General features: G+C 68.4%; 58 protein-coding genes and 2 pseudogenes (1 of these 60 only partly in view). 26 read left to right on the forward strand and 34 right to left on the reverse strand.

The features are described from left to right. The 3 genes and pseudogenes from J7528_RS03585 to J7528_RS03595 all read left to right on the forward strand — a co-directional run. Positions 1-1,237, forward strand: partial view of an L-aspartate oxidase gene (locus J7528_RS03585; protein ID WP_291871425.1) — the 3' portion only. The gene continues 278 nt to the left of window position 1, outside the view; 1,237 of the gene's 1,515 nt are visible here — the last part of the coding sequence; its start codon lies beyond the left edge, outside the window; its stop codon occupies positions 1,235-1,237. Next, a complete protein-coding gene (nadC, locus tag J7528_RS03590; protein WP_291871427.1) occupies positions 1,234-2,085 on the forward strand; it encodes a carboxylating nicotinate-nucleotide diphosphorylase in 852 nt (283 codons plus the stop codon). The genes J7528_RS03585 and nadC overlap by 4 nt, the downstream gene beginning before the upstream one ends. Next, a pseudogene (locus J7528_RS03595) lies at positions 2,060-2,185 on the forward strand (hypothetical protein); the annotation flags it as partial. The gene nadC and the pseudogene J7528_RS03595, both read left to right, overlap by 26 nt. Positions 2,186-2,216: 31 nt before the next feature. On the opposite strand, the gene J7528_RS03600 reads toward J7528_RS03595, so the two are convergent. The 3 genes from J7528_RS03600 to J7528_RS03610 all read right to left on the reverse strand — a co-directional run bounded on the left by J7528_RS03600 (position 2,217) and on the right by J7528_RS03610 (position 4,317). After that, positions 2,217-2,633 carry an MAPEG family protein gene (locus J7528_RS03600; RefSeq protein WP_291871429.1) on the reverse strand — a complete coding sequence of 139 codons (417 nt, stop codon included), beginning with the start codon at positions 2,631-2,633 and terminating at the stop codon, positions 2,217-2,219. 93 nt (positions 2,634-2,726) lie between these two features. Then, positions 2,727-3,578 (reverse strand): prephenate dehydratase, encoded by an 852-nt coding sequence (locus J7528_RS03605; protein WP_291871431.1) that lies wholly within the window; start codon positions 3,576-3,578, stop codon positions 2,727-2,729. Between the two features lie 7 nt (positions 3,579-3,585). Continuing rightward, complete coding sequence (locus J7528_RS03610; RefSeq protein WP_291871433.1) at positions 3,586-4,317, reverse strand: 3-deoxy-manno-octulosonate cytidylyltransferase; 732 nt, start codon at positions 4,315-4,317, stop codon at positions 3,586-3,588. Positions 4,318-4,470: 153 nt separating this feature from the next. Between J7528_RS03610 and J7528_RS03615 the strand changes: the two genes are divergently transcribed. Both J7528_RS03615 and J7528_RS03620 read left to right on the forward strand, forming a co-directional pair. Beyond that, a complete protein-coding gene (locus J7528_RS03615) occupies positions 4,471-5,172 on the forward strand; it encodes a cytochrome c family protein (protein ID WP_291871435.1) in 702 nt (233 codons plus the stop codon). Positions 5,173-5,282: 110 nt separating this feature from the next. Beyond that, positions 5,283-5,798 carry a thioredoxin family protein gene (locus tag J7528_RS03620; protein WP_291871437.1) on the forward strand — a complete coding sequence of 172 codons (516 nt, stop codon included), beginning with the start codon at positions 5,283-5,285 and terminating at the stop codon, positions 5,796-5,798. A 14-nt stretch (positions 5,799-5,812) separates the two neighbouring features. Here the strand turns inward: J7528_RS03620 and J7528_RS03625 are convergent, their stop codons facing one another. Further along, positions 5,813-6,646 carry an NlpC/P60 family protein gene (locus J7528_RS03625; protein ID WP_291871440.1) on the reverse strand — a complete coding sequence of 278 codons (834 nt, stop codon included), beginning with the start codon at positions 6,644-6,646 and terminating at the stop codon, positions 5,813-5,815. Then, on the reverse strand, positions 6,643-8,049 hold the full coding sequence (locus J7528_RS03630; RefSeq protein WP_291871442.1) for a M17 family metallopeptidase: 1,407 nt from the start codon (positions 8,047-8,049) through the stop codon (positions 6,643-6,645). Before J7528_RS03630 ends, J7528_RS03625 begins: the two co-directional genes overlap by 4 nt. Positions 8,050-8,134: 85 nt before the next feature. Here J7528_RS03630 and J7528_RS03635 point away from each other — a divergent pair, with 85 nt between their 5' ends. Next, a complete protein-coding gene (locus tag J7528_RS03635) occupies positions 8,135-8,965 on the forward strand; it encodes a tetratricopeptide repeat protein (protein ID WP_291871444.1) in 831 nt (276 codons plus the stop codon). A gap of 181 nt (positions 8,966-9,146) precedes the next feature. Here the strand turns inward: J7528_RS03635 and J7528_RS03640 are convergent, their stop codons facing one another. From J7528_RS03640 to J7528_RS03695, 12 genes are all read right to left on the reverse strand, one after another. After that, positions 9,147-9,473 (reverse strand): GIY-YIG nuclease family protein, encoded by a 327-nt coding sequence (locus J7528_RS03640; protein ID WP_291871446.1) that lies wholly within the window; start codon positions 9,471-9,473, stop codon positions 9,147-9,149. 207 nt (positions 9,474-9,680) lie between these two features. After that, on the reverse strand, positions 9,681-9,878 hold the full coding sequence (locus J7528_RS03645) for a hypothetical protein (RefSeq protein WP_291871448.1): 198 nt from the start codon (positions 9,876-9,878) through the stop codon (positions 9,681-9,683). Positions 9,879-9,949: 71 nt separating this feature from the next. Then, positions 9,950-10,939 (reverse strand): type II secretion system F family protein, encoded by a 990-nt coding sequence (locus tag J7528_RS03650; protein ID WP_291871450.1) that lies wholly within the window; start codon positions 10,937-10,939, stop codon positions 9,950-9,952. A 13-nt stretch (positions 10,940-10,952) separates the two neighbouring features. Further along, the gene (locus tag J7528_RS03655) at positions 10,953-11,930 is read right to left on the reverse strand and encodes a type II secretion system F family protein (RefSeq protein ID WP_291871452.1); all 978 of its coding nucleotides are present in this window, start codon (positions 11,928-11,930) and stop codon (positions 10,953-10,955) included. Positions 11,931-11,936: 6 nt separating this feature from the next. Beyond that, a complete protein-coding gene (locus tag J7528_RS03660) occupies positions 11,937-13,442 on the reverse strand; it encodes a CpaF family protein (protein WP_291871454.1) in 1,506 nt (501 codons plus the stop codon). Then, positions 13,443-15,020: a CpaE family protein gene (locus J7528_RS03665; RefSeq protein ID WP_291871456.1), complete on the reverse strand. Its 1,578-nt coding sequence runs from the start codon at positions 15,018-15,020 to the stop codon at positions 13,443-13,445. Beyond that, positions 15,020-15,700, reverse strand: coding sequence for a CpaD family pilus assembly lipoprotein (locus tag J7528_RS03670; protein ID WP_291871458.1), 681 nt, complete (start codon positions 15,698-15,700; stop codon positions 15,020-15,022). Before J7528_RS03670 ends, J7528_RS03665 begins: the two co-directional genes overlap by 1 nt. 9 nt (positions 15,701-15,709) lie before the next feature. Then, a complete protein-coding gene (locus tag J7528_RS03675; RefSeq protein WP_291871460.1) occupies positions 15,710-17,377 on the reverse strand; it encodes a type II and III secretion system protein family protein in 1,668 nt (555 codons plus the stop codon). Between the two features lie 44 nt (positions 17,378-17,421). Further along, positions 17,422-18,315 (reverse strand): Flp pilus assembly protein CpaB, encoded by an 894-nt coding sequence (gene cpaB, locus J7528_RS03680; RefSeq protein WP_291871462.1) that lies wholly within the window; start codon positions 18,313-18,315, stop codon positions 17,422-17,424. A gap of 212 nt (positions 18,316-18,527) precedes the next feature. Continuing rightward, positions 18,528-19,040 (reverse strand): prepilin peptidase, encoded by a 513-nt coding sequence (locus J7528_RS03685; protein ID WP_291871464.1) that lies wholly within the window; start codon positions 19,038-19,040, stop codon positions 18,528-18,530. A 161-nt stretch (positions 19,041-19,201) separates the two neighbouring features. Continuing rightward, positions 19,202-19,372, reverse strand: a complete 171-nt coding sequence (locus J7528_RS03690; RefSeq protein ID WP_291871466.1) for a Flp family type IVb pilin — start codon at positions 19,370-19,372, stop codon at positions 19,202-19,204. 217 nt (positions 19,373-19,589) lie between these two features. Then, the gene (locus tag J7528_RS03695) at positions 19,590-19,760 is read right to left on the reverse strand and encodes a Flp family type IVb pilin (RefSeq protein ID WP_291871468.1); all 171 of its coding nucleotides are present in this window, start codon (positions 19,758-19,760) and stop codon (positions 19,590-19,592) included. Between the two features lie 317 nt (positions 19,761-20,077). Here J7528_RS03695 and J7528_RS03700 point away from each other — a divergent pair, with 317 nt between their 5' ends. From J7528_RS03700 to J7528_RS03710, 3 genes are all read left to right on the forward strand, one after another. Further along, on the forward strand, positions 20,078-20,524 hold the full coding sequence (locus J7528_RS03700) for a pilus assembly protein N-terminal domain-containing protein (protein ID WP_291871470.1): 447 nt from the start codon (positions 20,078-20,080) through the stop codon (positions 20,522-20,524). Positions 20,525-20,649: 125 nt separating this feature from the next. Then, entirely contained in the window at positions 20,650-21,195 is a 546-nt protein-coding gene (locus J7528_RS03705) for a TadE/TadG family type IV pilus assembly protein (protein WP_291871472.1), read from the forward strand. After that, the gene (locus J7528_RS03710; RefSeq protein WP_291871474.1) at positions 21,192-21,755 is read left to right on the forward strand and encodes a TadE/TadG family type IV pilus assembly protein; all 564 of its coding nucleotides are present in this window, start codon (positions 21,192-21,194) and stop codon (positions 21,753-21,755) included. The genes J7528_RS03705 and J7528_RS03710 overlap by 4 nt, the downstream gene beginning before the upstream one ends. 3 nt (positions 21,756-21,758) lie before the next feature. Here J7528_RS03710 and J7528_RS03715 read toward each other — a convergent pair whose 3' ends face one another. The 6 genes from J7528_RS03715 to J7528_RS03740 all read right to left on the reverse strand — a co-directional run bounded on the left by J7528_RS03715 (position 21,759) and on the right by J7528_RS03740 (position 28,126). Continuing rightward, positions 21,759-22,055 (reverse strand): GIY-YIG nuclease family protein, encoded by a 297-nt coding sequence (locus J7528_RS03715; protein ID WP_291871477.1) that lies wholly within the window; start codon positions 22,053-22,055, stop codon positions 21,759-21,761. A gap of 202 nt (positions 22,056-22,257) precedes the next feature. Further along, positions 22,258-22,989 (reverse strand): aminotransferase class IV, encoded by a 732-nt coding sequence (locus J7528_RS03720; protein ID WP_291871479.1) that lies wholly within the window; start codon positions 22,987-22,989, stop codon positions 22,258-22,260. Further along, positions 22,986-24,299 carry an aminodeoxychorismate synthase, component I gene (gene pabB / locus J7528_RS03725; protein WP_291871481.1) on the reverse strand — a complete coding sequence of 438 codons (1,314 nt, stop codon included), beginning with the start codon at positions 24,297-24,299 and terminating at the stop codon, positions 22,986-22,988. The genes J7528_RS03720 and pabB overlap by 4 nt, the downstream gene beginning before the upstream one ends. Positions 24,300-24,508: 209 nt before the next feature. Next, a complete protein-coding gene (locus tag J7528_RS03730; protein ID WP_291871858.1) occupies positions 24,509-25,963 on the reverse strand; it encodes an MFS transporter in 1,455 nt (484 codons plus the stop codon). A 215-nt stretch (positions 25,964-26,178) separates the two neighbouring features. Next, positions 26,179-26,952, reverse strand: coding sequence for a tyrosine-protein phosphatase (locus J7528_RS03735; protein ID WP_291871483.1), 774 nt, complete (start codon positions 26,950-26,952; stop codon positions 26,179-26,181). Position 26,953: 1 nt separating this feature from the next. Then, a complete protein-coding gene (locus J7528_RS03740; protein ID WP_291871485.1) occupies positions 26,954-28,126 on the reverse strand; it encodes an acyltransferase in 1,173 nt (390 codons plus the stop codon). Between the two features lie 104 nt (positions 28,127-28,230). Between J7528_RS03740 and ygiD the strand changes: the two genes are divergently transcribed. Next, positions 28,231-29,001, forward strand: a complete 771-nt coding sequence (ygiD, locus tag J7528_RS03745) for a 4,5-DOPA dioxygenase extradiol (RefSeq protein ID WP_291871487.1) — start codon at positions 28,231-28,233, stop codon at positions 28,999-29,001. Between the two features lie 134 nt (positions 29,002-29,135). Here the strand turns inward: ygiD and J7528_RS03750 are convergent, their stop codons facing one another. Next, positions 29,136-29,816: a DJ-1/PfpI family protein gene (locus J7528_RS03750; RefSeq protein WP_291871489.1), complete on the reverse strand. Its 681-nt coding sequence runs from the start codon at positions 29,814-29,816 to the stop codon at positions 29,136-29,138. 86 nt (positions 29,817-29,902) lie between these two features. Here J7528_RS03750 and J7528_RS03755 point away from each other — a divergent pair, with 86 nt between their 5' ends. From J7528_RS03755 to J7528_RS03765, 3 genes are all read left to right on the forward strand, one after another. Beyond that, on the forward strand, positions 29,903-30,841 hold the full coding sequence (locus J7528_RS03755; protein ID WP_291871490.1) for a GlxA family transcriptional regulator: 939 nt from the start codon (positions 29,903-29,905) through the stop codon (positions 30,839-30,841). 82 nt (positions 30,842-30,923) lie between these two features. After that, a complete protein-coding gene (locus J7528_RS03760; RefSeq protein WP_291871492.1) occupies positions 30,924-31,100 on the forward strand; it encodes a hypothetical protein in 177 nt (58 codons plus the stop codon). Positions 31,101-31,195: 95 nt separating this feature from the next. Continuing rightward, positions 31,196-31,453, forward strand: coding sequence for a hypothetical protein (locus tag J7528_RS03765; RefSeq protein ID WP_291871495.1), 258 nt, complete (start codon positions 31,196-31,198; stop codon positions 31,451-31,453). 114 nt (positions 31,454-31,567) lie between these two features. Here the strand turns inward: J7528_RS03765 and J7528_RS03770 are convergent, their stop codons facing one another. Beyond that, positions 31,568-32,122, reverse strand: coding sequence for a DUF1003 domain-containing protein (locus tag J7528_RS03770; protein ID WP_291871496.1), 555 nt, complete (start codon positions 32,120-32,122; stop codon positions 31,568-31,570). 115 nt (positions 32,123-32,237) lie between these two features. Between J7528_RS03770 and J7528_RS03775 the strand changes: the two genes are divergently transcribed. Both J7528_RS03775 and J7528_RS03780 read left to right on the forward strand, forming a co-directional pair. Further along, the gene (locus tag J7528_RS03775) at positions 32,238-32,417 is read left to right on the forward strand and encodes a DUF1508 domain-containing protein (protein ID WP_291871498.1); all 180 of its coding nucleotides are present in this window, start codon (positions 32,238-32,240) and stop codon (positions 32,415-32,417) included. A gap of 215 nt (positions 32,418-32,632) precedes the next feature. Beyond that, positions 32,633-33,463 (forward strand): SDR family oxidoreductase, encoded by an 831-nt coding sequence (locus tag J7528_RS03780; RefSeq protein ID WP_291871500.1) that lies wholly within the window; start codon positions 32,633-32,635, stop codon positions 33,461-33,463. Here the strand turns inward: J7528_RS03780 and J7528_RS03785 are convergent. From J7528_RS03785 to J7528_RS03795, 3 genes are all read right to left on the reverse strand, one after another. Next, entirely contained in the window at positions 33,423-34,571 is a 1,149-nt protein-coding gene (locus J7528_RS03785) for a cell wall hydrolase (protein ID WP_291871502.1), read from the reverse strand. The two genes, J7528_RS03780 and J7528_RS03785, sit on opposite strands and share 41 nt — an antisense overlap. 612 nt (positions 34,572-35,183) lie before the next feature. Beyond that, a complete protein-coding gene (locus tag J7528_RS03790; protein WP_291871504.1) occupies positions 35,184-36,197 on the reverse strand; it encodes a hypothetical protein in 1,014 nt (337 codons plus the stop codon). Positions 36,198-36,232: 35 nt separating this feature from the next. After that, entirely contained in the window at positions 36,233-36,562 is a 330-nt protein-coding gene (locus J7528_RS03795) for a PadR family transcriptional regulator (protein ID WP_291871506.1), read from the reverse strand. Between the two features lie 154 nt (positions 36,563-36,716). On the opposite strand from J7528_RS03795, the gene J7528_RS03800 reads away from it, so the two are divergent. From J7528_RS03800 to J7528_RS03810, 3 genes and pseudogenes are all read left to right on the forward strand, one after another. Beyond that, the gene (locus J7528_RS03800) at positions 36,717-36,911 is read left to right on the forward strand and encodes a hypothetical protein (protein WP_291871508.1); all 195 of its coding nucleotides are present in this window, start codon (positions 36,717-36,719) and stop codon (positions 36,909-36,911) included. Next, a complete protein-coding gene (locus J7528_RS03805) occupies positions 36,905-37,093 on the forward strand; it encodes a hypothetical protein (RefSeq protein ID WP_291871510.1) in 189 nt (62 codons plus the stop codon). Before J7528_RS03800 ends, J7528_RS03805 begins: the two co-directional genes overlap by 7 nt. Further along, positions 37,086-37,175 (forward strand): annotated as a pseudogene (locus J7528_RS03810) (hypothetical protein); the annotation flags it as partial. The gene J7528_RS03805 and the pseudogene J7528_RS03810, both read left to right, overlap by 8 nt. Before the next feature lie 54 nt (positions 37,176-37,229). Here the strand turns inward: J7528_RS03810 and J7528_RS03815 are convergent. Together J7528_RS03815 and J7528_RS03820 are read right to left on the reverse strand one after the other, a co-directional pair. Beyond that, positions 37,230-38,063 (reverse strand): SDR family oxidoreductase, encoded by an 834-nt coding sequence (locus tag J7528_RS03815; protein ID WP_291871512.1) that lies wholly within the window; start codon positions 38,061-38,063, stop codon positions 37,230-37,232. A 14-nt stretch (positions 38,064-38,077) separates the two neighbouring features. Continuing rightward, positions 38,078-38,818: an SDR family oxidoreductase gene (locus J7528_RS03820; protein WP_291871513.1), complete on the reverse strand. Its 741-nt coding sequence runs from the start codon at positions 38,816-38,818 to the stop codon at positions 38,078-38,080. Positions 38,819-38,941: 123 nt separating this feature from the next. On the opposite strand from J7528_RS03820, the gene J7528_RS03825 reads away from it, so the two are divergent. From J7528_RS03825 to uvrB, 6 genes are all read left to right on the forward strand, one after another. Continuing rightward, a complete protein-coding gene (locus J7528_RS03825; protein ID WP_291871514.1) occupies positions 38,942-39,805 on the forward strand; it encodes a LysR family transcriptional regulator in 864 nt (287 codons plus the stop codon). An 11-nt stretch (positions 39,806-39,816) separates the two neighbouring features. Next, positions 39,817-40,254 (forward strand): DUF1810 domain-containing protein, encoded by a 438-nt coding sequence (locus J7528_RS03830; protein WP_291871515.1) that lies wholly within the window; start codon positions 39,817-39,819, stop codon positions 40,252-40,254. A gap of 179 nt (positions 40,255-40,433) precedes the next feature. Then, on the forward strand, positions 40,434-43,304 hold the full coding sequence (locus tag J7528_RS03835) for a TonB-dependent receptor (protein WP_291871516.1): 2,871 nt from the start codon (positions 40,434-40,436) through the stop codon (positions 43,302-43,304). Between the two features lie 70 nt (positions 43,305-43,374). Further along, positions 43,375-44,934 carry a hypothetical protein gene (locus J7528_RS03840; protein ID WP_291871517.1) on the forward strand — a complete coding sequence of 520 codons (1,560 nt, stop codon included), beginning with the start codon at positions 43,375-43,377 and terminating at the stop codon, positions 44,932-44,934. Then, positions 44,934-46,166 (forward strand): hypothetical protein, encoded by a 1,233-nt coding sequence (locus tag J7528_RS03845; protein WP_291871518.1) that lies wholly within the window; start codon positions 44,934-44,936, stop codon positions 46,164-46,166. Before J7528_RS03840 ends, J7528_RS03845 begins: the two co-directional genes overlap by 1 nt. 68 nt (positions 46,167-46,234) lie before the next feature. Next, on the forward strand, positions 46,235-48,493 hold the full coding sequence (gene uvrB, locus J7528_RS03850; protein ID WP_291871519.1) for an excinuclease ABC subunit UvrB: 2,259 nt from the start codon (positions 46,235-46,237) through the stop codon (positions 48,491-48,493). 155 nt (positions 48,494-48,648) lie between these two features. Here uvrB and J7528_RS03855 read toward each other — a convergent pair whose 3' ends face one another. Then, positions 48,649-49,266 carry a DUF1349 domain-containing protein gene (locus J7528_RS03855; RefSeq protein WP_291871521.1) on the reverse strand — a complete coding sequence of 206 codons (618 nt, stop codon included), beginning with the start codon at positions 49,264-49,266 and terminating at the stop codon, positions 48,649-48,651. Between the two features lie 178 nt (positions 49,267-49,444). Between J7528_RS03855 and J7528_RS03860 the strand changes: the two genes are divergently transcribed. Continuing rightward, positions 49,445-50,164, forward strand: a complete 720-nt coding sequence (locus tag J7528_RS03860) for a hypothetical protein (RefSeq protein WP_291871523.1) — start codon at positions 49,445-49,447, stop codon at positions 50,162-50,164. 18 nt (positions 50,165-50,182) lie between these two features. Here J7528_RS03860 and J7528_RS03865 read toward each other — a convergent pair whose 3' ends face one another. Beyond that, positions 50,183-51,034, reverse strand: coding sequence for a hypothetical protein (locus tag J7528_RS03865; RefSeq protein ID WP_291871525.1), 852 nt, complete (start codon positions 51,032-51,034; stop codon positions 50,183-50,185). 982 nt (positions 51,035-52,016) lie between these two features. Here J7528_RS03865 and J7528_RS03870 point away from each other — a divergent pair. Beyond that, a complete protein-coding gene (locus J7528_RS03870) occupies positions 52,017-52,442 on the forward strand; it encodes a GNAT family N-acetyltransferase (RefSeq protein ID WP_291871527.1) in 426 nt (141 codons plus the stop codon). Between the two features lie 694 nt (positions 52,443-53,136). On the opposite strand, the gene J7528_RS03875 is transcribed toward J7528_RS03870, so the two are convergent. Both J7528_RS03875 and J7528_RS03880 read right to left on the reverse strand, forming a co-directional pair. Next, entirely contained in the window at positions 53,137-54,114 is a 978-nt protein-coding gene (locus J7528_RS03875; protein WP_291871529.1) for a nitronate monooxygenase family protein, read from the reverse strand. A gap of 66 nt (positions 54,115-54,180) precedes the next feature. Beyond that, positions 54,181-54,582, reverse strand: a complete 402-nt coding sequence (locus J7528_RS03880; RefSeq protein WP_291871531.1) for a lysozyme inhibitor LprI family protein — start codon at positions 54,580-54,582, stop codon at positions 54,181-54,183. Positions 54,583-54,608 lie beyond the last annotated feature (26 nt).

Genomic DNA, 54,608 nt, shown 5'->3' on the forward strand with positions numbered 1-54,608 from the left:
CCTCGCCGCCCTGGGCGCGCCGTTCGACCGGAAGGCGGGTGGCGACTTCGTGCTGAGCCTCGAGGCCGCTCACGCCAAGGCCCGGGTCGCCCGGGTCGGCGGCGACGGGGCCGGGGCGGCGATCATGGCCGCCGTCGTGGCCGCCGTCCGCGCGACGCCGACCATCGAAGTCCGCGAGACCGCCCGCGCCCGCCGCCTGCTGCAGGACAAGACCGGCCGGGTGGTCGGGGTCCTCGCCGAGATCGACGGCGCGCTGGTCGAGATCCGCAGCCACAGCGTGATCCTGGCCACCGGTGGCGTCGGCGGCCTCTACGCCGTCACCACCACCCCCGCCCAGGTGCGCGGCGAGGGCCTGGGCCTGACGGCTCTGGCCGGCGCAACCATCGCCGATCCCGAGTTCGTGCAGTTCCACCCCACGGCCATCGACATCGGCCGCGATCCGGCGCCACTGGCCACCGAGGCCCTGCGCGGCGAAGGCTCGATCCTGCGCAATACCGATGGCAAGGCCTTCATGGCCGACTACCACCCGGCCAAGGAACTGGCCCCGCGCGACGTCGTCGCCCGCGCCATCCACGCCGAGCGCGCGGCCGGTCGCGGCGCCTTCCTCGACGCCACGACGGCGCTCGGCGCCCACTTCCCGCACGAGTTCCCGGCCGTGTTCGAGGCCTGCCAAAGCGCCGGCATCGATCCGCGCCGCGAGATGATCCCGGTCGTTCCGGCCGTGCACTATCACATGGGCGGCGTCGCCACCGACCTGGACGGCCGCGCCAGCCTGCCGGGCCTGTACGCGGCCGGCGAGTGCGCCTCGACCGGCGTGCAGGGCGCCAACCGCCTGGCCTCCAACAGCCTGCTGGAAGCGGCCGTGTTCGGCGCGCGCGCCGGCCATGCGGCAGCGGCCGAAGGCGTGCAAGGCGGCGAGCCGGTCAGTCTGGAGCCCCTACCCGACCTGCCCGTCGCCACGCTGCAGGTGCTGCGCAAGGCCATGAGCCGCGACGCCGGCGTCATCCGCGACGAGGCCGGCCTGACCCGCCTGCTGGCCCAGATCGACGCACTGGAGCCGGCCTACGGCCCCTGCCCGCCGCTGGTCGCCGCCCGCCTGATCATCGACGCCGCCCTGGCCCGCCGGGAAAGCCGTGGCGGCCACTATCGCAGCGACTTCCCCGCGACGGCGCAGCCCGTGCGCACCTTCGTGACCCTTACGAGCGCGGACGCCGCCGTCCGCTACGCCGCCGAATGAGCATCCAGCCTTTGGACGATATTCTCGTCCGCCCCATCGTTGATCTCGCGCTCGCCGAGGACCTGGGCCGCGCCGGCGACATCACCGGCCAGGCCTGCATCGACCCGGACGCCCGTCTGTCGGTGGTCTGGGCCAGCCGGCAGGATGGGAGGGTCTCGGGCCTTTCCTGCGCGCGCCTGTCCCTGGCCGCCCTGGACCCGACGGCGAGCTTCGAGGTGGTGACGCCGGACGGCTCGGACGTCCTGCCCGGCACGGTCCTGGCCCGCGCCGAGGGCAACGCCCGCGCCGTCCTGATCGCCGAGCGCACCGGCCTGAACCTCTTGGGTCGCCTGTCGGGCATCGCCACCCTGACGCGGGCCTATGTGCGCCTGGTCGAGGGCACGAACGCGACCATCGTCGACACCCGCAAGACCACGCCGGGCCTGCGCGCGCTGGAGAAGTACGCCGTCCGCTGCGGCGGCGGGGTCAATCACCGCTTCGGCCTGGATGACGCCATCCTGATCAAGGACAACCACGTCGTCGCCTGCGGCGGCGTCGGCGAAGCCGTCCGCCGGGCCCGCGCCCATGCCGGCCACCTGGTGAAGGTGGAGGTCGAGGTCGACGGCCTGGACCAGCTGGACGAGGCCCTGAAGCACGGGCCGGACGTGGTGATGCTGGACAACTTCAGCCTCGACGACCTGCGGACGGCGGTGAGCCTGGCCAAGGGCCGGGCGGTGCTGGAGGCGTCGGGCGGGGTGAACCTGACCACGGTGCGGGCGATCGCCGAGACGGGGGTGGATGTCATCAGCGTCGGGGCGCTGACGCACTCGGCGGCGGTGCTGGATATCGGGCTGGACGCCGCCGACTAAGTTCTGGTCCAAATTCTCTCGTCATCCCGGCCGCAGCGAAGCGGAGAGCCGGGACCCAGGGGCCACGGCATTGCGGCTGCCCCTGGGTCCCGGGTCGGCTACGCCGCCCGGGATGACGAGGATATTTGCTTCTAGAAAACCTTCATCAACTCCCGCACCACCATCGCCGCCAGCACGCCCGTGGACACCACGAACAACAAGAACCGCACCGCCACCAGGTTCACGCTGATCTGCAGCAGGCTGTGCAGCACCCGCACGCCGACATAGACCCAGGCGAAATGCACGGCCATGCCGTCGGCATGCCCCGCGACCTGGATGGCCAGGGCGGCGGCGTAGAAGATGGTCGGCTGCTCCATCAGGTGATTGTAGTTGTCGGCCGCCTGCCGGGCTCCGTCCGGCAGCACGTCCAGCGAGCCGGGAAACCGCGCGTCCTGCGGCTTGATCCCGGCCTTGTGCATCGCCGGGATCCGCTGGACGTACATCCACAGCCAGATCAGCAGCGACCAGCCCACCAGCGCCATGACCGGCGCGATCATCGAAGTTTGCATCTTCGCGTCCCCTCCCCAGGGATTTCTCGTTATGACCCCGGAGAGAAGACCAGAGAACGCCGTTCTGGCAAATAGTGACGTTTGGGGAAGGGCCTAGTTCCCCCGGTCGCGGAACGGGTCGGCCGGATAGACGCCCAGGATCTCGAAGCGCTCGGAGAAGAACTTCAGCTCGTCCAGCGCCAGGGCCAGGGAACGATCCTCGGGCCGGCCGTCGACCTCGGCGTAGAAGAAGGTCGCCGTGAAGGCGCCGCCTTCCATGTAGCTTTCCAGCTTGGTCATGTTGACGCCGTTGGTCGCGAAACCGCCCAGGGCCTTGTACAGCGCCGCCGGCAGGTTGCGGACGCGGAACACGAAGCTGGTCACGCAGCGGTGGGTGAAGTCGGGGGCCGGCGGGGTCTTGTCAGCCGTCATCACCAGGAAGCGGGTGGTGTTGTGGCGCTCGTCCTCGATGTCGCGCGCCAGGATGTCCAGGCCGTAGATCTCGGCGGCTAGGGCCGGGGCCACGGCGCCGTGGGTCGGGTTGGGCTTCAGGGCCAGGGCCTTGGCCGCGCCGGCGGTGTCGCCGGCGGCCTCGGTCTCGACGCCCAGGCGCTTCAAGCTATTGCGGCACTGGCTGAGCGCGATCGGCATCGAGCTGACCACCTTCACGTCCTCCAGCTTGACGCCCTTGTTGGCCATCAGCTGGAAGCGGATCGGCTTGAAGCGCTCGCCGATGATCTTCAGGCCCGAGGCCGGCAGCAGGTGGTGCACGTCGGCGACCCGGCCGGCGATCGAGTTCTCGATCGGGATCATGCCCAGCTGGGCCGCGCCCGTCTTGATGGCCTCGAAGGCCTCCTCGAAGGTCTTGCAGGGATAGGCCTCGTACTCGGGAAAGTACGTGCGGCAGGCCTCGTGGCTGTTGGCGCCGGGCTCGCCCTGGAAGGCGATCTTCTTGAGGATGCTCATTGGGCTCTTACTTTCCCGCCGCTTGTCGCGCGGCTTCGAGGTCGGAAGGATTGTCGACGGAGATCGGCGCTTCGGCCGCCACGGCCGCGCGGATGATCATGCCCTGCTCCAGGGCGCGCAGCTGTTCCAGCTTCTCGCGCTGCTCCAGCGGCGAGGGCGAGGCGGCGTTGAAGGCTTCCAGCGCCTCGCGGCGATAGCCGTAGATGCCGATGTGGCGCCACACGGGCGCGTCGCCATAAAGCGTCGAGCGGGTGAAATAGAGCGCCCGGCCGCTTTGGCCGTCGTCCTCCATGGCCAGAACGGCCTTCACGACGTCCGGATTGCTGCGGTCGGCCGGCGAGGCCTCGGGCGCGACCACGGTGGCGATGTCGGCGTCGCCGAACTCTTCCAGGATCTTGGCGCAGTCGCTCAGCACCGCCGGATCGACGAACGGCATGTCGCCCTGCAGGTTGATGACCACGTCGTGCTCGAACTGGGGATCAAGTTCCGCCAGCGCCGCCAGGATGCGGTCCGAGCCCGAGGGCAGGTCTGGATCGGTCAGCACCGCCGTCCCGCCGGCCGCCCGCACCGCCTCGACGATTTCCGCGTCGCCGGCCGCCACGGCCACCGGGCCGATATCGGCCGCCAGGGCCTGGTTCAGCACCCGGACGATCATCGGCAGGCCGCCGATATCGGCCAGCGGCTTGTTCGGCAGACGCGTCGCCGCCATCCGCGCGGGGATCAGGACGATCGGCTTCATCTGTTTCGTGGCCTCAAATCTTTGCCAACCGGTTGCGCGAGGGGCGGTAGCGTGTAAGAGACGCGAGCGCAACATGACGCGCGTTGGGGGGATTCCAGCGCGTGGGTTCCAAGCCCCCCTCGGGTGGGCCGACAAGAGGCTGATAAGGCTGAAATGAGCGACCTGACGTTCAACAAGATCGCTGGCGGCGTGCTGCTGACCGGCCTCGTTATCTTCGGTCTGCGCGAAGCGTCGGACATCGTCTTCAAGAAGCATGAAGTCGAGAAGGCCGGCTACGAGATCGCCGTGCAGGAAGAATCGGCTGGCGGCGGTGAAGCCGTCGACACCCCGCCGGACTGGAATGCCGTGCTGACCCCGGCCAACGTGGCCGCCGGCGCCGCCGTCTCGGCCAAGTGCGCCGCCTGCCACAAGCTGGACGCCTCGAACGCCAACGCCACCGGCCCCGGCCTGTGGGACGTCGTCGGCCGCAAGCCGGCCGCGCACCCGGGCTTCAACTATTCGGGCGCGATGAAGGACTTCTCGGGCAAGACCCCGGTGTGGGACTACGACGCCCTGTACACCTTCCTGAAGGCTCCGGGTAAGGACGTCCCCGGCACCAACATGACCTTCGTGGGTCTGAAGAAGCCGGAAGACCGGATCGCCATGATCGCCTACCTGCACAGCCTGGGCAGCAAGCTGCCCGTGCCGCCGCCGCGTCCGGCCGCCGCCGCCGCCGCTCCGGCCGCTGCTGGCGCTCCCGCCGCCGACGCCGCTGCTCCGGGCGCTCCGGGTGGCACGACCGCCCCGGCCGCTGGCGCGGCCGCCGCTCCGGCCGCCCCGCAAGCCGGTGGCAATACGGCGCCGCCGAAGGCCTGATCGCTTCTTAAGCGGATCACCGAATCTGAAAGGGCCGCGAAGATTTCTTCGCGGCCCTTTTTCTATCCGGCAGCTAGGCTTTGCGGACCTGAAGTTCGCTTGAAAGCCTTATGTCGATGAAGCTCCGCGTCCTGGCCGTCGCCGGCCTCCTGGCTCTCGCTACCCCGGCCCTGGCCTTCGCGGCTAAAGCGCCCACGGTGGCCCTGAAGTCGATCGACGGCCTGCCGACGCCCCTGCCCTATCCCTACAACGAGAGCGCCGACGCCGAGGCCGACCTGGCCGCCGCGATCAAGAAGGCCAAGGCGGCCAAGAAGCTCGTTCTGATCGACCTGGGCGGCAACTGGTGCGGCGACTGCCGGGTCTTCGCCGGCGTCCTGGAACAGCCCGACGTCAAGCGCTGGTTCGACAAGCACTACGAGATCGTCGAGATCAATGTCGGCCGCTACGACAAGAACATGCAGATCCCGGCCCGCTACGGCGTCGACAAGCTGAAGGGCGTGCCGTCCTTCCTGGTGGTCGACACGAAAGGCAAGCTGGTCAATGACGGCGCCTTCTTCGCCCTCACCGACGCCCGCCACATGACGCCGCAGTCGATCGTCGACTGGCTGGCGCAGTGGGTGAAGTAGGCGCGTGAAGTAGCCTACACCCGCCGATACCCCAGCACCCCGCCCGTAGCCGTCCCCTCGATCCGCGCCACCGCCTGCGCGAGCGGCTCGACCGCCGTAGCCATGTGGTGGGCGTTGGCGTGCAAGATGGTGTCGCGGTCCAGCAGGATGGCGACGTGGCCCTTCCAGAAGACCAGGTCGCCGCGCCGACGGTCGGCCTCGGCCACCTCGGGGAAGAAGCCACGCTGCATGTCGGTGTCGCGCGGGCAGGCGCGGGCGCAGGCGTACAGGGCCTGCTGCACCAGGCCCGAGCAGTCCAGGCCCAGGCTTTCGCGACCGCCCCACTGGTAGGGCGCGCCCAGGAACTGCTCGGCGACGGACACGTAGTCGCGCTGGCCCCGGCCGATCGCGGTCAGGTGGTCCTCGACGAACCAGCCCGTGCCGGCGCCCTTGGCGAAGCGGCCTTCGCGGGCCTCGATCGTGACGAGGGCATTGAGCGAATACAGGCCCTCGGGCCGCGACTTGATGTCGGGCTTTGAGAAGGCGTAGGTGCGGATGGCGCTGACCGCGTGGGTCGGCGGATGGCCCTGCTCGGCCAAGTCGGAAACGGCGACATAACCGACATAGCCGTCGCGCGGGGCTTGGCCCCAGGCAAAGCCGTCCTTCTCTTCCAGCACGCGGAAGACCTCGCCGAACAACAGCTGGTCCCACTGCTCGGCGTCGGGCGCGGCGGCGGCGCGGATGGCGGTGGACGGGACCGCGCAGACCATGATCCGGCTCTCGGCATAGCGCTCAGCCGGGGCCAGGCCTTCCAGGCGCTGGTCGGCCAGGCCCGGGCGGGCCAGGGTAATCCGAGTATCTAGCGTCATGCGAAGCGGCTCTTGATCATGGCGAACGCGGCGCGGATGGCCTGGACCTCCGCCCCTACGGGGAATCCGGGGCGTCCCTTGGGGTTCCAGGCGAAGACGTCGAAGTGGGCCCAGGGACCCGCCTCCTCACCATTTGGGGCGAAGCGCTGCAGGAACAAGGCCGCCGTGGTGGCGCCGGCCTGGGCCCAGCCGTCGGGGTCGTTCTTGAGGTCGGCGATGTCGCTGTCCAGGGCCTCGCGATAGGCCTCGGTCAGCGGCATGCGCCACAGGGCGTCGGACACCTGGCGCGAAGCCGTCTCGATCTGGCCGGCCAGCTTGTCGTCGGCGGTCCAGAACGGGATCACGAACGGACCCATGGCCATGCGGGCCGCGCCGGTCAGGGTGGCGAAGTCCAGGGTCAGGGCGGGCTTCAGCTCGCTGGCGCGGGTCAGGGCGTCGGCCAGGATCAGGCGGCCCTCGGCGTCGGTGTTGCCGACCTCGACGGTGAGGCCCGCGCGGGTCTGAAGCACGTCGCCCGGGCGCATGGCGTCGCCGGCGATGGCGTTCTCGACCACGGGGGTCAGGATGACCAGGCGCACCGGCAGCCTGGCCTCCATGACCATGCGGCCCAGGGCCAAGGCGTGGGCGGCGCCGCCCATGTCCTTCTTCATCAGCCGCATGCCGGCCGAGGGCTTGATGTCCAGGCCGCCGGTGTCGAACACCACGCCCTTGCCGACGAGGGCCAGCACGGGATGCAAAGGATCGCCCCACGACACCTCGATCATGCGCGGCGCGCGAGCGTCGACGGCGGCGCGGCCCACGGCGTGGACGGCGGGGTAGTTCTCCTTCAGCAGGTCATCGCCGCGCACCACCGACAGGGTCGCGCCGTACTTCTGGGCGATCTCGCCGGCGATGGTCTCGATCTGCAGCGGGCCCATGTCGTTGGCCGGCGTGTTGACCATGTCGCGGCACAGGGCGCAGGCGTGGGCGAAGGCGGTCACGGCGGCGGCGTCGACGCCCTTGGGCGCGACCAGGCGGGGGATCGCCTCTCCTCGCTTCTTGTAGCGATCGAAGCGGTAGGTCCCGAGGGCGAAGGCAAGGGCCGCCTCGGCCGGATCCACGCCCTTGGGCAGCTTGGCCAGGGCGTAGTCGCCAGCCGGCAGCTTGCCCGCCAGGGTGCGAAACAGCGACAGATCAACGCGGCCAGAACCCGTTCCCAGCAGCACCCGCTCGACCGCGCCGCTGGCGCCGGGGACGGCCAGAACCTGGCCGGTCTTGCCGGAGAACTTGTTGGCGGCGGCGTAAGTCCTTACCGGAGCACGCTTTTGCGCCAGGAACGCCTCGACCTCGCTCTCGGCCAGCGGGTGGACCGGGATCGCCTGGCCCTCGGCGGCGGCGAGGATCGGGTGCGTGACGTCGGACATCGGCGAAACCCTTTAAAATTATGCTTAACGATTCCTTGAGGGCCGCGCCCGGATGATGGGCGCACTCTCTGGAGACATGTCTTTCATGTGTCGCAAGCGCGCGCTCGTCGCAACCGTTCTCGCTCCCGTTCTTCTGGGCCAGGCTTTCTTGGTTTTGGCTGCTCCCGCCTTCGCGGCGGACGCGCCCAAGCCCGCCCCGCAAGCCGCCGCCCCGGCCCCGACCAAGGCCTCGCCGCAGCAGCGCGCCGAGGCCATGCGCCTGGACCCGCTGGCCCGCGCCGCCTTCTGGGGGTCCGAGTTCGAGATCGATCCGGCCGACGCCCAGGCCGGCGCCGGCCTGGCCCAGGCCCTGCGGGGCCTAGGCCGCAATGACGACGCCGCCGAGGCCGCGACCAAGGCGCTGGTCTCCAACCCCAATGACGAGACGCTGCTGCTGGAACTGGCCCGCGCCCACATCGCGCGCGGCCAGGGCTTCTACGCCATCGATCCGGCCCGCAAGGCCGCCGCGGCCAACCCCAAGGACTGGCGTCCGCTGACCCTGCTGGGCGTGGCCTACGAGCAGGCCGAGCGCGACGACGAGGCCGAGGCCGCGCACCGCCAGGCTCTGGCCCTGGCTCCGACCGAAGCCGCGCCGCTGGCCAACTACGCCATGCACCTGGCCGCCAAGGGCGACCTGGCCGGCGCCGAAGCCCAGCTGCGCCGCGCTAGCGCCCTGCCGACGGCCACCATCCAGGTGCGCCAAAACCTGGCTCTGGTGGTCGGTCTGCAAGGCCGCCTGCCCGAAGCCGAAAAACTGGCCCGCGCCGACCTCCCCCCCGAACAGGTCGCCAACAACCTGGCCTACCTGCGCGCCGCGACCGGCCAGGCCGGCGCGGGGCGGAGCTGGGAGTCTCTGAAGGCGGGCGGCGGGCAGTAGGTCCGGCAACCTACGTATCAATCTAAAACACCGTCATTCCCGCCCTTGTGGCGGGAACCCCTCTGTCGGTCGCAGGTGAGAATGGGGATGATCGCCGACGATCCGCTGGCCACGCACGTGCGGGCTGAACCAGGGGTTCCCGCCACGAGGGCGGGAATGACGGACGTTTTGGGATAGGTCGCTAGATCTGACGCGGAACGGGCGTCCATTCGAACACCGCCGAATACAGATCCCCCCAGCGCGGATTGTCCCGCTCGATTAGATTGATCTTCCACTGACGCGGCCAACGCTTGAGCGAGGTCTCGCGCTGGATGGCCTCGGTCATCAGCTCGTGTTCTTCATACCAGACGAGACGCGTCAGCCCATATTTACGGGTGAAGCCTGAGCCTCGGCCTTCGCGATGGTCGGTGGCGCGGGTGATGAAGTGGCCAGTGACGCCGACGTATAGAGTCCCACGATAGCGGTCGGCCATCATGTAGACCGCGATCCAGGCTTCGCGTGGGACCATGGTTCTCTCCCATTTCGGCAAAGAACAATACATGAACAAAATAGCCCCGTCATTCTCGCCCTTGTGGCGGGAACCCCTTTGTCCGTCGCAGGTGAGGATGGGGCTGGCCGCCCACGATCCACAGGCTACGCACGTGCGGGCTGAACCAGGGGTTCCCGCCACAAGGGCGAGAATGACGGGCTATTTTTAAGGTGAGGGTACTTGGCCCTACCCCGCCAGCGCCTGGCTCATCGCCTGGGCGGCCTTGGTGAAGCTCCCTAGCAGGGGCGTGGCGATCAGGTGTTTCACCGTGAACGCGCAGAACGCCGCCAGCGCCAGCAGCAGGCCGGTCTCGAGGGCGGCGCCGCCCTCCTCTTCCCGCGCGAAAACGCGGGCCGGAGGACCCTTTCCGAAGCCATGATCCATCGCACTGTCCCAAACCGATACTGAACGGTTAGGACTTCGCAAACCATGCGCCACTCGGTGCGCGTGGGGGACTACTTCTTCCCGAAGACGTCCATGATGTTCATGATCGCCGGGCCCAGGATCATCAGGAACAGCACCGGCAGGAAGAACATGATCATCGGCACGGTCAGCTGGGCCGGCAGGGCCGCGGCCTTCTTCTCGGCGGCCGAGAGGCGCAGTTCGCGGTTTTCCTTGGCCATGACGCGCAGGGCGGTGCCCAGCGGCGTGCCGTAGCGCTCGGCCTGGATCATGGCGGTGGCCACGGACTTGATGCCCGGGTGGTTGGTCCGGCGGGCCAGGTTCTCATAGGCTAGGCGGCGGTCGGGCAGGTAGGACAGCTCGGCGGTGAGCAGGGACAGTTCCTCGGCCAGCTCCATCGACGAGGCGCCGACTTCCGAGCCGACCTTCTGGATGGCCGCCTCGATCGACATGCCGCTTTCCACGCAGATCAGCAGCAGGTCCAGGGCGTCGGGGAAGGCGGCGACGATCGACTCGCGGCGCTTCTGGGCGACGTTGGTGATGTAGACGTTGGGCGCGTAGTAGCCGAGCGCCAGGAAGCCCACGACGGCGCAGACCTTCTGCAGGGGCTGCAGGTCGAAGGCGTTGATCACGTAAAGATAGAACGCCGCGATGGCCGCGCAGGCGAACGGCATGACGAAGCGGAAGAAGTAGAAGGTCGACACCGGGCGCGGACCGCGGAAGCCGGCCTGGGCCAGCTTGTCGACGACCTTGGGATCTTCCAGCAGCTTGGACAGCTGCAGCCGGTCGACGACGTTCTTGTAGAGGCCCTCGTCGGTGTGGCGCAGCGAGCTGCCGTTGCCGCCCCCGGTGCGCGAGGCGATGTTCTGGCGCGAACGGCGGCGCAGTTCCTCGCGGCGGTTGGCCACCGACTTCAGGCGGCCTTCCAGGTTGTTGTCGCGCATCGCCGGGCCGGCGATCGTGATGATGGTGGCGAACACCACGATGGCGATGAACGCCGTCAGCAGGTTCGAGGGGTTGGTTACGGTGTCGACGATGCTCACTGGCCCCTCCCCCCTAGAATTTGAAGTTGATCATCTTGCGCATCACGAAGATGCCCATGGCCATCAGACAGGAGCCGGCCAGGATCATCATGTGACCGCGCGGGTCGGTGAACATCGGCTTCATGTAGGCCGGCGACATCACGGTCAGCAGCGTCACGACGCCGGGCGGCAGGCAGCCGATGATGAAGGCCGAGGCGACCGCCTCTGCGGAGAGCGCCTTGATCTTCTCCTTCATCAGCTTGCGCGCGCGCAGCACGGTGGAGAGGTTGCCCAGGGCTTCGGCCAGGTTGCCGCCGGTCTTCTGCTGGATGGCCAGCACGATGGCGAAGAAGCGCAGCTCGTTGGTCGGCATGCGCTCGTACATCTTCTCCAGGGCCGCATCCATCGGCACGCCCATGGCGACGTTCTCGGTCAGGGTGCGGAACTCGCCGGCCAGGGGCTCGGGGCACTCCTTGCCGATGATCTTCAGACAGTCGTGGACCGGCAGGCCCGACTTGATGCCGCGCACGATGATGTCGACGGCGTCGGCGAAGGACTCGGTGAACTTGGTGGTCCGGCCCTTGGCCAGGAAGCCCAGCACCCAGCGCGGCAGGCCCGCGCCGGCGGCGAAACCCGCGCCCAGGGCGACCAGCGGCGACTGGCCCATCACCACGATCATCAGGGCCACGAACACGCCCAGCACGCCGCTGACGATCCAGAACGCCTTGACGTTCGGCGCCAGGCCCGCGGCCTGCATGCGCGAGCCGATGCTCAGCGTGGCCTTCTTCTGCTTGCGCTCCTGGTCCTTCAGGGCCTTGAGGATCGACTGGCGGCGGGCGTCGGGCGTGTTGGCGGCCGCCTTGGCGCGCACGGCGGCCTGGCGCTCGCCGCCGCCCGCGATCAGCTGGGCGCGCTTGGTCGCCTTGGCCGCGTCGCTGTCGCCGCCGGCGAAGGCGAAGCCCAGGCCCGCGATGGTGATGAAGCCCAGGATCCCGGCCAGGATGAACAGCATGGCCGCCTACTCCGCCGCGTCGAGGGCTTCGGCCAGCTCGCGCTCCAGGCCGTAATAGCGGGCGCGGTCCCAGAAGCGCGGGCGGGCGATGCCGGTCGAGCGGTGCTTGCCCACGACCTTGCCCGCGTCGTCCTCGCCAGTGATCTCGTAGACGAAGAGGTCCTGGGTGACGATGACGTCGCCTTCCAGGCCGACCACCTCGGTGATGTGGGTGATCCGACGGCTACCGTCCCGCAGGCGCGCGGCCTGGACGATGACGTCGACCGAGCCGACGATCATCTCCTTGATGGTCTTCGAGGGCAGGCCATAGCCGCCCATCGTGATCATGGACTCGATACGGCTGATGGCTTCGCGCGGGCTGTTGGCGTGCAGCGTGCCCATCGAGCCGTCGTGGCCGGTGTTCATGGCCTGCAGGAGGTCGAACGCCTCCGGGCCACGGACTTCACCGACGATGATGCGCTCGGGACGCATACGCAGACAGTTCTTCACGAGATCCCGCATGGTCACCGCACCGGAGCCTTCCAGGTTCGGCGGACGGGTTTCTAGGCGCACCACGTGCGGCTGTTGCAGCTGCAGTTCGGCGGCGTCTTCGCAGGTCACGACCCGTTCGGTGGGGTCGATGAACGCGGTCATGGTGTTGAGCAGAGTCGTCTTGCCCGAGCCCGTACCGCCGGAGATGACGATGTTGCAGCGGCAGGCGCCGATGACGCCCAGAACCCGGGCCCCTTCCGGGCTGATGGAGGCGAACTCCACCAGGTTCTTCATCGTCAGCTTGTCCTTCTTGAACTTCCGGATGGTCAGGGTCGGACCATCCAGAGCCAAGGGCGGGGCGATGACGTTCACACGCGAGCCGTCGGGCAGGCGGGCGTCGCAGATGGGGCTGCTTTCGTCGACGCGGCGGCCGACCTGGCTGACGATCCGCTGACAGATGTTCATCAGCTGCAGATTGTCGCGGAAGCGCACATTGGTCAGCTGGACCTTGCCGCCCACTTCGATGAACACGCGGTGCGCGCCATTGACCATGATGTCGGCGATGTCGTCGCGAGCCAGCAGCGGCTCCAGCGGACCATAGCCGAGGACGTCGTTGATGATGTCCTGAACCAGGTGCTCCTGCTCGGAGACCGACATCGAGACGTTCTTGATCGCCACCAGCTCGGCGACGATGTCGCGGATCTCCTCGGCCGCCTGCTTCTGGTCGAGCTGGGCCAGCTGGCTCAGGTCGATGGTGTTCAGCAGGGCGTTGAAGATCGTGGTCTTGGTGGCGTGGTAGTAGTCGCTCTGCTCGCGGACGATGTTGGCCGTTTGCGGCTGGTTCTGGGCGGCGCGCAGCTGGTCCAGGCCCGCCGTCGCCTTGGGCGCGGGACCGTTGACCTTGGGAGCCGGCGCTTTCGGCTCTGGCGCGGCGGTCGGCTCGACCCGTTGCGGGCGCGTGGCGATGGGCGCGCCGCCCGCCGGAGCGGGGGGCGGCGCCTTTTGTTCGGCGGGGGCTGACTGGTCGCGCTTGCCGAACATCTATTTCTTCTTGAACAGGCCCGAGAGCATGGAAGATTTCTGGACGGGCGGCGGTTCACGCCGGCTGATCAGGCGGGCCAGGTGCTCCAGGCCCTCGGCGGCCTTCGACTTGGGCGCCACCTCGGCCAGCATCTGGCCGTTATTGGCCGCCTGGCCGTAGGGCTTGGGATCGAACGGCAGCACCAGCGAAGGCTGGACGCCCAGCGCCTCGCCGAAATCCTTCACGGGGATCTCGGGACGGCCGGGCACGCCGACCTGGTTCAGCACGAGGCGCGGCGGCACGTCGTTGGGCCGCGAACCCTTGACCAGGTCGATGATGTTCTTGGCGTTGCGCAAGCTGGCCAGGTCGGGCGTCGCCACCACCACCAGGTCGTCCGAGCCGACCAGCACCCGGCGGGCGGCGGCGTTCCAGACGTGTGGGATGTCCAGCACCACGAAGGGCGCGGCGCCGCGGATCTTCTGGGTCACTTCCTCGAAGGCGTCGGCGCTGATCTCGTAGTCGTCGTCCAGCGAGGCCGGGGCGGCGAACAGGCTCAGGCGATCGCCGCAGCGGACCATCATGCGGTCCATCAGCACCGGATCCAGGCGATCGGGCTGGGTCAGGGCGTCCAGCACCCCTTGCAGCGGATCCTGGTTGAAGTCGAGGCCGGCGGTGCCGAAGGCCAGGTCCAGATCGACCAGCACGGTGGCGGTCTGCATCTTCTCGGCCATGGCCCAGGCGAAGTTGTGCGACAGCGTCGAGGCCCCTACCCCGCCCTTGGCGCCGACGAAGGCGATCTGGCGGCCGATGAACGGCGCGGACGGGTCGGCATACAGGCCGCCGACGGCGCGGATCACCTGCAAGGGCGACAGCGGCTGGGTCAAGTACTCCGAAACGCCGCGACGGATCAGCTCGCGATACAGGGCGATGTCGTTGGTCTGGCCGACCACGACCACCTTGGTGCCCGGGTCGCAGACCTGGGCCAGGCTGTCGAGCAGGTGCAGCAGGCGCTGGGCGGTGTCGGTGGTCTCGACCATGACCAGCGAGGGCGTCGGCTGGTTCTGGTAGTATTCGACGGCCGCCTCCAGGCCACCGTCACGGACGATGGTCGAGGCGCGGGCCATGCGGCGGTCGGCGGCGACGTGCTCCAGCAGCGCCATCGTCTCGGGACGGGCGCAGAAGGCGTGCAGGGTGATGCGCGGGATCACCGCCTCGCCCATGCCGGTGTCGGGGATCGGCTCGTGATAGACCGGCGCCGCGGCGGCCGGGGCCGGCGGCGAGGCGATGTCCAGGTCGCGATCGTGCAGGTCACGATCGTTCAGGTTAGGCGCGGCCGGCTGCGGCGCGCGCTGTTGCGGCTGCGGCGGGCGGGCCTGCTGCTGCTGCGGACGCGTCGCCGGCGGCGCGGCCTGCGGGGCGCGGGCGGGCGGAGCGTCCTCGCGCGGGCGGGCCGGCGGGAAGTCGGCGAACGGATCGTCGAAGCCACCCGCCGGAGTCAGCGAGGGCGCGGACGAGCGCCAGGGATCGGACGCGCCGGTGGTGAACTCGTCGGCGGCGTCGAAGCCCAGGTCGAAAGGATCGTTGTCGGTCGGCCGCATTACGGGATCGCCTTCGAGATCGAGCCGTTGGCCTGCTCGTCCTTGGCCGAGCTGGTGACCTCGCCCTTGCGATAGAGGTCGGTGACGCGGTCGCGGCGGCCGGTGTCGGCCGGGGTCATGTCGCGTGGCCGGATCAGGTCCTCGGGGTTGGCCACCTGGGCGGCCAGGTTGGCGGCCATGGCGCAGCCGAAGTTGTCATAGGCGGTGTTGTTGCGGGTCGCCGTCAGGTTTTCCCAGTGCTGGCCGCATTTCAGCTTCTCGGCCTCGTAGCGCAGGAAGCCGACGCGGATGGTGTTGTCCTCGGCCCCCGTCGGGTTGAAGCCGACGATGCGCACGCGGGCGGGCGGCGCGCCCAGGGCGATCAGGCGGTCGCGGACCTGCCCGGCCATCAGGCCGGCGCTGTTGGGGGTGGTGACGACCAGCTCGCGGCCCTCGGCCTCCAGCCAGCGCGCGACCAGGTCTTCCAGGGCCGAGCCCTGGTTGGCCGACATGCCCGTGGCGTGCGTGGCCAGCACGATCTCGTCCGGCGCGGACGTGACCTTGATCTTGTCCATCCACTGCTGGGTTTCGGTCGCGGCGGTCTTGGAAGGACCCTCGTCCTTCGGCGCCGAGGCGCAGGCCGACAGGCCGGCCGCGGCGGCGGCGATCAGGACGATCTTGACGGAGGTGCGAAGCGTCATGGCGGCGTCCTACTCGATCACATAACCGACGGGGCCCTGATAGGCGCGCCCCGCATTGGCGCCCGGCGGCGCCTTCACGACCTTGTTCAGACGGCCCATGAAGACCGTGCTCATGTCGCTGGCGATCCGCAGGCCGTCGGCCGGCGTCTGCAGGTCCTGCGGGCGGGCCGGATCGACCAGGTACGGCGTCACGATGACCACCAGCTCGGTCTGGCCGCTCAGGAAATCGCGCGAGCGGAACAGCGTGCCCAGGATCGGCATCGAGGTCATGCCCGGCACCGAGTCGATGGTCTGCTTGGTGGTCTGCTGCAGCAGGCCGGCGATCATGAACGACCCGCCCGAGGGCAGCTCGACCGTCGTCTCGGCGCGGCGCACGGCCAGGCCGGGGACGGTCAGGGTGGCGGCGCCGGCCCCCGTGCCCGTGGCCATCGAGAACGAGCCCAGGCTGGACAGTTCAGAAACCTCGGTCGAGATCTTCAGCGAGATGCGGCCGCCCGACAGCACGACCGGGGTGTAGCCCAGGCCCACGCCGTACGGCTTGAATTCGATGGTCACCTTGCCGGTGGTGTCGCTGCCGGTCGGGACCGGGAACTCGCCGCCGACCAGGAAGTGGCCCGCCTCGCCCGACACGGCCGTCAGGCTGGGCTCGGCCAGGGTGCGGACCAGGCCGACGCGCTCGAAGGCCTGCAGCATGCTCTTGGCCTGGTTCGTACCGGTGCTGCCGGCCGAGTCCTTGATCGTCGACAGCGGATCCTTGGGATCGACGAAGTCGTAGGTCTTGATCGTATCGGTGGTGGTGCAGATGCCGGTGGTGGCGTCACAGGTGCGGATCGGCACGACGATGTCGCGCTTGATGACCGGGACCTTGGTGGTGTCCAGCTTGTAGCCGCCGGTCACGCCGCCCAGCAGGCTGCCGTTGACGCCGTAGGTCGGCGAGATGCCAAAGCTGAACTGGTCCTGGCCCAGCTGGCCCAGCACCGCGTTCATGTCGACGCCCAGCTGTTTGACGACGTTGCGCTGCACCTCGACGATACGGACCTGCAGCATCACCTGGTCCTTGCCGGCGATGCTGAGCATGTTCAGCACGTTCTCGGGCTTGCCGACGAACTGGGCGGCGATGCGCGCGGCGGCGTCGGATTCCGAGGCGTTGCGCACCAGGCCCGTCAGCACGACGCTGTCGCGAACCGGCTGCACGCGGATCTTGGCGTTGGGCAGGACGCTGTTGAGCGTGTCGGCCAGCTGGTCGATCGGCTGGGTGACCCGGATGTTCAGCGACACGATGCGGCGGCCGGTCGCGTCGAAGAAGGCCGCGTCGGTCGTGCCCTCGGCCAGGCCGACGACATAGATGCGGCGCTTGTCGCGCAGCACCGCGTCGGCGATCCGCGGGTCGGTGACCAGCAGGTCGCGAACGTCGGTCGGCAGCTCGATGATCGCCGACTTGCCCTTGGCCAGCTCGACGGCGGCCGCGCCCTGGTCGGCGGTCAGGGTGATGCGGGTCACCTGCTCGCCCGGCGGCGGGGCATAGACCGGCGCGGGCGGCGGCGGGGCCGGGCGCGAGACGCGCGCGGCGGGGCGATAGACGTGCGAGCCGCCCACCGGACCGTCGGCGAAGGCCGGCGCGGTCCAGGAGAGGGCCAGCATGGCGGCCACGGGGGCCGTCAGGCGCTTGTGGGTCATGTTCGCTTTCAGGCGGCAGCTCGTAGGGCGGCTCTGGGGGCGGCTCATGGGCGCACCGCCACGCTGGTGGTCTGACCGCCGCGGTTGATGCGGACGGTGGAGTCGTCTTGGGCGATCGGGCGCGTCATGCCCGAGGGACCGCCCAGGTCGGTATAGGCGCGCAGGGCCAGGGTCACCGGACCGCCGGCCTTGGCCCGGGCCAGGGCCTCGGCCTCGTTCGGGCCGACCTCGAGCGTGGCGGTCGCCGCGACGATGGACTTGGCGTCCTTGTCGGCGGCGGTGCTCTGGTCCAGGGCCAGGACACGGATGTTCTGCAGCACGGTCTCGGCGACGGTCGTCTTGGTCGAGCCGCCTTCCGGCGAGTTGTTCTGGACGTCGCGGGTCATCAGCACGTCGACGCGGTCGCCGGGCAGGATGAAGCCGCCGACGGCGGTGTCGGAGGTAACGGGCACGGACATGGCCCGCTTGCCCGGCGTCAGCACGACCGAGAGGTAGCCGCCCTCCCCGCCGCGCACGATCTTGCGGTTGGTGATCGGCTCGCCGGTCAGGATCGGGTCGCGAACGATCGCGCCCTCGACGACCTTGGCCGGATCGCCGCCGATCATCTGGTCGGCGGTGTTGGCCAGGGTGGCCTTGGCTTCCTCGACCTTGCCTTCGGGCTTGGCGGGCGCGGCGCCGTTGGTGATGAAGGCGCCGTTGATGGCGTCGGCCGGCCAAGCCTGCCAGGCGACGTCGGCGGCCACCAGGCGCGTGCCGATCGGCAGGTCGCGCTTGGCCACCAGCACCTGGGTCATGGGCTTGCTCGGCGCCTCGGCGGGCGCGACCTTGGCCGTCGGCGCGGCGTCGGACTTGCCGCCCATGGCCTTCTGCAGGACCACGGCGAGGCCGATGGCCGAGATGGCGGCGACCAGGACGATCAGGAGGCGGACGGGGCTCATGGCGCGGGCTGAAACTCTAGGGTGAGCCGCACGGTCGCCTTCAGGCGAGCACGCACGATTCGTCAGTCAGCCTTTCTGGCCACGTCCCATGGTCGCTCGCGCATGGTTAACGGGCGCTAAAAGTTTTTAACCTGAAAGCCGGGATGCGCGCGACAGGCTGTCGCGGGACGAGTCGGGCAAGCGCGGCCGCAACCGACGCGTGCGGGGCGTGATCAGCCCAGAATTCCGTGAGCCAGGGGGCTTTGCGGGAAGGCCGCCAGGGCCCCGACGGCGATGGCCACGCCGTAAGGCAGGTCGCCGCCGGTTGTACCCAATTTGCGTAGCCAGGCCGGGGCGCCGGCCACGGCCGGGGCCAGGTAGCCCGAGCGCAGGGCCAGGATGGCGAAGGTCAGGGCGCCGCCGGCCAGGCCCGTATAGAGCATGAACGGCAGGGCGGCGGGCCAGCCCACCCACAGGGCGCAGGCCGCGAACAGCTTGCCGTCGCCGCCGCCGATCCAGCCGGCCGCGAACATGCCCATGCCCATCAGCAGGCCCACGAAACCCACGGCCAGGCAAAGCCCGACCTGGGCCAGGGGCGCGCCGACGGCCAGGGCCGCCACGGGGAAGGCGCCGATCAGGGCCAGCGAGACCCAGTTCGGGATCGTGTAGCTGGTCAGGTCCTTCAGCGCCCCGACGATGGCCAGGGCGGGAAAGATCATCAGCAGAAGGATCTGAAGAGCCTGCATGGCGAAAACGCGCCTCGTTTCGATCGCTTCATTGTGGGGCCTGCGGGTGAAGCAATCGTTTCGCCCGGCCGCGAACCGGCCCAAAAAAGACGGGCCGGAATAGCGAAAAGGGCCGAGGCTTGCGCCTCGGCCCTTCTGTTTTCGAGCGTGACGTTCGCGCGTTACAGCACGTTGGTCGCGGTGGCGGCCTTTTCGAAGCCGCGCTGAGCGTTGCCGCCCAGGGTCGTGACGGCGGCCACGATGATGGTCGCGATCAGGGCGACGATCAGGCCGTATTCGATGGCCGTGGCGCCGGATTCATCTTGAGCGAAGGCTTTGAGCAGGCGCGTCATGACGCAGTCTCCGTTGGGTTGAACTGATAGCGCGACAATATGTAGCCGATAGTAAATTCAACCCTAGAGATTCTAGTTAATCAGGCGTTCAACCAAAGAAAAATGACGCCAAGGTTGTTCCGAAAACAGTAATCGCGCCAAGTATTTGGCGCGAAACAAAGAAAAAGGGCCGAGGCGTGAGCCCCGACCCTCTTTTTTCGAGCGTGTTGTAAGCGTCTTACAGCACGTTCGTCGCGGTGGCGGCCTTTTCGAAGCCACGCTTCACGTTGCCGCCCAGGGTCGTGACGGCGGTCACGATGATGGTGGCGATCAGGGCGACGATCAGGCCGTATTCGATGGCCGTGGCGCCGGATTCATCCTTCAGGAAGCGAGTGACGAACTTGGTCATGACTTGGTCTCCTAAACCAGAGCTAGTTGATTTGAGGCTCTCAAGCCGTTCGACTTGCTCACCCCCGAAAACACGATCAATTTCGCCCAGCTCGCTTAATGCTGAGTAAACACCGAATAGTTTCTGGCGATTTTCTTTTGGTTTATTTGTATTTACCATTACTTGTTCTTAACCACGAGACTTGCGAGACCTCACAAACCCTTTGGAATCAAGGATTTTCTCAAGCGACGCTTTGGCGCACACGGCCGCGCTTTAGTCTTTTGTTGACCAAACAAAGTGATGCTGGCGAACGTTCGGATCCGAGATCGGAAACTTCCATGCGCCGCCTTTCGCTCGCCATCGCCGCCGCCCTGACCTTCTGGGGCGTCGCCAACGCCCAGTCCCAGCCCGCCCATCGGGTGCTGAACACGACGCCGGTGAACACCGCGTCGGTGGATCTGCCGGTCGCCGCCGGCCAGGCCTCGTACGTCACCCTGGGCGGCGCGGTGCGCGACATCGTGGTGGGCGACCCCAGCATCGCCGACGTCAGCGTCGTCAACGAGCGCACCCTGGTGGTCCTGGGCAAGCGTCCGGGCGTGACCAGCCTGCTGGCCTTCGGTCCCAGCGGTCGCGCCCTGGCCGACCGTCAGATCGTGGTGTCGGAGAATGGCGGCGGCAGCGTCACCGTCTATCGCGGCCAGACCGCCAGCAACTATGCCTGCGGCTCGCAATGCACTCGCCTGGGCGGCGCAGCCGCCGCGACGACCGCTCCGACCACGCCGTAACCCCGCGCCAAAACGCCCCACACATACGCGCGCCCTTACGCGAGCACGCGCCTAACTTGCCGTTAGGATCGTTCGGCTAGTCTCCTCTCGACCGACCCGCCCGGGTCCGAGGGGAAGTTCGCCGCATGGCCCGCATTCTCGCCAACGCCAGGAAGCGACTGGCCCGCCAGGCCGACCGCTTCGCGCGCGCCGAGCAGGGAGCCACCGCCGTCGAGTTCGCCCTCGTCGCCCTGCCCTTCCTGATGCTGGTCTTCGCGATCCTGGAACTGGGCCTGGTGTTCATGGTGTCGCTCACCCTGGAGACCGCCGTCGCCGACGTGGGCCGCTCGATCCGCACCGGCCAGGTGCAGACCGGCGGCGGCAACGCCGCCACCTTCAAGACCGCCGTCTGCAACAAGCTGAGCTGGCTGGGCTCCAAGTGCGACGCGGCGCTGCAGATCGACGTGCGCACCTACAGCAACTTCGCCAACGTCAGCACCGCCACCTCGACCCCGTCCCAGGTGCCGCCGACCATGCTCTGGGATCCAGGCTCGCCGGGCTCGATCGTGCTGGTCCGCGCCTACTACACCTGGCCGCTGATCACGCCGCTGCTGACCACGGGCCTGCAGTCGGCCAGCGGCAAGCGGATCATCTACGCGGCCACGGCCTTCTCGAACGAGCCCTACGAATGAGCCCGCGCAAACCTTCTGGCCTGAAGCGCTTCTGGCGCGATCGCCGCGGCGCCAGCGCCGTGGAGTTCGCCCTGATCGCGCCGGTGCTGCTCACCATGTACTGCGGCATGGCCGAGATGACCCAGGCCATGATGGCCCAGCGGCGCCTGTCCAACATCGCCTCGGCCATCGGCGACCTGGTCGCCCAGGGCAGCCAGACCGGCCCGCTGAAGATGGCCGACGTCTTCAAGGTCGGCGACACCATCATGGCGCCATTCCCGGTCTCGGGCGCGCTGAAGATGTGCGTGGTCAGCGTCACCTCGGACGCCAACGGCAAGGACACCGTCGCCTGGTCGAAGGCCTCGGCCACCGGCATGACCAACTGCCCCGCCCAGGGCGCCGTCCTGACCGACGTCCCTACCGCCGTCCTGCCGAACAGCCAGAGCGTGATCCTGTCGCGCGTCAGCTACACCTACACCCCGGCCATCAAGTTCGTCCTGTCCGGCGGCCTGACCTTCAACCGCACCTACTACCTGCGCCCGCGCAAGACGGACGCGGTGCTGTGGAACAGCGCGAGCTAGGGTTTAGACGAGGCTCGCATAGAGATCGTCCCAATCCGGGTTCTCGCGCTCGATCAGATTGATCTTCCACTGACGCGGCCAGCGCTTGAGGCTGCGCTCGCGCTGAAAAGCTGTACCCATGTCATCATGGGGCTCGTACCAGACGAGACGCTTGAGACCGTATTTCTTAGTGAAACCTGGGATGAGGCCTTCACGGTGTTCCCAGATACGGCGGTTCAAGTCGCCGGACGCGCCGATGTACAGCGTGCCGAGGCGCTGGTTGGCCATGATGTAGACGGCGATATAACGCTCCTCCCGCATGGAGGGAGCATTTCATTTGCACACCTATAAGTAAATTCAAATGCCTTCCTCGCCCCTGTGGCGAGGACCCATGGCGCCGCCAGGCTCGGAGGTCGAGGAGCCCCCGGGCGCCTCATCGCCAGGCTCTGACGAGCAGCGCTAGCGGCGCCATGGGCCCTAGGCACAAGGCCTAGGAAGACAAATTGGGTTTATTGCTAAAGACCTAGGTCGATCGTAGCTCTCCAACCAACAAATGCGGCGCGAATTCTTTGCCGCCTAGCTTCGAGACTTCGCGCACACCGATCAGGCTGTTGGTCAGGAAGATCGCGTCGGCGGTTTCCAGGGCTTCGACGCCAGCAACGACCTCCTCGACGTCGTGACGCGCCAGCAGCCGCGCGCGGGTGACGCCCGCCAGCACGCCGCAGTCCAGGCGCGGGGTGAAGAGGCGGCCTTCCCGGATCCAGAACAGATTGGCGGCGGCGGCGCAGGCGACCTCGCCGCGGTTGTTCAGCATCACCGCCTCGTCGGCGCCGGCGGCCGCGGCTTCGGCGCGGGCCAGGACGTTGTCGAGATGGCTCAGCGACTTCAGGCGCGAGGCCGGCGAGCCTTCGTTGCGGCGCGTGGTCGCGATGATCAGCGTGGCGGGGGTCGTGGGCGGAACCGAGGGCGCCGCCTTGGCGAACAGGACGGGGACCGGAGCGGCGGGACGATCCAGGCCTCGGCCGCCGGAGCCGGCAGTCAGGGTCAGGCGGACAGCGAACCGGCCGGCGGCGGGCGCGGCCTCCCGGACGATGCGCTCGGCCTGCGCGCGATCGAAGGGCAGGTTCAGGACCTCGCAGCCGGCGGCCATGCGATCGAGATGGGCGGCGATGAAGGGCAGGTCGCCATCGAGCGCCAGCATGGTCTCGAACAGACCATCGCCCAGAAGCAGTCCTCGGTCATCGTGCGGGATCATTCGGTCAGGGCCTTCTTCAGCGCCGCGATCTTGGCCTCGGTCTCCAGGCGTTCGCCGTGCGGGTCGCTGTCGGCGACGATGCCGGCCCCGGCGCGAGCCTCAAGACGCCAGCCGTCGCCGTCCTGGACGAGGCCCACGGTGCGGATCAGCACCGAACTGTCGAACGCCCCGTCGAAGCCGGCCCAGAACAGAGAGCCGCAATAGGGACCGCGTGGGGGCTCCAGGCCGGCGATGACCTTCATCGCCTGCACCTTGGGCGCGCCGGTGATCGAGCCGGGCGGGAAGCTGGCCCGCAGCAGATCAGCCACGGTGCGCCCCTGCGCCAGCCGCGCCGTGACGGTCGAGACCAGGTGATGGACGTTGGCGAAACTCTCGACCTTGAACAGCTCCGGCGCCTTGACGCTGCCCGGCGGCGCCACCCGCGCCAGGTCGTTGCGCATCAGATCCACGATCATCAGGTTCTCGGCCCGGTCCTTGTCGCTGGCCAAGAGCTCGGCGGCCAGGGCCTGATCCTGCACGGCGTCGCGGCCACGCGGGCGGGTGCCCTTGATCGGCTTGGTCTCGATCGCGCCGGCGGGGTCGAGCTTGAGGAAACGCTCGGGCGAGTTGGACACCAGCGCCCGCCCCGGCAGCCGCAGATAGGCCGAGAACGGCGCGGGGCTCTGGGCGCGCAGGCGCGTGAACAGGTCGAACGGATCGGCGCCGGCGGCCAGGCGTCCGGTCCAGGCGCGGGCGATATTGGCCTGGAAGATCTCGCCGCCGACAATGCGGTCGACGACCTCGGCCACGGCGGTCTCATAGGCTTCGGCGTCGGAGGCGAAAAGATCCGCGCACAGCGGGCCTTCGAACGCCGCGCGATCGTCGGAGGCGTCCAGCCAGGCCAGCGCCGCACGGGCGCGCTCGGCGGCTTCCACATCGGTTTCACCGCGCCCGACAGCGACGACCTGCCGCGCGTGATGGTCGAAGGCCAGCAGGGCCGGGTAGCGGGCGCAGGTGAGGTCCGGCCAGTCGGTGCGGGCGAGGTTCAGCGCCTCGACGTGGTCGCCCAGTTCGTAGGCCGCGAGGCCGACCACGCCGCCCTGGAACGGCGGGCCTTCGGGATCGCCGGCGAGACGGGCCCCGAGCAGGTCCAGCAGCGCGGCGAACGGATCGGCGGCGGTGTCGAAGGTCTTGTCCGGCGAACGCAGCAGATACGACCACCGCCCCTGCCCGCCCGTCACCAGCGCGCAGGCGTACGGCTCATCCCGGAACGGAGCCAGGGCCCACACCGGCTCACGCCAGGGGGCGGTAAGGAGAGCGACGCGGCGCATGGGGGCGGAGTATCAAAATCGGCGACGACTAGGAACCAGACCCAAAACAAACCTGCCTTCCTAGGCCTTGTGCCTAGGACCCATGGTCGAGCCAGGTCGAGGCCCTGCAAAGTGCGCACTGCAAACGTGGTCGCTCCCCTCGCCAATGCCGAGCTGGCTGAACGATGGGTCCTAGGCACAAGGCCTAGGAAGACATGATTTGTTTTAGCCTAAAGCTCTTTTCCCCCGCCCTTCACCGTGAACAGCCCCACCAGCCCCAGCGCCAGCAACCCCGCGATCGGGATAAACCCCGCGACCTGGCTGGCGAAGATCTTGGTCGCCAGGGCCACCAGCAGCGAGCCCAGCCACATGGTCGCCGTGCCCGACAGCGAGAACAGGCCAAAGAACGCCGCCATCCGGTCGGCGGGGGCCAGGCGCACCAGCAGGGTGCGGCTCGAGGCGTACTGGGCCGTGACGAAGACGGCGATCAGCAGGCCCATGCCCAGATAGATGATCTGCGGCAGGGTGTTGAACAGCGGGAAGTCCCAGATCGGCGGATGGGTCGCCGCGTCCCAGCTCCAGAAATAGAGGATCTTCTCGCGGCCCATGCCCAGCGTGCCCAGCAGCACCAGGATGCACATGCCGACCTCCAGCTGGATGGCCCGGCGCGGCCCCAGGGCCTTGTCGAACCACGGCGCGACCAGCCCGCCCAGCACGCCGAAGATCGACAGCGAGACGCCATAGGCCAGCATCTCCAGCTCGCCCCACTTCATCAGCCCGGCCGCGAACAGGCCGCCGAAGATCAAGAGCGCGGTCATGCCGTCGCAATAGAGCATGCGCGCGCCCAGGAACTTGGCGACATCGGCATGGCCCTTGAGGTTGCCGAAGGTGTCGACGATCAGCTTGACGCCTTCCTTGACCGCGCCGACCAGCGAGACGCCGGTGCGCGGCGCGTCCTTGGTCCACAGGAAGAACGGGATCGCGCCCAGCAGCATGACCGTGGCGGCCAGCGGGCCGACGATGCGGCTGGGCTCGTGCTCGGCCTGGCTGAGACCCAGCAGCGGCGAGGCCGGCACGAACGACCACGGCACGACGCCCGGCAGCACGAAGGCCCACATCACGAAGATCAGCAGGGACACCGAAAGCCCGTTGGCGGCGGCGTAGCCCAGGCCCGACAGCACCGGCTCCTGGCCCTTCTCCGCCGAGCGCGACAGCAGCGAATTGTTGAGCACGTCGCCGCTGTTATAGGCCACGCCCAGCACGATCAGCGCCAGGCCCACCACGTCGACCGGCAGGCCGCCGGGCTTGGCCAGCCACAGGGCGTAGAGGACCGGGACCATGATCGCCAGGATCAGGCCCATGAACGGCTTGCGCGGCCCGAACCGCTCGATCGAGGCGCCCAGGATCGGGGCGATGATGGCGGTCAGCACGCCATAGACGGTGGAGATATCGGCGACCACCGCCTGGCCCTTCACCGGATCGCCGACCAGCACCCGCGAGAAGTACGGCGCGAAGACGTAGATGGTGATCAGGATGACGTACGGGTCGCGCGTGCCCTGGTGCAGGATCCAACTGAGCGCGCTGCGCGAGAGCTTCTGTTTGGGGGCCGGGACCAGGACGTCATCGCCCGCGACGTCGTTCATGCCCGGAGCCGAACCCGCCAACTCGCTCATACCGCACCCAATGCTGCCGGCCGTCTGACGCGGCCGTGAGGATGAGGCTGGACCTTAAACGAGCGTTTGTCACCTTACGGATTCACCCTCTCCGTTTCCCCGGCGAAAGCCGGGGCCCAGATACAGCCTGAGCGGTTTGGGATGATCCGAGATGCGCCCGCCGAGCTCGTCGAGCACTGGTGGGTTCGATCTGGGCCCCGGCTTTCGCCGGGGAAACGGGTGGTGGTTTAGAGGAGAATATGCGCCCGCACCTTCTCGCGCGTCGCCGCATCCAGCCCCACCGCCCGCTCCAGATACCCATCCAGCCCGCCGTGCTGGTCCTTGATCACCTCGAACGCCGCCGCCAGATACCGCGCCTCGACTCCCATGGCCGCGCGCATCGCCGCTTCCGACGGACGCCGCCCGGTGGCCTCCTGGATGTGATCCATGAACACGTGCCCGCGACGGTCGAAGCGGCCCGGATCATTCGTCAGCAGGTAGTCGTCGATGACGTCGTCGTCGCCCACCCCGGCGATGTGATGGGTCAGGGCCGCCAGCACGCCGGTGCGGTCCTTGCCCGCCGCGCAGTGGATCAGGGCCGGACCCTTGGCCTCCGCCAGGGCCAGGAAGAACCGGCGGAAGAGGTCGATGTGGCGTTCCTTGAACGGCAGGCGGCGATAGTACTCGTCCATGTACGTGTGGACCGAGGCCTCGGTCAGCTCGGCGCTGCCGATGAACTCCAGCCAGGGATCGGGGCCGGTCGCGCCCATCTCGTTGTCGATCACCTGGGCGGCGAAACCCGTCCAGCGGCGCGAGTGCGAGCGTTCGCGCTCGTTGGGGCGACGCAGGTCGACCAGGGTGACGATGCCGAGAGCCGCCAGCGCCTCCAAGTCGGCGTCGGTGGCTTCGGCCTGGTGCGCGGCGCGGAACAGCACACCCTTCTTCAGGCGCCCCTCCCCCGCGGCGTAGTCGCCGAAATCGCGGAAGTTCTCGACGCCTTGGAGGGGGATGTGCCGGGTCATTCTACTTCCTCAAAAGCGGCTGCAGCCGGTCCTGGATCGGCTGGTCGATATAGGTGTGGAACAGCCACGCCGCCCCATAGGCGATCGGGAAGCCGGCCAGCCACATCAGCCACTGCCAGCCGATGCCGATCGGCACGGTGTCGATCAGCTCGTGCACGGCGCTCCAATAGATCACGCCGACGAAGATGTGGGTGATGAACAGGGCGAAGGACAGCTTGGCGCCTTCTTCGATCCACTTGCGGGGCTTCTTAACGGGCAGGCGGCCGGCGCCCAGCACGATCATGGCGATGGCCAGCAGCGACGGGGCGTCGAATAGCCAGGGGTCCGGCAGGGCGTAACGGTCCAGCGGCTGGGTGATGACCAGCAGCGCCACGCCGCCCCAAAGCAGAGCTTTCGCCATCTGCTCGGACGGCCAGCGCATGTCGACCGCGCGCGCCAGACAGACGCCCAGGATGAACAGCGGCAGGGCCCGCACCACGCCGAACTGGAACGGCAGGTCGGGCAGCGGATGGTGGAAGACCTTGCGGGCGATGACTTCGAACACCCCCAGGATCACGGCCGCGCCCAGCGGCAGGATCCAGGCGTGGCGCACCTTGCTGACGGTCTTCCAGAAGAACGGGAACAGGGCGTAGCAGACGATCAGCGCCGACAGCGACCAGCTGGGCAGGTTCCAGCCGTCGCTGGGGAAGCCCCAGGCGTGGATCAGCAGGGCCTGGACCGGCAGCTGGTCCCAGGCAAAACGGCTGGGCTTGTGGGCGTCGGTGCCGACGGTGTTGAGCAGCAGCACCAGCACGGCCAGGAAGCCCAGCACCACCAGGTGCCCGGGCCACACCCGCGCGGCGCGGCGCACCCAGAAACGCGGCGGGCTGACCCGGCCGCTCAGCACCGACCCGCCATAGGCCCGGCCCAGCACATAGCCGCTCAGCATCAGGAAGAAGTCGGTGGCCAAAAAGCCGCGCGAGAACACCTGGCCGAAGCGCTCGATGCGCATCGGGCTCTCGGCGCCATAGTGGTAGACGACGATCAGCAGCGAGGCGAGGAAGCGCAGGAAGTCCAGCGATCCGCCGCGCACGGCTTCCCTGTCGGGGCGCTCCAGGACGACCGCGGCTTGCGGCTCATCCGCCCCTTCTTTTTGGGGAATCTGGGAAAGCGGGGCGGTCACGGGGGTGGCCATAGCAAAGGCCGCCCGTCGGTGAAAGCCGGCGCCGGACAGGTCGTCTTGTGGTATGGCGTCGCGGCCACTATCTGTAACTTCTACTGTTTCCGATAGGTCATCTCATGTCTCGCATGCCCGTTCTGTTCGTCGGCCACGGCTCGCCGATGAATGCCATCGAGGACAATGCCTGGAACCGCGACTGGGCGCGGCTGGGCGTCGAGCTGCCGCGCCCCAAGGCGGTGCTGATGATCAGCGCCCACTGGGAGACGCGCGGCGCCTCGGCGGTCAGCGCCTCGACGGCGCCGGAGACCATCCACGACTTCGGCGGCTTCCCGCAGGCGCTGTTCGACGTGCAGTACCGCGCGCCGGGCGATCCGGCCTTGGCGGAGCGGGTGGCGGCGCTGCTGTCGCCCGATCCGGTTGTGCAGCACCCGACGCGCGGGCTCGATCACGGCGCGTGGGGCGTCTTGAAGCCGATGTATCCGGATGCGGATGTGCCGGTGGTGCAGCTGAGCCTGGATCGTGGCCGCTCGGACCGCTGGCACTACGATGCCGGCCGTCGCCTGGCGCCGCTGCGGGACGAAGGCGTCCTGATCATGGGCAGCGGCGACATCGTCCATAACCTGCGGGCGGCCGACTTCCGGCGGCCCGAGGCGCCGGCCTGGGCGGATCGGTTCAACGAACGTGCGAAGGCGCTGATCGTGGCAGGCGATCATGATCCGCTGATCGACTGGCGCAGCCTGGGTCCGGATGCGGAGATCTCGATCAACAGCGCCGAGCACTACCTGCCGCTGCTTTATGTGCTGGGGGCGCAGGAGGTCGGGGAAGCCGTGAGCTTCTTCAACGACGATGTGTTCGCCGCGATTTCGATGACCGGCGTTCAAATCGGCTGACCTCTAAAACAAGCTCGTCATCCCGGCCGCAGCGAAGCGGAGAGCCGGGACCCAGGGGCAGCCGCACTGCGCTTGGCCCCTGGGTCCCGGGTCGGCTACGCCGCCCGGGATGACGAGAGTTTTTCGCACCTAGACTACATAACCTCAGCCGCCTTCTTCGCCGCCGCCTCCCGCGCCTCCATCCCCTTCCCGTAAATCCCAGACACCCGCCGCAGCACCGCCTCCGGCGCCGTCTCCGGCCTTCCTGCGTTGAACGGCGGATCTGGGGCATACTCGACCGCCAGCTGGATGCTCTGCGCCATGTCGTCCCCCGCCAGCTCGGCCACGACCGTCAGCGCGAAGTCGATCCCCGCCGTCACGCCACCGCCGGTGATGTAGCGCCCATCCCGCGCCACCCGCGACGGATCCGGGATCGCGCCGAACAGCGCCAGCTGATCCCGCCACGCCCAGTGGCACGCGGCCCGCTTGCCCTTCAGCAGCCCCGCCGCGCCCAGCACCAGTGAGCCGGTGCAGACGGACGTCACGTACCGCGCCCCGTCCGCCAGCCGCCGGATCTCGGCGATGAAGTCATGATCGGCCATCGCTTCGGTGGTCCCGAAGCCGCCCGGCACCAGCAGCACGTCGCACGCCTCGATGTCCGACAGCTTGGGCAGCCGCGCGAACACCAGGCCATCGGCCTTGATCTCACCGCCGTGCAGGCTGGCCACCGTCACCTTGGCGCCCGGCAGGCGGCACAGGATCTGGTGCGGGCCGGTAAAGTCCAGGTGCGTCACGCCGGGAAACAGGGCGATCACGATTTGTAGCGGCTGGCTCATGCGATGGTCTCCGTCACATTGACCGAGCGAACATGGTTCAGTTAGCTTCTGTCTGAAATGACATAGTTCCCACGGAAACAGCCACGGTGCGTGCAATAGGCTTCCTGGTCTATCCCGGCTTCCAGCTGCTGGACGCCACCGGCCCCATCGCCGCCTTCGAGATCGCCGGCCGCCTGTCGCCTGGCGCCTACAGCCTGCACTTCCTGTCGCTGAACGGCGGGCTGACGCCCAGCACCTCGGGTGTCGTCATCCAGACCACCGCCCTGGCCGACGCCCCGCGCCTGGACACCCTGGTGATCTCCGGCGGTGACGGCGTGAAGGTCCCGGCCACCTGCGCCCAGACCCTGGCCTTCGTGCGCGAGGCCGGGCGGCTGTCACGGCGCGTGGCCAGCGTCTGCTCTGGGACCTACGTCCTGGCCGAGGCGGGCCTCTTGGACGGCAAGCGCGCCACCACCCACTGGAGCCGGACCAAGGACTTTCAGCGCCGCTATCCCAACATCCGCCTGGAGCCCGACCGCATCTTCATCCAGGACGGCGCGGTCTGGAGCTCGGCCGGCATCACCGCCGGCATCGACCTGGCGCTCGCCTTGATCGGCGCCGACGAGGGCGAGGCCGTCGCCCGCCGCACGGCCCAGCAGCTGGTGGTCTATCACCACCGTCCGGGCGGCCAGTCGCAGCATTCGGCCCTGATCGACCTGCGCCCCGGCCGCTTCGACGCCCTGCTGTCCTGGGCCCGCCAGAACCTGGCCGAGAGCCTCAGCGTCGAGCAGCTGGCCGACCGCGCCGCCATGAGTCCCCGCAACTTCGCCCGCCTGTTTTCCCAGGAAACCGGCGTCACCCCCGCCAAAGCCGTCGAGCGCCTGCGCGTCGAGGCCGCCCGCGCCCTGCTCGACAGCGGCCCGCTGCAGGTCGAGGACGTGGCGCTGGAGACCGGCTTTGGCGATAGCGAGCGCATGCGCCGGGCCTTCATCCGCGCCTATGGCCAGCCGCCCCAGGCCTTGCGACGCGCTTCGAAAGCAAGCTGAAACACGGCGACATCGGCCGGCAACACGGCGCGCGGACGGTATCCGGGTCGGGGGACATCAACCTTGCAATCCGGAGTTCTCAATGACCGTTGCGAAGATGCTGGGCGCCTCGGCCCTGGTCGCCGCCGCCCTGACCCTCGCCGTCCCCGCCAGCGCCGCCCCCTATCACCACGGCAAGCCGCACAAGGTGAAGGTCTGTAAGTGGGAGCGCCATCACGGTCACAAGACCAAGGTCTGCCACTGGGTGACCCGCCGCTAAAACTACAGCTGGGCCGTACATTTCGGACATAGTTTTGCAACGACCGGCAAGGATCGTGGTTACCGATCGAGGGACCATCGATCCTTGGAGGACAAATGTCCGTCATGAAACTGCTGAGCGTCGCGGTCATCGCGGCCTCGGCCCTGGTGGTCAGCGTTCCCGCTGCCGCCGACGCCCACGACCGTCGTGACCGTTATGATCGGTACGACCGTCACGACCGCTATGACCGGGGCCGCTATGATCGCGTGCGTTACGATCGCGGCCGCCACCACCGCGGCCACAAGGTCAAGACCTGCCACCGCGAGTGGCGTCACGGCCACCGCGAGCGGGTGTGTTACTGGACCTGGCGGTAGCCGCTAAAACTGTCATCCCGGACAAGCGCGCAGCGCGCCGATCCGGGACCGCCAGAAGCTCAGCGTTTCCGGCGGTCCCGGCTCTCCGCTTCGCTGCGGCCGGGATGACAGACCTTAGCCCCGCTCCGCCCGCAGCCGCGCCACCTCGTCCTGCAGCACCGACAGCCGCTCGGCGTGCTCGCGGCACAGGACCATCAGCTCCTCGCTGCGCAGGGCGTCCAGCTTGTCGATGACCCGCATGATCTCCAGCTCGGCGCGTAGGTTGACGGCGTAGTCGTGCTCGGCGGTCTGGCGATCCTTCGCCGCCTGGCGGTTCTGGCTCATCATGATCACCGGCGCCTGGATGGCCGCCAGGGTCGAGAGCAACAGGTTCAGGAAGATGAAGGGATAGGGGTCGAAGGCGTGCTTGAACGGGGCCAGGACCAGGTTCAGCCCCATCCACAGGAACAGCGCCGCGCCAAACCCGCCGATGAAGCCCCACGAGCCGCCGATCGCCGCCACCCGGTCGGCCAGCCGCGTCCAGAAGGTGCTGCCACCCTCCTCGTCCGGCTCGTCGGACGGTTCCTCGTGCAGGATCAGGTCGATGACCCGCTTCTGCACGTCCGGAAGCTGCGCATAGGGCTGGTTCAGCAGATCCTTGGACAGCTGGTCGAGGCGTTCCTGGCTCATCGGGGACTCACAGCGGACATCACACAGTCGAGATTGACAGGGTCCTGTCTGGAAGGCGACGGTTCGCTTTGTCGGGTGGGGCCGACTTCACGTTCCTTCGTAAGGGAGAAGACCGATGGCCCATAAGTTTCTGATCAAGAAGAACAAGGCGGGCGAGTTCGTCGCCTACTTCACCTACAACGGCGAGAGCATCTTCTGGACCGAGGGCTATTCGTCCAAGGCCTCGGCCAAGAACGCCATCGAGTCGATCAAGAAGAACGGCCCGGACGCCGAGGTCGACGACCAGACGGACTAAATCACCCTCTCCCAGAGGGAGAGGGAGGGACCCGGGCGAAGCTCGGGAGGGTGAGGGGTTTCAACGCCAGCCGGCTTGCCCCCTCGCCGACCCGCTGCGCCCTCCTGGACAAGCGCTGTAACCCCTCACCCTCCCACCGCTTCGCGGCGGGCCCCGCCCTCTCCCTATGGGAGAGGGTTTCTTATTGACCCCCGCCCCCTCCAGGTCTCTGATCATTGATAACAATGATAAGGGAGGGGACCGCCATGGCCGCCAACGGCCGGAAATCCATCTTCATCACCGGGGCCGCCAGCGGCATCGGCCTGGCCTGCGCCAAGCGCTTCGCGCGGGCCGGCTGGTTCATCGGGCTGTCGGACATCGACAAGGTCGGCCTGTCGGCGGCGCGCGAGGCCATCGGCCCCGACAACGCTTCGGTCCACCCGCTGGACGTCCGCGACCGCGAGGGCTGGGCCAACGCCCTGGGCGAGTTCGGCAAGGAAACCGGCGGCAAGGCCGACATCATCCTGAACAACGCCGGCGTCGCCCGGTTCGGGGTGCTGGAGGACCTGTCGGACGCCGACTGCGACATCCAGATCGACGTCAACATCAAGGGCGTGATCAACGGCGCCCGCGCGGGCCTGCCGCTGCTGAAGAGCGCCGGCGGCCGGCTGATCAACATCGCCTCGTGCGCGGGCCTGTACGGCTCGCCCAAGCTGGCGGTCTATTCGGCCACCAAGTTCGCGGTGCGCGGTCTCTCCGAAGCCCTCGATGTCGAGTACGCCCACCACGGGGTCAGCGTCGCCTGCGTCATGCCGTGGTTCGTCGAGACGCCGATCCTGAACGCGGGCGCGTCAGGTACGAACGAGCAGATGGCCGACGCCCTGCGCGCCGGCGGCCTGGAGGTCTATCCGGTCGAGGACGCCGCCCAGGTGGTCTGGGAGGCCGCGCACGGCAAGGCGCTGCACTACTTCGTGGGCAAGCGGGCGAAACAGATGCGCTTCGCCAGCAGCCACATGCCCAATGCCGTTAGGAAGCGGCTCCGCTCGCAGCCCCTACTGTCGTCTTGAGGCCGTCCAGCGGACGGTCGGACGTCGGCACCAGAGCCTTGACCGGGGTGGCCTGGGTCTTGGGCGCCGTAGCGATCGGGGCCGAGGCCGGCTCGGTCACCTGCGCGCCGACCGGGCCGCCCATGCCGGGGGCCGTCGATGCGGGCTCAAGGCGACCCAGCGCGCTGGCGGCATAGACCACCGGCGGGCGGCCGTCAGCCGTCAGGCTGGCGATCTCGGACGGGGCGATGTCGTCGACGGTCGGCAGGTGCGAAGGCGTAAAGCTGGAAGCCGCGCCGTGGCGGCCGAAGCGATAGAAGATGTGCATGCCGACCTGGGCGACGCGCAGCAGGCGCGGGCCCCAGCCGGGCGAGACATTGATCGTGTGGAAGTGCGTGGCCGAGCCGACCGCGCTGGAGACCTCGCCCGCCAGGGTGCGCGAGGCGACCTTGCGGGCGCGCGACCAGGCGCCGATGTCGCGGGCGCGGCGCATGGAGCCGTCGCAGGCGAAGCTGAACTGGCAGCCCGTGCGGTTATAGGCGCCCTGGAACACCACGCCGCAGATCGACTTCGGGAAGGCCGGGTGACGCACGCGGTTCATGACCACCTGGGCCACGGCCGCCTGGCCGCTAGGGGTCTCGCCACGGGCTTCGTAATAGACGGCGTCGGCCAGGCATTCCAGCTCGCGCGAGCTCTCCAAGGCATTGCGCAGTTGGAACGGACCGGCGAGGCCCGGGTTGAATGCAGAGCCGAAGCTGGCGCGCAGCATCAGCGGGCCGGTGCGGCCGGTCTGGCCCGGACGCAGGTTCGCGCCTTCCAGGCGCGCGGTCAGCATGGCCGACTGGCGGTCGCGCTGATCGTCGAGAGCGGCGAACAGATAAGGATCGTGACGCTTGGCCACGGCGAGCGCGCCGGGGTCCATACGCGTAGACGCGCTGAGCATGGCCGCGTCCGAGAAATCCCCGGAGGCGCCTTCCGCCAATCGGGCGACGCGGGCGTGGGTAGAGGCCGATTGAGCCAGGCCACCCAGAAGGTAAACGCCGCCCAGGGCCAGACCCGTGATGGATCCGACCAATACGGCGCCGACCAGCCCGCGCGCGTCCGCGCGCGTCTGCGACTTGATATACAAAACTAGCGTCCTGCGCGGCGAGGGCGCTGCGGCCCCCCGACAAATTCGCTCCGAAACCCCCGTAAAATCACTGGCGGGGAACCCATCGAAGCGGAGGATCGGCCGTATCACGCTGTGGCCAAGATCCTGCTTGATGCGGCTTATGACGTATCCATGAACGACTCGCAAGCACTTGCCGCACTGCAACATGGCTCGTGCGCCTAGAAGTCGCACAGTCAAATTGTTAACGCCTTGAATCGTAGCGAAAAGCTCGACGACTGCGATCGGCGTTTTTTTGTGGATCAAAAACCCTTGTCCCGCCTCTGCTCGGACTTTCGCCACGTAACTTCGGCGGCGCCGCATCGATACTCGACGACGACATAAACCTTAACAATCTTGCTTAATTGGGCGCGGGGATTGGGCGAGTTCCGGACGAACCAACCACTCTCTCGCCACACCCCTCCCCCCGCCTTCCTAGGCCTTGTGCCTAGGACCCATGCTTCCGCTTGCGATGGAAAGATCGAGAGCGCGACCACGCATGCGGCGCGCTCCCGGAACTTCAGAACCCGGCCCCGCCATGGGTCCTAGGCACAAGGCCTAGGAAGGCATGAGGGAGAGAACGCGAGGTGAGGACTACTTCCCCCTCACCAGGCGCCAGCCGTCGACGAACAGCTTGGTCACGTTGATGGCCACGGCGACCACGATGGCGATCTGAAAGCCCATGTCGAACACGCGCTGCAGCTCGGCGAACTCGGGCGCCGGCTGCCCGTCCGCGATGAGGGTGATGATCGGCTGGGCATGCCAGAGGACCGCGCTCAGCGCCAGGCCGGCCAGGGCGCACAGGATCTCGGTCGCCGCCCGCGCCCGCACCCAGCCCGGCTTCACCACCAGGATCAGCGCCGACAGGGCTTGCAGGACCGCCAGGCCCAGGATCGGCCAGCGCAGGGAGAGAACCACAGGACTGAAGGTGATCCAGGCGCCGTCGGGCGCGTGCACCAGCCGCTCCATCGGGAACGGCAGGCCGCCCGACAGCCACGCGATGAACAGGACCATCACCGCCAGCTCGAACACGCCTTCGAAGCGGCTCTTGGCGAACCAGCCCTTGCCGCCCGTCCAGCCCGACCAGCTGGAGCCGCCCAGCCAATCCATGCCTTCAGGCACGCGCGGCAGCTCGCTGACCTTCCAGTTGGCGAGGTCGCCGACCTTGAGCCAGCCGCGCTCGAACGCCGCCGCCACAACGGTGGCCATGCCGACCGTGGTCAAGGCGCTGGAGATGAAGTCCGACAGGATGCCGCTGATCCGGTGCCCCTCGTCGTGGCCCGTGATCATCACGATCACCGCCGGGACGACCGTGGCGACCGCGACGATAGCCAGCAGCACCTTCACCGCCAGCAGCCAGAACGGATAGATCTCGGGCCCGATCAGGGCGCGGTGCGGGCCGTAACGGCCGGCCACGGCGATCGGGTGACCGATCTCGCGCAGCAGGGCCTCCATATCCGCCTTGCCGAGCGGGCGGCCCAGGGCCTCTTCCTTCTCCTCGACGCGGTTCAGGATCAGGTCGCGCAGCTCGGCGACGATGTCCTGGCGCGAGCTCTTCGGCAGCAAGGCCGCGACGGCGGCGAGATAACGATCGATCAGATCGCTCATGGTCTTGTCCCCTTGGAAATTGGAAGGCCGCGCGGTCACAGCAGCGGCTCGAGGGCGGCGTTGATCGCGCGCCATTCGTCGGCGAGGCGGGCCAGCACCGCCCGGCCCTCCGCCGACAGCTGGTAGAAACGCTTCTTGCGCCTGTCTTCCTCGCGCCATTCGCTGGCCAGCAGCCCCTGGCTCTCCAGCCGGCGCAGCATGGGATAGAGCGCGCCTTCGTCGATCTCGACACCCACCGTCGAGAGCGCCTGGCGCAGGCTGTAGCCGTAGCGCTCCTCCCGCAGCTGGGCCAGGACGGCCAGGATCAGCGTCCCCCGCCGCAGCTCCAGGCGGAGCGATTCAAAGATGTCCGTATCGGTTGGCATTGGGTGTGTGTCGCATAGTGTGTGGCACATGGTGTGCGATACACACTGTATGTCACACAGTATGATTAGGAGTCAACCGACGGAACGCCGTTCGCCTTCGCGCTCTTTCTGCCGTGAACAAGACGGAGGTTTTCGGGATGCCCAAGGAACGTCAATGTTAGGCGACCAGGACGCCCAGGCCACGGTGGCGGTGAAGGACCTGAAGGTCGCGCGGCCGTTCTACGAAGAGGTGCTGGGCCTCAAGCCCCTGCCCTCCGACCAGCCCAGCGTCCAGGCCTTCCAGGCCGGCCAGTCGCTGGTGCTGGTCTACGAGTCCAGTTCGCCGGCGGCAACAAGGCCACGGTGCTGACCTGGGCGCTGGGCGAGACCTTCGACGCGGCGGTCGAGCTGCTGCGCGGCCGGGGCGTCAAGTTCGAACGCTACGACCTGCCGGGCATGGGCCACGATGGCGACGTGCACGTGGCGGGGGACATGCGGGTCGTGTGGTTCAAGGACCCGGACGGGAACATTCTGAGCCTGGGGAATTACTAGTTCTCTCTCAAAACCAGCGCGTCATCCCGGCCGCAGCGAAGCGGAGAGCCGGGACCCAGGGGCCACTGCGTTGCGACTGCCCTGGGTCCCGGATCGGCTACGCCGTCCGGGATGACGAGGTTGGTTTGAGGTAGTTTTAGCGAACCGCCACCTTCAACAAATCCTGCAGCCCCACCCGCCAGAACAGCTCCGCCCGCACCCGGTCCGCCACGCCGTTGACGATCTCGGCCCCGTCCTGCGAGGGGTCGATGTGCACTCGGAACGGACGCTTCCCGAACGGCGTGTCCACGACCCGCGCGATGGCTTTCGCCACCTCGCCCGCGTCGGCATCGGCCGGCTCCAGGGCGGCCAGGCCGTTCAGCGCGGCTTCGGCGACGCCGGCATAGGGGCCGTCCATGTAGGCGCCGGCCACCGCCTCATCGGCCGGCTTGCCCGAGTGGGCGAAGTGGTTGGTGCCCTTGGTGAAGGCCCCCGGCACGATGATCGAGGTCTCGATCCCCCAGCGAGTCAGCTCGCTGGCATACGAGACGGCCAGGCTGTCCATCGCCGCCTTGGCCGCGAAGTACGGGGCCAGGAACGGCGGGGTCCCGCCACGGGTCGAGCTGGACGACACCCAGACCAGCAGGCCCTTGCCCTGCTTGCGCAGGACCGGCAGGGCGGCGCGGTTGACCCGCTGGGTCGAAAGCACATTGACGTCGAAGAGCTGCGTGTACTGCTCGGGCGTGAAAGCCTCGGCGGGCCCGAAGCTCATGTGGCCGGCATTGTGGACGATGACGTCCAGCTCGACCGTGCGCAGGTCGACGGCGTGTTCCTTGGCGTAGTCGGCGGCGGCGGCGACCTGCGGCGCGTTGCGGCCCGTGGTCTCGCGCATCGAGGCGTAGACGGTGTGGCCGGCGCCGGCCAGCTCGCGGGCGGTCAGCGCGCCGAAGCCCGAGGAGGCGCCGGTGACGAGGATGACTTGCTTGCTCATGACGATGCTCCTTCTCAGATGATGCCGCCGTTGACGCGCAGGGTCTGGCCGTTGACCCAGGCGCCGTCCGGACCGGCCAGGAAGGCGATGGTCGAGGCAATGTCTTCAGGCTGCCCCAAGCGCTCCAGAGGAGCGGCCTTGGACAGGCGCTCGACCACCTCGGCGGGCTTGCCGTCCAGGAACAACTTGGTCGCCGTGGGTCCGGGCGCGATCGCGTTCACCGTGATGCCGCGCCCGCGCAGCTCCTTGGTCAGGATGGCGCTCATGGTCTCGACCGCGGCCTTGGTGGCGGCATAGACGCCGTAGTTCACCGGCAGCAGGCCCACGACGCTGGACGAGATGTTGATAATCCGGCCGCCGTCGCGCAGGCGGCGGGACGCCTCGCGCAGGGTGTTGAAGACGCCCTTCAGGTTCACCGCGATCGTCTGGTCGAACAGGGCGTCGTCGGTGTCGGCCAGGCTGGCCAGCTTCATGATCCCGGCATTGTTGACCAGCACGTCGACGCCGCCGAAGGCCGCCTCGGCATGGTCGAACAGGCGGCGCACCGCGGCCGGGTCGCTGACATCGGCCTGGGCGGTGATGGCCTTGCCGCCGGCCGCCTCGATCTCGCGGACCGTGGCTTCGGCGGGCGCGGCGTTGCCGGCGTAGTTGACGATGACGGTGAAGCCGTCGCGGGCCAGGCGCTTAGCCGTCTCCGCGCCGATGCCGCCCGAGGCGCCGGTCACCAGCGCCACCTTCTGAGTTTGTTGGGTCATGGTTGGTCTCCTTCGATGGAGGGACCATGCGCCTTCGCCCGGATTGAATAATTCAGGCAAACACGACATGACTATTCGCATTGCCGAATAATAGGAGCGCGGGCGGTGGATCGGTTCGAGGCGATGCGTCTGTTCACGCGGATCGTGGAGCGGCGCAGCTTCACCCAGGCCGCCGCCGACCTCGACCTGCCCCGCTCGACCGCCACCGAGGCCGTGCAGCAGCTGGAGGCGCGGCTGGGCGTGCGGCTGCTCCAGCGCACCACCCGCCAGGTCAGCCCCACCCTGGACGGCGAGGCCTATTACCAGCGCTGCCTGCGCTTGCTGGACGAGCTGGAGGAAGCCGAGGGCGCGTTCCGCCAGCGCACGCCGACCGGCCTGCTGCGGGTCGACGTGCAGGGCGCCTTGGCGCGGCGCTTCGTGCTGCCGGGCCTGCCCGATTTCCTGGCCGCCTATCCCGAACTCCGCATCCAGATGACCGAGGGCGACCGCCTGGTCGATCTGGTGCGCGAAGGCGTCGACTGCGTGCTGCGGATCGGCGACCTCTCCGACAGCGCCATGGTCGGCCGCCGCGTGGCGCTGCTGCCCGAGGTCACCTGCGCGGCCCCAGCCTATCTGGAACGCCGGGGCGTCCCGACGCTGGAGACGCTGCAGGACCACCGCATGGTCGGTTTCCTGCAGGCCGGGACCGGACACCCTTACCCGCTGGAGCTGACGATCGACGGCAAGGCCCGCGAGATCGCCGTACCCGCCGACGTCATCGTCAACTCGGCCGAGAACACCGTCGCCATGGGCCTGCTGGGCCTGGGCCTGATCCAGGTCCCCCGCTACCGCGTCGAGGACCAGCTGGCCGACGGGACGCTGGTCGAGGTGCTGACCCAGCATCCACCCACCCCGACGCCGGTGTCCCTGCTCTATCCACGCAGCCGACAGCTGTCCCCGCGCGTTCGAGTGTTCATCGACTGGGCGGCGAAACGCTTCGCGGCCTGAGGGAGACCGCCATGGGTCACGCCGCGCCACGCCCTCCCAACCCGTTGGGCCGCTTCGTCGACGCCCAGGCCAATACCTATGACACCGCCCTGGCCGAGCTGCGGCGCGGCCAGAAGACCAGCCACTGGATGTGGTTCGTCTTCCCGCAGATCGCCGGCCTGGGCCGCAGCCCGACCGCCCGGCTCTACGCCATAACCGACCTGGCCGAGGCCCGCGCCTACCTGGCCCACCCCGTGCTGGGCCCGCGCCTGGTCGAAGCCGTCGAGGCCCTGCTGGCCCTGCCCGGCCGCGACGCCCACGCCGTCTTCGGCACGCCGGACGACTTGAAGCTGCGGTCGAGCCTGACGCTGTTCCAGGCCGCCGATCCCGGCGAGCCGGTGTTCGGACAGGCGCTGGAGAAGTATTTCGCCGGGCGCGAGGATCTGCTGACGCTGGAAAAGCTGAGCTAGGCCGCCCGCCCAAGGCCTGGGCAGTCATCGACTGCGCCCTAGCCGCCCGCGCCGCGCTTCGAACCTTGGCAAAACTTTCAACGCCTACGCGCTTGCCCAGATAACAGCGTTCGCTCTAAAGCAGCGCTGTCAATGTCTGGGCGAAACGGGTCGGGGTGACCTTTCTGAGACGAACTCTATTGGCGGTCTTGTACGCTTGCGCCCTGATCGCGCCCTTTGCGACAGAGGGGGCGGCTGCAGCCGAGCGCGCCACGACCATCGTCCTGCCCGCCCAGCCGCTGAGCCGGGCGCTGGGCGAGCTGGGTCGCCAGACCGGCGTCGACGTCCTGGCCTCGCCCGCCGTGGTCGGCAATCGCCGCGCTCCCGCCGTGCGTGCCCGGCTGACGCCCGGCCAGGCGCTGGAGCGGCTGCTGGCCGACTCGGGCCTGACCTATGAACTGGCCGAGCCCGGCGTCTATGTGGTGCGCGTGCGCCCCAACGCGCCGGCCGAGAAGCCCGAACCGCCGACCGCCCTGCCCGAGCTGCTGATCGTCGGGGTGCGCAGCCAGAACGTCGACCAGCCACGCGATCCCGACGACATCCAGCCCTATCAGGTCTTCGAGCGCAGCACGCTGCGCGGCGCCCAGAGCCTGTCGGCCGACGACTTCCTCCAGACCTGGCTGACGGCCAATACCTACAGCTACCAGTCGGTGCCCGGGCGCCAGCGCGGCCTGCCGCCCTCGCGCTCGAACTTCGCGTTCCGCAACCCCAGCGCCCAGGGCGCCACCCTGGTGCTGGTGGACGGGCGGCGCATGCCCGCCGTAGCGCTCAGCAACCAGATGACCCAGGCCGACGTCGCCCCCATTCCCCTGGCCGCGATTGGCCGCATCGAGAGCCTGGGCTCCAGCAGCGGCGCGCTCTACGGCCTGGGCGCGGTCAATGGCGTGGTCAATCTGGTGCTGGACCGCGACTATAACGGCGCCGAGGTCGCCGCCACCTACGGCGCCGGAAAGAAGGGCGACGGCGAATACGGCCGATTCGACGCGCGCCTGGGCTGGAGCTCCAAGGACGGCGGCACGGCGATGATGATCCGCTACGGCCAGCGTCGCTACAACGGCGTCACCGTCGGCGACCGGGTCGAGGCCTATGCGCCGCTCGACGGATCCCAGCGCAAGGTCGGCCAGACCTACAACTACCCGTCGGGAAACGGCGTCACGCTGTACGGCGTCAGCGGCCCCTTCACCGTCGCCGGCGTCTCGATGCTGAAAAGCTACATCCCGGCCGACTACGACGGCAGGGAGCCGATCGAGGCGGTGCTGATCCGCAATGCCGGCCTGTCCGCGCCGGGCCTGGCGCCGGCCCACCGGAACGCGCAGCTCACGACCGACAGCCGCTCCGACGCGGTCCTGGCCAATCTGCGCCAGCGGCTGTGGCCCGGCGCCGAGGCCTATGTCGACTACATCTACCTGGCCAGCCACGACGCGTATTTCGCGCCCTATGGCGCCTTCTCCACGCGGCTGACGCCGGGCCAGGGCGCGGGAGCGAGGTTTTCGGGATCGGGGCCTATCGAGCTGGTCGCGCCCACGCCCTACAGCGCCGGGACCACCGACACCCGGACGATCTCGCGCCGCGTCACCGTGGGCCTGGTGTTCGACCTGCCGGCGCGCTGGCGCGGCGGCGTCGACTACGCCGTGGGCAGCGCCCGCTATCGCGGGCTGGCCGACGATCTGGCCTTCCCGTACGAAGCCCCGCAGAACGTCGCCGCCGGGACGACGCCGGACGGCCGGGCCGCGCCCAATCCCTTCGGCGACCAGGCCAAGTTCATGGCGGATCTGGCGCTCTACAAGGTCAAGCCCGCGTCGGCCGAGCCATACAACTCCACCCGGCTGGAGGACATATCGCTACGCGCCTCGGGACCGATCGCGCGGCTCAAGGGGCAGGATCTGACGCTGTCCCTGACCGCCCAGCAACTCTGGGAGGGCATCCCCCATATCCCGGGCGCCGCCAGCTTCCATCTCTCGACGCGCTCTCGCTCGCTGTTCGGCGAGCTTCGCGCGCCGCTGGAGGACGTCTTGGGGGTGCGAGGCCTGGAGCTGCAGGCGGCGGCGCGACATCAGACCGGCCGGATCCGCTTCGTCTATGGCGGGTTCGCCAAGGTGCGAAAGTCCGCCGGTCTCTATCTGATCGGCCTGAAGGCCGAACCCGTCCGGGGCCTGATCCTGCGCGGCGCCTTCGCCTCGGGGGCTCAGCTGCCCGATCCGGCGATGTACATGAACCTGCGGGGGACCGACGGCAGCAACCTGATCGACCCCAAGCGCGACCCGAACCGCCCCATCTCGGCCGACGGCTGGTTCTGGAGCGTCAGTGGCGGCGCGCCGGATCTCAAGCCGGACCAGATCCGGACCTATTCAGCGGGCGTGGTGCTGAGCTCGCCGCTAGTCCCGCGCACCCGGCTGTCGGTCGACTACACCCGCATCGAGGGCCACGACCTGCTGGTCCAGGTCCATCGCGGCTCGGACTTCTACATCCTCAACGAGGACCGCCTTCCCGGAACCGTCATCCGCGCCCCGCTGACCGACGCCGACCGCGCCAGGGGCTATACCGGCGGCAAGATCCTGGAGGTGCGCGACCTCAATGAGAACAGCGGCTCCAGCCTGATCCAGGCCGTGGACATGACCGCCCAGCACGACCTCGACCTGGCCGGCGGCCGCCTCAGCCTGAGCGCCACCGCGACCTGGCAGCCGACCCTGCTGTCGCGCAACGCGCCCGACAACTGGCTGGGCAAACGCACGCCCGACGGCGGCGCGCCCGACTGGCGCGGGGCGGCCGGGGTGCGCTGGTCAACCGCGAACTTCTCGGCCTCGGCCACGGCCCGCTACGTCGCCGCCAATATTCCGACCTCGCTCGTGGCCCGCTCGACGGTGGACCTGGCCTTGGGCTGGAGCCTGCCGCGTCCGCTCGGCGCCTCGGAGACCGAGCTAAGGCTGGGCGTGCGCAACCTGTTCGATCGCTGGTCGATCGACGATCCGCTCAAGCGCCGGCTGGAGGCGACCCTCATCGCTCGCTTCTAGAGCGTAAGGCTTTGCGGCCGCGACGGTGACGCTATCAAGGTCGCCCTGCGTCGAGTCTTGTGGGGAAGGCATGCGTATCGGGTGGGCGGTCGCTCTGGCTGCGACCGTGTCGGTGATCTGCAGCGGGGCGGCCGGGCCTGCCGCCGCCAGCACCGCCGCGAGCCGCGCCCAGGTCGCCGCCAAGCTGACCCCGCACACGCCCTGGACTCCGCCGCCCGACGCCATGACCGCCCCGCTAAAGGCGGCGCTGGAGAAGCTGAAGGCCGACGACTATCCGGGCGTCTACGCCCTGGCCAAGCCCTATACCGAGCGGCCCGACTTCGAGACCCTGCCAGAGACCGTGCGTCACCTGGCCTGGCACCTGGTCGGGCTGGGCGCCTGGCAGACCGACCGTGGGCCCGAGGCCCACAAGGCCTTCAAGACCTCGTCCAAGCTGGCCGGAGCGATCGGTTGGGACTGGCTCTACCGGTCCTACACCGCCGCGAATGACAAAGATCCGCACGACGCGGTCTACGCCTTCACGACCATGCTCGAGACCGATCCGGAGCCGCTGGCCCAGGTCGACGACGCCTTCATCGGCGAGCTGCGTCGCCAGGCGCTGGAGCTGCCGCGCGGCGAGCAGCGGCTGATGGCCCTGGCCGACGACCTGCTGGACGTCGACTGGAAGCCGCGCGACGCCACGGGCGACTGGAGCGACTTCTGGCTGGAGCACGCCGCCCGGCTGCTGGATCGCGGCGACGTGGCCCGGGCCGGCAAGACGATGGCGCGGGTGACCTCCCCCGACGCCCTGGCCTCGGCCCGCGCCGACCGCCGCTTCGCCCCGCTGCTGCGCCAGGATCCCGCCCGCTTCGACGTGGCCAAGGCCCATGCCGCCCGGCTGGCGGCGACCCGCGCCCGCATGGCCGAGAAGCCCCGCTCCGTCGGCGCGGTCAACGCCTACGCCCTGGCATTGTTCGGCATGGGCCGCGCCGCCGAGGTCGTGACGGTGACGCAGGCCGCGCTCGAGCGTCGCCTCGACAGCTGGGACGACGCCAAGGACCGCCCCTGGCTGCTCGACATCCAGGCCCGCGCGCTGCGGGACCTCGGCCGCTTCGACGACGCGCTGGTCGCCTGGCGCATGGCGACCCGGCCCGAGATCGGCGGTGGGGTCAGCCAGGAGCTGAACCTGGCCGACGCCCTGCTGGAGCTGGACCGTCCGGCCGAGACCCTGACCATCGTCGGCGGGGTTAAGCCCGACAAGATCAGCGCCTTTGGCCGCATGGTCGCCGCCAACCTGTCGGCCTGCGCCAACGCCCAGCTGGGCGACCGCGCCGGGGTCGAACGCGCCTTCGCCGCCCTAGCCGCCGACCGCGACGCCATTCCGTTCCTGGAGATGAGCGGCCATCTGTGCGCCGGCGACCAGGACGGCGCGGCCGCCGTGCTGATCGCCCTGCTCAAGGATCCCGAGACCCGGCTGGAAGCCCTGGCCGACGCCCAGGACTATCCGGAAGAGGCCGTTACCGCTCCGTTCCGCCGCGCCCAGCTGGCCCGCCGCCGCGCGCTCTACGCCCGCCCCGACGTCCGCGCCGCCATCGCCGCCGTCGCCGCCGTCGGCCGCGTCGAGCGCCAGCCCTATCCGGCGGTCTACTGATGCGCCGCCTGCTGCCTGCCCTCACGGCGGCTCTGACGCTCGCCACGCCGGCCATGGCCCAGCGCTTCGCCGACGTACCGCTGGAGCTCACCCGCCCCGCCGACTCCGTGGCCCAGGTCGAGCGCGAGGTCCGAGCCGGCAGCCCGATCAGCGCCTTCGACCACCAGCAAATCCACGACCTGTGGCAGGCCCTGGCCGACGACGACGCCCTGCGCCTGCGGCTGCTGAACGCCCTGGCGACGCTGAACTTCGGCTCCGTCGACCCGATCGACGACGAGGACGCGTTCTGGGAGGACCAGGCTCGGCTGCTGGTCGACAGCGGCGCCGCGCCCCGGACCGTGCTGGCCGCCCTCAAGCGCCTGGTCGGCGTCGACGAGCAGCTGGGCGCGGCCCTGTCGCCCCGCTTCGCCCCCGCCCGCCGGCTGGACGAGGCCTGGTTCGAGCCCACCGCCATCGTCATGCGCGCCTTCACCCGCGCCGACCGGCTGGCGGTCAAGGAGACCGACCGCCTGGCCCTGGTCACCCTGCGCGCCGACCTCTTGGAGCGCCTGGGCCGTCCCGCCGAGGCCCTGGCCCTGGTCGACAAGGCCCTGCTGCGGGTCGAGGTCTCGCCGCAGACCTTCGCCGATACGGACGGCGCCCTGCTGAACCTGCGCGCCGAGCGGGCCTTCAGCCTGTGGCAGCTGGGCCGCTTCGACGAGGCCATCGCCGAGGACCGCGCCATCGTAAAGGCGGCCCGTCCCGGCGAAAGCTACGACGGCTGGGCGGACAACATGCTGATCGGCCACCTCGCCGGCAGCGGCCGCGCCCAGGAAGCCCTGAAGGCGATGGACTACTTCCTCTATCGCCCCAACGGCAATCTGGGCGACTGGGTCGTGGCGCGGTCTGTCTGCGTCAATGTCCAGCTGGGCCGGCTGACCGCCGCCCGCCGCGACCTGAAGGACCTGAAGGGCGAGGCCCTGCCCGCCCGCACCTACGCCCTGCTGTGCCTGGACGACCTGGACGCCGCCGCCGCCAGCTACCGCGCCCGACTGGCCGATCCCGACGCCGCGCCCTGGGCGGTCCTGGCCCTGTCCGCCCGCGCCCGGCCCAAGGTGGTCGCCCCCTGGGACGCCACGCTGCTGGACCGCCAGGCCGAGGTCGCCGCCCGCGCCGACATCCAGGCCGCCCTGGTCAAGGCCGGCGGCGCGCGGCGCTCCCCGCTCGTCCCGTCGGGCGGCGAGAACTGGTGACAGACTGCTGCCACTCCCCGTCAGCAGACCCCCTAGCCGAGACCCGCGCGCGTCCCTAACTTGGGGCCATGCCTTCTTCCGATAACAGCGGCGTCTCGGACGTCTCCACGCCCTTCGTCATGGACACTGTCGGCGACGTGGCCGCCGGCGTCATGCCCATGCTCTGGACCCCGCACCGCCCCGAGCGGCCGGAGAAGTCCGAAGGCGGCAAGAAGTTCAAGCTGGTCTCCGACTACCAGCCCGCCGGCGACCAGCCGACCGCCATCGCCGAGCTGGTCGAGGGCATCAAGAACCGCGACCAGGACCAGGTGCTGCTGGGCGTCACCGGCTCGGGCAAGACCTTCACCATGGCCCAGGTCATCGAGCGCACCCAGCGCCCGGCCCTGATCCTGGCCCCGAACAAGACCCTGGCCGCCCAGCTCTACAGCGAGATGAAGGGGTTCTTCCCCGACAACGCGGTCGAGTACTTCGTCAGCTACTACGACTACTACCAGCCGGAAGCCTACGTGCCCCGGACCGACACCTTCATCGAGAAGGACAGCTCGATCAACGAGCAGATCGACCGCATGCGCCACTCGGCCACCCGGGCGATCCTGGAGCGCGACGACGTCATCGTCGTGGCCTCGGTCAGCTGCATCTACGGCATTGGCTCGGTCGAGACCTACACCGCCATGACCTTCACCCTGACGGTCGGCGACAAGGTCAACGAGAAGCAGCTGATCGCCGACCTGGTGGCCCAGCAGTACAAGCGCAACGACCAGGCCTTCGAGCGCGGCACGTTCCGCCGCCGGGGCGACACCATCGAGATCTTCCCCGCCCACTACGAGGACCGCGCCTGGCGCGTGACCATGTTCGGCGACGAGGTCGAGGCGATCAGCGAGTTCGACACCCTGACCGGCAAGAAGACGTCGGAGCTGGAGACCATCAAGGTCTACGCCAACAGCCACCACGTCACCCCGCGCCCGACCCTGCGCCAGGCGATCATCGCCATCCGCCAGGAGCTGAAGGAGCGGCTGGAGTGGCTGGTCGCCAACGGCAAGCTGCTGGAGGCCCAGCGCCTGGAGCAGCGCACGACCTTTGACCTCGAGATGATCGAGACCACCGGCTCGTGCGCCGGCATCGAGAACTACAGCCGCTACCTGTCGGGCCGCCGGCCGGGCGAGCCGCCGCCGACCTTCTTCGAATACATCCCCGACAACGCCCTGCTGTTCACCGACGAGAGCCACCAGACGGTTCCGCAGATCGGCGCCATGTACAAGGGCGACCGCAACCGCAAATGGACCCTGGCCGAGTACGGCTTCCGCCTGCCCTCGGCGCTGGATAACCGCCCCCTCAAGTTCGAGGAGTGGGACGCCATGCGGCCCCAGTCGGTGCACGTTTCCGCCACCCCGGCCGACTGGGAGCTGGAGCGGGCCGGCGGCGTCTTCGCCGAGCAGGTCATCCGCCCCACCGGCCTGATCGACCCGCCGGTCGAGGTGCGCCCGGTCTCCAAGGACGGCGCCAGCCAGGTCGACGACGTGGTCGACGAGATCCGCCAGACCATCAAGAAGGGCTACCGCACCCTGGTCACCGTGCTGACCAAGAAGATGGCCGAGGACCTGTCGGAGTACCTGAACGAGCAGGGCATCAAGGTCCGCTACATGCACTCCGACATCGATACGCTGGAGCGCATCGAGATCATCCGCGAGCTGCGGATGGGCAATATCGACGTCCTGGTCGGCATCAACCTGCTGCGCGAGGGCCTGGACATCCCCGAGTGCGGCTTCGTGGCCATTCTCGACGCCGACAAGGAAGGTTTCCTGCGCTCGGAGACCAGCCTGATCCAGACCATCGGCCGGGCCGCGCGGAACGTCGACGGCAAGGTCATCCTCTATGCCGACCGGATCACCGGCAGCATGGAGCGGGCCATGGCCGAGACCGCCCGCCGCCGCGAGAAGCAGCACGCCTATAACCTCGAGCACGGCATCACGCCCGAGAGCGTCAAGCGCGACATCAAGGACATCCTCAACAGCCCCTACGAGCGCGGCGACCGCGTGCTGGTGCCGATGGGCATGTCCGAAACCGACGACCGCCCGTTCAGCGGCGACAACTTCAAGGCCGCGCTCAAGGACCTGGAAGCCAAGATGCGCGAGGCCGCCGCGAACCTCGAGTTCGAGACGGCCGCGCGGCTGCGCGATGAGATCAAGCGGATGAAGCTGATGGATCTCGAGTTCGCCAATGAGGTGCTGTCGGCGACGGGGGACGAGGTGGATCGGTCCGCGCCGAAGCGGATTCGGGCGGAGATCCGGGCGGAGAAGGCGGAAGAGTTCCGGAAGAAGCGGAAATAGCTCAGCAGAGCGCCCCCTCCGTCACGTCGCCTATCGGCGCCGCGCCACCTCCCCCGCAAGCGGGGCAGGAGGGTGAAGCTTCCTCCTCCCTCGTGAAACGGGGGAGGTGGATCGCTGCGGATACGCAGCGAGACGGAGGGGGCGCTCTCCGCCGCCTACGCCCCCTTGATCTCCACCTTCGAGATCCGCGCCGAAAACCCCTTCCCCAACGGCGCCGCCGCCACTACGCCAACCTCCACACTCTCGCCCATCGGCAGATACCCGTACCGATCCACCACCCACTCCCCATCCCCGAACGCATGCGAGCAGATCACCGTCTGCCCCTGCCGCGCCACCCGCACCCGGACGGCCTTCCCCGTCGCGACCTCGAACGCCGTCCCGTCCGACCAGTCCCGCGTGAACACGCTGGCCACGTGCGGCTTGCCCTTCAGCCACTCCACCCCGTGCTTCATCCAGGTCGCGGCGTCGACGCGCAGCATCAGGCCGGTCTGGTCGGCGTCGGCGGCGTAGTCGCCGTCCAGCACGGCGGTCAGCACGAAGTCGCCCGCCTGCCGGCGGAAGAAGAAGTGGCCGCTGTCGACCACCGGCCCGCCGACCGTCTTGCGCCAGAAGTCCGAGCCCGGCTCGGCCGCGCAAGCCAGGGTCCCGTCCCGCCACGTCCAGCTTTTCGGTGCGTTCAGCCAGCGCCAGTCGTCAGCGGCGAAGGCCGCGCCTGGCACGGCAAGCGCGGCGGCGGCCAGCAGCAAGGATCGGCGGTCGGTAGCGAGGGTCATCAAAGCGGCTCCGGACAATTCGAGGCCGTCCCAGCTATTGGCATTCCAGCGTTCGGTAAAGCGCAGTGGTCTTATCTTCGCGTTCTGGTGGAGCTGCCCAAAAAAACGCGGAAAGTCAGAACCCTCCCCTTCCCCCGCAACTCGCTGTAGTCAGGATCCAGGGACAAGGACCGACCGCATGAGCGAGAACGCCGGAACCGGCATGGCCGACAAGCTGGCCGGGGTGCTGATCACCGCCGGCCTGGTGGGCTGCGGCTTCGCGGGGCTGGCCCTGGTCCAGACCTGGTTCGAGCAGCGCGACGCGGCCATTCTGCGCACCATCCCCGACGTGCTGGTGACCTGGCGCGAGGGCGGCGACACCTTCCTGCCGATGATGCTGATCGCCATCGCCCCGCTGATCCTGCTGCCCGGCGCCTTCGGCCTCAGCCGCGGCATGCCGCCGGTCACCCGCCGCGCCCGCTGGATGCTGGTCGCCGTCACCGCCGCCCTAGTCGCGACCGGCGTCGCCTGGGGCGGCATCGCCGGCCGCCAGGAAGTCGGCGTCGCCACCCCGTTCGGCGCGGCCTGGCTCTATGACGGCAAGGCCCGCGAGCACTGGTCCTGGGGCACGGCGACCAGCGTCGGCATCGGCTGCACCAACCAGAAGGACGAGACCACCGGCAAGGTCGAGCCCAAGCTCAACTACGACGTGGCCTTCCCGAGCGGGCGCGAGGCGAACCTGGCGCGCGAGACGGGGGACATGAAGACCCTGACGGCGCGGCTGGCGGTGATCGATGCGAACCTCCGCGCACGCGGCGTGGCGCGGTTCGTCAGCACGGACGCCGGGTGCGTGGCGTACTACGGGCGGGGGTTGGCGGAGGCGGATGTGGTGAGGCTGCGGGGGGTGTTGGGGCGGTGAGGGACCGTGGGTTTGCGACTACGGATTATTCAGCCCTACTTTTTTTGGCGTTGATTTTAGCTCAATAACTTGCGGCTTACCGTCCAGCCCCGGCATTTCAATCTTCTGATCACGATCGAAATAGTCGACGATGGACTCAACACACTTAATCATCGCGTGATAACTATCCACGCGTAGTTCATCAGCAATTTCTCGAGACTGACTTATCATTGCATCGAGGGAAGTGAATTCGGCCTTCACCAAAGCCTCTTTATCTTTGTCAGCCGATCCTACTACAGCTGTCCCTTCGTTGCTCTCCACCTTTAGCAATGACATCGCTTGGGTCCGTAACGCACGGTACATTGTTAGCATTTCAATAAGTGAATTGAAGCGGTCATCGAGATCGATGATCATATTTGAAAATTCGTAACCCCCTACGCGTTTAGCCCTGTAAAGTTCGTCTCCGGAAATATTTATCCTACTGGGATAATTCGCATAACCTTGCAACGCCGCAGAGACGAACTGCGCCTTTCCTTCTTTGTGAAGCGTCATCGCCACATCTGCATCACCAACGTAACCACTGGTGAAAGTGTAGGATTTATTGACTACTCGGAAGAGTGAGACCATCGCGATGTCATCGCGCTCTCGCTCATCATCGCTCTTTTGTTTGCGAGTAACAGCGGCTGCGACCTTCGCGCCGACGTAAGCACCGACCAATGCGCCAATGAGACCGATCCCACCCGTGACGAAATCAGCTGCATAGTCGTGCTTATCATCGGGTAATTTCTCGACGATGACTTTGATAGGCTGCACAGCGGTGAGCGTCGTCGGCAACGGGGCCTTCGAAACAATCGCTGCTTGAGCTTTAACCGGAGGCGTGGGCGTCGTCATTTTAGCAAGCTAAGCCATACATGCGCGCCCGTGAACCACGTTAGGTGGAGGTTGCGAGCGCCGGCTTTGGCGCGAATGTCTATAAAGGTCGAAAGCCGACCTCCAAGGTCGGCACCCACCTTACATCTCTCGAAGGCTGCAGCGTGCTGACCTGAACGGGTTGGTCAAGGACCGCCCTCCGGGCGGCCGCCACGCGGCGGCGCTGCGCGCCGTCCTTGAGCAACCCGTTCAGGTCAGCGACCGTCTCGCCGTGAGATGAAAGGAAACGCCTCTCCCCAGAGAGGAGAGAGGCGCACTTGCCGTAAGGACCTAGAGGGGAACTGAGCCCCACCTAGCTCGTGTGGCAGGACGGCGAGCACCAGTAGCAACCATTCGATTGCGGATAGTAGGCCTTCGCCGCTACCACCGCGCTCGCACAGCCATAGTGCTCACCAACATACTGAAGATTTTGCGCGCTCGGCAGATACGAGCAGTCCGACTTGTGGACCTCGTGATCACCGTTCGACTGAGCATTCTTGTTAACGTAGTAGCTCGACATATTGCCATTCCTTCAACCTTCGCAAACCCTTGTTGCGTAAGGCCTAGAACGACTTGAGGGTTGACAAAGCGAGCCTCCAGGAGTCTTCTCCTGGGTGTCACGGCGACTTCCCTGCACCCCCAAGTCAATTGGTTTGCAAGGGGACCTCGATCGTAAGAGACCGTCGGGTTGCCGCCCGGCGGTCTCGCCGTTTTCGGGATCCTGTACCACAAGGGATGACTCTACCGTCACGGGGAGTCAAGGCGGGCACCAGCGCAATATGTTGGGGACCAGGAAGCCTATCGGACACCATTCCTAGTGGTTCTTAGATCGTTCGATTCTATTTCAACCTTCAACGATTCGTTTACGCGACGCCGTTCGTTGAATTTTGATCGCCCCTAACCCCTCATCCGTCGGCTTCGCCGCCACCTTCTCCCGCAAGGGGAGAAGGGATACCAAAATGGCATGACCACCCTCCTCCACCCCGCCACCGACGCCGAGATCCTCGCGACCTTCGACGTCATGCACCACCTGCGCCCCGCCCTGAACCGCGAGACCTATGCCGCGCGGATCCGGGGGCTGATGGCCTCGGACGGTTTCCGGCTCACCGCCGTCGTCGAAGACGGCCAAGTGCGCGCCGTGGCCGCGTGGCGGGTCCTGGACATGCTGTATTGCGGCCGGTTCCTGAGCGTCGACGACCTGGTCTCGGACCCGGACGCGCGCTCGAAAGGCCACGGCAAGGCGCTGCTGGACTGGCTGAAGGACGAAGCGCGGCGACAGGGGTGCGGGCATCTGGAGCTGATCTCCAACGTCGTCCGCGAACGGGCGCATGCGTTCTATTTCCGCGAGGGGCTGGCGGTGGATGCGTTCCACTTCCGGGTGAAGCTCTAGCGGGCTGATCTTCGACGGGGACGGGTGTTGGATCCCTCTCTCATGGAGAGAGGGAGGGGCCCGCGCCGTCAGGCGTGGGAGGGTGAGAGGGTAGGCGAAGCCCCGTCCGGGTTGGCACATCTCGCTGAGTTTTCAGGATTATTCGGTGGGCGGTGTAACCTCTCACCCTCCCATGCTTCGCATGGGCCCCTCCCTCTCTCTCAGAGAGAGGGTGCGGGTAAGGCACGAGCGTCCACGCCCTCGCGTCCCCGGCCCCAAAACCTGCCGTACAGTCTATCCACCTCGTCGCGGGGAAAGGGCGCGATGGCCAGCGACCGATTGCGGCGGCGAGGGGCGATCGAGCGGGCGCGCTCGTCGGTGCGGGGTAACAGCCGCAACTGCACCATCCTACGGCGGTCGGCCCTGGAACACAGAAACGACGGTGGATGCAGGCCGAAGGGCGCGACAGGTTCGGGGAAACCCGGACATCAGGGACCAGGCTTCGCGGCCTAGCCCGCCCGTCGGAGGCTTCAAGGGCGGTGAGGCGCAAACAGCGTCGGACCGTCACGCTTCCGGAAAACGACCGCGCGGAGCGTCTGGCTTCGTCGAAACGGTACTTCTCCACCTTGCTCCGGACGCTGTCCGGCGCTCCGCGTCCCTTTCCATCGATCCCTTCAGCGGGCGACCACCGCGTGAAGCGGCGGCGGCGTGGCCTTTAGGCCACCATCCCCGCCAGCCGTTGGCGGATCAGGTCCTCGGCCTCGGCCACGATGCGATCGACCAGGTCCTTCACGGTCGGCACGTCGTGGATCAGGCCCTGGACCATGCCGGCGCTCCAGATGCCGTGGTCCGTGTCGCCCGTCTCGAGGCCTTCGCGGCCGCGCACGCCCTTCACCAGGTCGGCGACGTCCTCGAACTTGGCGCCGCCGGCCCGCTCGATGGCGACCACCTGCTGGCTGACGGCGTTTTTCGCCACGCGGGCGGTGTTGTGCAGGGTGCGGAAGATCAGGTCGGTGGCGCGCTCGTCATTGGCCACCATCTGCTCTTTGAAATTCTGGTGGATCGGGGCCTCGACCGTGGCGCAGAAGCGGGTGCCCATGTTGACGCCGTCGGCGCCCAGGGCCAGGGCCGCGACCAGGCCGCGGGCGTCGCCGAAGCCGCCCGAGGCGATCATCGGGATCTTCACCTTCTGGGCGGCGACCGGGATCAGGATCAGGCCGGGAATGTCGTCCTCGCCCGGATGGCCGGCGCACTCGAAGCCGTCGATCGAGATGGCGTCGACGCCCATCCGCTCGGCGCTGAGGGCGTGGCGGACGGCGGTGCATTTGTGGATCACCTTGACCCCGTGGGCCTTGAGGTCGTCGACATGCTCCTGGGGCTTGTAGCCGGCGGTCTCGACGATCTTGATCCCGCTCTCGATGATCGCGGCGCGGTACTCGGCATAGGGCGGCGGCTTCATGGCCGGCAGGATGGTCAGGTTCACGCCGAACGGCTTGTCGGTCATCTCGCGGCAGCGGGCGATCTCCTGGGAGAGCGCCTCGGGCGTGGGCTGGGTCAGGGCGGTCAGGAAGCCCAGCGCCCCGGCATTGGCGACGGCGCTGACCAGCTCGGCCTTGCCGACCCACTGCATGCCGCCCTGGGCGATCGGGTGCTCGACGCCGAACAGCTCGGTGAAACGGGTCTTGATGGCCATGGCCGCATGCCTCCCTCTGGTTTTGGGAGGACTATGCGGGAGCGGCCCCTAGGTCAGGCAAGAGGCCTATCGCGGTCGGCGCGGGCGGGCCATGCGCTCCAGTTCGTCGGCGCGGGCCTCGGTCCAGTCGAGGACGCAGGCCTGGGCCTCGATGCCGCCCTGGCGGCCGTACTCCCGCTCGTCCAGATAGGCTCGGCACTCGGCGTCGCGGTCCCGGATCCAGGCCCGCTGGGCGTTGCGCAGGAGGATTTTCTCGCGAGACGTCTTCAGACGCCCCATCGCCGCCTGGTAGGCGCGGTTCAGGCGGACGTCCTGCTTATCGGCATAGGTCGCGACGCAGCTCATGATCTCGATGGTCGGGCCGCCGGCGCGATCGCAGCGCTCCATCGGCGTGAGCGGGCGTTGGCCCTGCGCTTGAGCGGCAGGCGCGGCCAGCAGCAGGGCGGCGACAGCGAGGGCGCGGATCATCGGGACAAGCTCCACCTTGGGAGCGC

Source organism: Caulobacter sp. (assembly GCF_017744445.1).
GTDB lineage: Bacteria > Pseudomonadota > Alphaproteobacteria > Caulobacterales > Caulobacteraceae > Caulobacter.

Coding starts and splice junctions, on each gene's coding strand:
- nadC (WP_291871427.1), top strand. CDS start 1,234: ATGAGCATCCAGCCTTTGGACGATATTCTCGTCCGCCCCATCGTTGAT.
- J7528_RS03600 (WP_291871429.1), bottom strand. CDS start 2,633: ATGCAAACTTCGATGATCGCGCCGGTCATGGCGCTGGTGGGCTGGTCG.
- J7528_RS03605 (WP_291871431.1), bottom strand. CDS start 3,578: ATGAGCATCCTCAAGAAGATCGCCTTCCAGGGCGAGCCCGGCGCCAAC.
- J7528_RS03610 (WP_291871433.1), bottom strand. CDS start 4,317: ATGAAGCCGATCGTCCTGATCCCCGCGCGGATGGCGGCGACGCGTCTG.
- J7528_RS03615 (WP_291871435.1), top strand. CDS start 4,471: ATGAGCGACCTGACGTTCAACAAGATCGCTGGCGGCGTGCTGCTGACC.
- J7528_RS03620 (WP_291871437.1), top strand. CDS start 5,283: ATGTCGATGAAGCTCCGCGTCCTGGCCGTCGCCGGCCTCCTGGCTCTC.
- J7528_RS03625 (WP_291871440.1), bottom strand. CDS start 6,646: ATGACGCTAGATACTCGGATTACCCTGGCCCGCCCGGGCCTGGCCGAC.
- J7528_RS03630 (WP_291871442.1), bottom strand. CDS start 8,049: ATGTCCGACGTCACGCACCCGATCCTCGCCGCCGCCGAGGGCCAGGCG.
- J7528_RS03635 (WP_291871444.1), top strand. CDS start 8,135: ATGTGTCGCAAGCGCGCGCTCGTCGCAACCGTTCTCGCTCCCGTTCTT.
- J7528_RS03640 (WP_291871446.1), bottom strand. CDS start 9,473: ATGGTCCCACGCGAAGCCTGGATCGCGGTCTACATGATGGCCGACCGC.
- J7528_RS03645 (WP_291871448.1), bottom strand. CDS start 9,878: ATGGATCATGGCTTCGGAAAGGGTCCTCCGGCCCGCGTTTTCGCGCGG.
- J7528_RS03655 (WP_291871452.1), bottom strand. CDS start 11,930: ATGCTGTTCATCCTGGCCGGGATCCTGGGCTTCATCACCATCGCGGGC.
- J7528_RS03660 (WP_291871454.1), bottom strand. CDS start 13,442: ATGTTCGGCAAGCGCGACCAGTCAGCCCCCGCCGAACAAAAGGCGCCG.
- J7528_RS03665 (WP_291871456.1), bottom strand. CDS start 15,020: ATGCGGCCGACCGACAACGATCCTTTCGACCTGGGCTTCGACGCCGCC.
- J7528_RS03670 (WP_291871458.1), bottom strand. CDS start 15,700: ATGACGCTTCGCACCTCCGTCAAGATCGTCCTGATCGCCGCCGCCGCG.
- J7528_RS03675 (WP_291871460.1), bottom strand. CDS start 17,377: ATGACCCACAAGCGCCTGACGGCCCCCGTGGCCGCCATGCTGGCCCTC.
- cpaB (WP_291871462.1), bottom strand. CDS start 18,315: ATGAGCCCCGTCCGCCTCCTGATCGTCCTGGTCGCCGCCATCTCGGCC.
- J7528_RS03685 (WP_291871464.1), bottom strand. CDS start 19,040: ATGCAGGCTCTTCAGATCCTTCTGCTGATGATCTTTCCCGCCCTGGCC.
- J7528_RS03690 (WP_291871466.1), bottom strand. CDS start 19,372: ATGACGCGCCTGCTCAAAGCCTTCGCTCAAGATGAATCCGGCGCCACG.
- J7528_RS03695 (WP_291871468.1), bottom strand. CDS start 19,760: ATGACCAAGTTCGTCACTCGCTTCCTGAAGGATGAATCCGGCGCCACG.
- J7528_RS03700 (WP_291871470.1), top strand. CDS start 20,078: ATGCGCCGCCTTTCGCTCGCCATCGCCGCCGCCCTGACCTTCTGGGGC.
- J7528_RS03705 (WP_291871472.1), top strand. CDS start 20,650: ATGGCCCGCATTCTCGCCAACGCCAGGAAGCGACTGGCCCGCCAGGCC.
- J7528_RS03710 (WP_291871474.1), top strand. CDS start 21,192: ATGAGCCCGCGCAAACCTTCTGGCCTGAAGCGCTTCTGGCGCGATCGC.
- J7528_RS03715 (WP_291871477.1), bottom strand. CDS start 22,055: ATGCGGGAGGAGCGTTATATCGCCGTCTACATCATGGCCAACCAGCGC.
- J7528_RS03720 (WP_291871479.1), bottom strand. CDS start 22,989: ATGATCCCGCACGATGACCGAGGACTGCTTCTGGGCGATGGTCTGTTC.
- pabB (WP_291871481.1), bottom strand. CDS start 24,299: ATGCGCCGCGTCGCTCTCCTTACCGCCCCCTGGCGTGAGCCGGTGTGG.
- J7528_RS03735 (WP_291871483.1), bottom strand. CDS start 26,952: ATGACCCGGCACATCCCCCTCCAAGGCGTCGAGAACTTCCGCGATTTC.
- J7528_RS03740 (WP_291871485.1), bottom strand. CDS start 28,126: ATGGCCACCCCCGTGACCGCCCCGCTTTCCCAGATTCCCCAAAAAGAA.
- ygiD (WP_291871487.1), top strand. CDS start 28,231: ATGTCTCGCATGCCCGTTCTGTTCGTCGGCCACGGCTCGCCGATGAAT.
- J7528_RS03750 (WP_291871489.1), bottom strand. CDS start 29,816: ATGAGCCAGCCGCTACAAATCGTGATCGCCCTGTTTCCCGGCGTGACG.
- J7528_RS03760 (WP_291871492.1), top strand. CDS start 30,924: ATGACCGTTGCGAAGATGCTGGGCGCCTCGGCCCTGGTCGCCGCCGCC.
- J7528_RS03765 (WP_291871495.1), top strand. CDS start 31,196: ATGTCCGTCATGAAACTGCTGAGCGTCGCGGTCATCGCGGCCTCGGCC.
- J7528_RS03770 (WP_291871496.1), bottom strand. CDS start 32,122: ATGAGCCAGGAACGCCTCGACCAGCTGTCCAAGGATCTGCTGAACCAG.
- J7528_RS03775 (WP_291871498.1), top strand. CDS start 32,238: ATGGCCCATAAGTTTCTGATCAAGAAGAACAAGGCGGGCGAGTTCGTC.
- J7528_RS03790 (WP_291871504.1), bottom strand. CDS start 36,197: ATGAGCGATCTGATCGATCGTTATCTCGCCGCCGTCGCGGCCTTGCTG.
- J7528_RS03795 (WP_291871506.1), bottom strand. CDS start 36,562: ATGCCAACCGATACGGACATCTTTGAATCGCTCCGCCTGGAGCTGCGG.
- J7528_RS03800 (WP_291871508.1), top strand. CDS start 36,717: ATGTTAGGCGACCAGGACGCCCAGGCCACGGTGGCGGTGAAGGACCTG.
- J7528_RS03815 (WP_291871512.1), bottom strand. CDS start 38,063: ATGAGCAAGCAAGTCATCCTCGTCACCGGCGCCTCCTCGGGCTTCGGC.
- J7528_RS03820 (WP_291871513.1), bottom strand. CDS start 38,818: ATGACCCAACAAACTCAGAAGGTGGCGCTGGTGACCGGCGCCTCGGGC.
- J7528_RS03825 (WP_291871514.1), top strand. CDS start 38,942: ATGCGTCTGTTCACGCGGATCGTGGAGCGGCGCAGCTTCACCCAGGCC.
- J7528_RS03830 (WP_291871515.1), top strand. CDS start 39,817: ATGGGTCACGCCGCGCCACGCCCTCCCAACCCGTTGGGCCGCTTCGTC.
- J7528_RS03840 (WP_291871517.1), top strand. CDS start 43,375: ATGCGTATCGGGTGGGCGGTCGCTCTGGCTGCGACCGTGTCGGTGATC.
- J7528_RS03845 (WP_291871518.1), top strand. CDS start 44,934: ATGCGCCGCCTGCTGCCTGCCCTCACGGCGGCTCTGACGCTCGCCACG.
- uvrB (WP_291871519.1), top strand. CDS start 46,235: ATGCCTTCTTCCGATAACAGCGGCGTCTCGGACGTCTCCACGCCCTTC.
- J7528_RS03855 (WP_291871521.1), bottom strand. CDS start 49,266: ATGACCCTCGCTACCGACCGCCGATCCTTGCTGCTGGCCGCCGCCGCG.
- J7528_RS03860 (WP_291871523.1), top strand. CDS start 49,445: ATGAGCGAGAACGCCGGAACCGGCATGGCCGACAAGCTGGCCGGGGTG.
- J7528_RS03865 (WP_291871525.1), bottom strand. CDS start 51,034: ATGACGACGCCCACGCCTCCGGTTAAAGCTCAAGCAGCGATTGTTTCG.
- J7528_RS03870 (WP_291871527.1), top strand. CDS start 52,017: ATGACCACCCTCCTCCACCCCGCCACCGACGCCGAGATCCTCGCGACC.
- J7528_RS03875 (WP_291871529.1), bottom strand. CDS start 54,114: ATGGCCATCAAGACCCGTTTCACCGAGCTGTTCGGCGTCGAGCACCCG.
- J7528_RS03880 (WP_291871531.1), bottom strand. CDS start 54,582: ATGATCCGCGCCCTCGCTGTCGCCGCCCTGCTGCTGGCCGCGCCTGCC.